The 53,912-nt window shown below is 68.9% G+C and carries 62 protein-coding genes (2 of these 62 running past the window's edge); 18 read left to right on the forward strand and 44 right to left on the reverse strand.

Translation table 11 applies throughout. The features are described from left to right. The 5 genes in view from infB to rimP are tightly spaced (at most 1 nt apart) and all read right to left on the reverse strand, a layout consistent with a single transcriptional unit that may run on beyond the window. A protein-coding gene (gene infB / locus OXQ95_RS11030) for a translation initiation factor IF-2 (RefSeq protein WP_267381592.1) crosses the window boundary here: on the reverse strand, positions 1 to 1,071 show its start. The gene continues 1,758 nt to the left of window position 1, outside the view; 1,071 of the gene's 2,829 nt are visible here — the first part of the coding sequence; its start codon is at positions 1,069 to 1,071; its stop codon lies beyond the left edge, outside the window. Beyond that, positions 1,068 to 1,898, reverse strand: a complete 831-nt coding sequence (locus tag OXQ95_RS11035; RefSeq protein WP_267381593.1) for a DUF448 domain-containing protein — start codon at positions 1,896 to 1,898, stop codon at positions 1,068 to 1,070. Before OXQ95_RS11035 ends, infB begins: the two co-directional genes overlap by 4 nt. After that, positions 1,879 to 2,109, reverse strand: a complete 231-nt coding sequence (locus tag OXQ95_RS11040) for a 4-oxalocrotonate tautomerase family protein (RefSeq protein ID WP_242098098.1) — start codon at positions 2,107 to 2,109, stop codon at positions 1,879 to 1,881. Before OXQ95_RS11040 ends, OXQ95_RS11035 begins: the two co-directional genes overlap by 20 nt. After that, a complete protein-coding gene (gene nusA / locus OXQ95_RS11045) occupies positions 2,109 to 3,758 on the reverse strand; it encodes a transcription termination factor NusA (protein ID WP_242098097.1) in 1,650 nt (549 codons plus the stop codon). The genes OXQ95_RS11040 and nusA overlap by 1 nt, the downstream gene beginning before the upstream one ends. A gap of 1 nt (position 3,759) precedes the next feature. Further along, positions 3,760 to 4,338, reverse strand: a complete 579-nt coding sequence (gene rimP / locus OXQ95_RS11050) for a ribosome maturation protein RimP (protein WP_267381594.1) — start codon at positions 4,336 to 4,338, stop codon at positions 3,760 to 3,762. A gap of 189 nt (positions 4,339 to 4,527) precedes the next feature. Here rimP and OXQ95_RS11055 point away from each other — a divergent pair, with 189 nt between their 5' ends. Next, a complete protein-coding gene (locus OXQ95_RS11055; protein WP_267381595.1) occupies positions 4,528 to 5,778 on the forward strand; it encodes a PQQ-dependent sugar dehydrogenase in 1,251 nt (416 codons plus the stop codon). Between the two features lie 126 nt (positions 5,779 to 5,904). Here the strand turns inward: OXQ95_RS11055 and OXQ95_RS11060 are convergent, their stop codons facing one another. After that, positions 5,905 to 6,312: a PaaI family thioesterase gene (locus OXQ95_RS11060; RefSeq protein WP_267381596.1), complete on the reverse strand. Its 408-nt coding sequence runs from the start codon at positions 6,310 to 6,312 to the stop codon at positions 5,905 to 5,907. Continuing rightward, a complete protein-coding gene (locus tag OXQ95_RS11065; protein WP_242098093.1) occupies positions 6,309 to 6,725 on the reverse strand; it encodes a PaaI family thioesterase in 417 nt (138 codons plus the stop codon). Before OXQ95_RS11065 ends, OXQ95_RS11060 begins: the two co-directional genes overlap by 4 nt. Before the next feature lie 82 nt (positions 6,726 to 6,807). On the opposite strand from OXQ95_RS11065, the gene OXQ95_RS11070 reads away from it, so the two are divergent. The 3 genes from OXQ95_RS11070 to OXQ95_RS11080 are packed head-to-tail and all read left to right on the forward strand — an operon-like array spanning position 6,808 to position 9,262. After that, complete coding sequence (locus tag OXQ95_RS11070; protein ID WP_267381597.1) at positions 6,808 to 7,590, forward strand: crotonase/enoyl-CoA hydratase family protein; 783 nt, start codon at positions 6,808 to 6,810, stop codon at positions 7,588 to 7,590. 47 nt (positions 7,591 to 7,637) lie between these two features. After that, positions 7,638 to 8,624 (forward strand): alpha/beta fold hydrolase, encoded by a 987-nt coding sequence (locus tag OXQ95_RS11075; protein ID WP_267381598.1) that lies wholly within the window; start codon positions 7,638 to 7,640, stop codon positions 8,622 to 8,624. Beyond that, the gene (locus tag OXQ95_RS11080; protein WP_242098090.1) at positions 8,621 to 9,262 is read left to right on the forward strand and encodes a TIGR02281 family clan AA aspartic protease; all 642 of its coding nucleotides are present in this window, start codon (positions 8,621 to 8,623) and stop codon (positions 9,260 to 9,262) included. Before OXQ95_RS11075 ends, OXQ95_RS11080 begins: the two co-directional genes overlap by 4 nt. Position 9,263: 1 nt before the next feature. Here the strand turns inward: OXQ95_RS11080 and OXQ95_RS11085 are convergent, their stop codons facing one another. Further along, positions 9,264 to 9,713, reverse strand: a complete 450-nt coding sequence (locus OXQ95_RS11085) for a DUF2721 domain-containing protein (protein WP_267381599.1) — start codon at positions 9,711 to 9,713, stop codon at positions 9,264 to 9,266. 106 nt (positions 9,714 to 9,819) lie between these two features. On the opposite strand from OXQ95_RS11085, the gene OXQ95_RS11090 reads away from it, so the two are divergent. Then, complete coding sequence (locus tag OXQ95_RS11090; protein ID WP_267381600.1) at positions 9,820 to 11,016, forward strand: acetyl-CoA C-acyltransferase; 1,197 nt, start codon at positions 9,820 to 9,822, stop codon at positions 11,014 to 11,016. Between the two features lie 256 nt (positions 11,017 to 11,272). Here OXQ95_RS11090 and OXQ95_RS11095 read toward each other — a convergent pair whose 3' ends face one another. The 6 genes from OXQ95_RS11095 to OXQ95_RS11120 all read right to left on the reverse strand — a co-directional run bounded on the left by OXQ95_RS11095 (position 11,273) and on the right by OXQ95_RS11120 (position 18,922). After that, positions 11,273 to 13,657, reverse strand: coding sequence for an HAD family hydrolase (locus OXQ95_RS11095; protein ID WP_267381601.1), 2,385 nt, complete (start codon positions 13,655 to 13,657; stop codon positions 11,273 to 11,275). Between the two features lie 89 nt (positions 13,658 to 13,746). Further along, positions 13,747 to 13,968 carry a hypothetical protein gene (locus OXQ95_RS11100; protein WP_267381602.1) on the reverse strand — a complete coding sequence of 74 codons (222 nt, stop codon included), beginning with the start codon at positions 13,966 to 13,968 and terminating at the stop codon, positions 13,747 to 13,749. 12 nt (positions 13,969 to 13,980) lie between these two features. Then, positions 13,981 to 15,339, reverse strand: coding sequence for a dihydrolipoamide acetyltransferase family protein (locus OXQ95_RS11105; RefSeq protein ID WP_267381603.1), 1,359 nt, complete (start codon positions 15,337 to 15,339; stop codon positions 13,981 to 13,983). Beyond that, complete coding sequence (locus OXQ95_RS11110; RefSeq protein ID WP_242098107.1) at positions 15,339 to 16,346, reverse strand: alpha-ketoacid dehydrogenase subunit beta; 1,008 nt, start codon at positions 16,344 to 16,346, stop codon at positions 15,339 to 15,341. The genes OXQ95_RS11105 and OXQ95_RS11110 overlap by 1 nt, the downstream gene beginning before the upstream one ends. 174 nt (positions 16,347 to 16,520) lie before the next feature. Further along, the gene (locus OXQ95_RS11115) at positions 16,521 to 17,819 is read right to left on the reverse strand and encodes a 3-methyl-2-oxobutanoate dehydrogenase (2-methylpropanoyl-transferring) subunit alpha (RefSeq protein ID WP_267381604.1); all 1,299 of its coding nucleotides are present in this window, start codon (positions 17,817 to 17,819) and stop codon (positions 16,521 to 16,523) included. A 101-nt stretch (positions 17,820 to 17,920) separates the two neighbouring features. Further along, on the reverse strand, positions 17,921 to 18,922 hold the full coding sequence (locus tag OXQ95_RS11120; protein WP_267381605.1) for a fumarylacetoacetate hydrolase family protein: 1,002 nt from the start codon (positions 18,920 to 18,922) through the stop codon (positions 17,921 to 17,923). 311 nt (positions 18,923 to 19,233) lie between these two features. Here OXQ95_RS11120 and OXQ95_RS11125 point away from each other — a divergent pair, with 311 nt between their 5' ends. Continuing rightward, positions 19,234 to 20,643, forward strand: coding sequence for a DEAD/DEAH box helicase (locus OXQ95_RS11125; protein ID WP_267381606.1), 1,410 nt, complete (start codon positions 19,234 to 19,236; stop codon positions 20,641 to 20,643). Between the two features lie 43 nt (positions 20,644 to 20,686). On the opposite strand, the gene msrB is transcribed toward OXQ95_RS11125, so the two are convergent. Next, on the reverse strand, positions 20,687 to 21,181 hold the full coding sequence (gene msrB, locus OXQ95_RS11130; RefSeq protein WP_242098081.1) for a peptide-methionine (R)-S-oxide reductase MsrB: 495 nt from the start codon (positions 21,179 to 21,181) through the stop codon (positions 20,687 to 20,689). 108 nt (positions 21,182 to 21,289) lie between these two features. Here msrB and OXQ95_RS11135 point away from each other — a divergent pair, with 108 nt between their 5' ends. Then, the gene (locus tag OXQ95_RS11135) at positions 21,290 to 21,568 is read left to right on the forward strand and encodes a hypothetical protein (RefSeq protein WP_242098080.1); all 279 of its coding nucleotides are present in this window, start codon (positions 21,290 to 21,292) and stop codon (positions 21,566 to 21,568) included. A gap of 9 nt (positions 21,569 to 21,577) precedes the next feature. Here the strand turns inward: OXQ95_RS11135 and OXQ95_RS11140 are convergent, their stop codons facing one another. Genes OXQ95_RS11140 through OXQ95_RS11150 form a run of 3 tightly spaced genes read right to left on the reverse strand, consistent with a single transcriptional unit; the run spans position 21,578 to position 25,003 of the window. Then, complete coding sequence (locus OXQ95_RS11140; RefSeq protein WP_267381607.1) at positions 21,578 to 22,813, reverse strand: cytochrome P450; 1,236 nt, start codon at positions 22,811 to 22,813, stop codon at positions 21,578 to 21,580. 46 nt (positions 22,814 to 22,859) lie between these two features. Then, positions 22,860 to 24,089, reverse strand: coding sequence for an ABC transporter permease (locus tag OXQ95_RS11145; protein WP_242098078.1), 1,230 nt, complete (start codon positions 24,087 to 24,089; stop codon positions 22,860 to 22,862). Then, positions 24,086 to 25,003 (reverse strand): ATP-binding cassette domain-containing protein, encoded by a 918-nt coding sequence (locus OXQ95_RS11150; RefSeq protein ID WP_267381608.1) that lies wholly within the window; start codon positions 25,001 to 25,003, stop codon positions 24,086 to 24,088. Before OXQ95_RS11150 ends, OXQ95_RS11145 begins: the two co-directional genes overlap by 4 nt. Before the next feature lie 43 nt (positions 25,004 to 25,046). Between OXQ95_RS11150 and queG the strand changes: the two genes are divergently transcribed. Then, complete coding sequence (queG, locus tag OXQ95_RS11155) at positions 25,047 to 26,258, forward strand: tRNA epoxyqueuosine(34) reductase QueG (RefSeq protein WP_267381609.1); 1,212 nt, start codon at positions 25,047 to 25,049, stop codon at positions 26,256 to 26,258. Here the strand turns inward: queG and OXQ95_RS11160 are convergent. The 4 genes from OXQ95_RS11160 to OXQ95_RS11175 form a co-directional block, all read right to left on the reverse strand. Continuing rightward, positions 26,255 to 26,509 (reverse strand): tyrosine-protein phosphatase, encoded by a 255-nt coding sequence (locus OXQ95_RS11160; RefSeq protein ID WP_267381610.1) that lies wholly within the window; start codon positions 26,507 to 26,509, stop codon positions 26,255 to 26,257. The two genes, queG and OXQ95_RS11160, sit on opposite strands and share 4 nt — an antisense overlap. Then, positions 26,506 to 27,123: a tyrosine-protein phosphatase gene (locus OXQ95_RS11165; protein ID WP_346731942.1), complete on the reverse strand. Its 618-nt coding sequence runs from the start codon at positions 27,121 to 27,123 to the stop codon at positions 26,506 to 26,508. The genes OXQ95_RS11160 and OXQ95_RS11165 overlap by 4 nt, the downstream gene beginning before the upstream one ends. Before the next feature lie 129 nt (positions 27,124 to 27,252). After that, complete coding sequence (locus OXQ95_RS11170) at positions 27,253 to 27,621, reverse strand: hypothetical protein (protein WP_242098074.1); 369 nt, start codon at positions 27,619 to 27,621, stop codon at positions 27,253 to 27,255. Then, a complete protein-coding gene (locus OXQ95_RS11175) occupies positions 27,618 to 28,292 on the reverse strand; it encodes an EI24 domain-containing protein (RefSeq protein WP_267381611.1) in 675 nt (224 codons plus the stop codon). The genes OXQ95_RS11170 and OXQ95_RS11175 overlap by 4 nt, the downstream gene beginning before the upstream one ends. A gap of 104 nt (positions 28,293 to 28,396) precedes the next feature. Here OXQ95_RS11175 and OXQ95_RS11180 point away from each other — a divergent pair, with 104 nt between their 5' ends. After that, positions 28,397 to 29,395: an adenosine kinase gene (locus OXQ95_RS11180; protein WP_267381612.1), complete on the forward strand. Its 999-nt coding sequence runs from the start codon at positions 28,397 to 28,399 to the stop codon at positions 29,393 to 29,395. 176 nt (positions 29,396 to 29,571) lie between these two features. On the opposite strand, the gene OXQ95_RS11185 is transcribed toward OXQ95_RS11180, so the two are convergent. From OXQ95_RS11185 to hisB, 8 genes are all read right to left on the reverse strand, one after another. After that, positions 29,572 to 31,134 carry an amino acid permease gene (locus tag OXQ95_RS11185; protein WP_267381613.1) on the reverse strand — a complete coding sequence of 521 codons (1,563 nt, stop codon included), beginning with the start codon at positions 31,132 to 31,134 and terminating at the stop codon, positions 29,572 to 29,574. Positions 31,135 to 31,224: 90 nt separating this feature from the next. Beyond that, positions 31,225 to 31,602 (reverse strand): histidine triad nucleotide-binding protein, encoded by a 378-nt coding sequence (locus OXQ95_RS11190; RefSeq protein WP_242098070.1) that lies wholly within the window; start codon positions 31,600 to 31,602, stop codon positions 31,225 to 31,227. 2 nt (positions 31,603 to 31,604) lie between these two features. After that, a complete protein-coding gene (locus OXQ95_RS11195) occupies positions 31,605 to 31,940 on the reverse strand; it encodes a phosphoribosyl-ATP diphosphatase (protein ID WP_267381614.1) in 336 nt (111 codons plus the stop codon). Positions 31,941 to 31,972: 32 nt separating this feature from the next. Further along, positions 31,973 to 32,152 (reverse strand): hypothetical protein, encoded by a 180-nt coding sequence (locus OXQ95_RS11200; protein WP_242098068.1) that lies wholly within the window; start codon positions 32,150 to 32,152, stop codon positions 31,973 to 31,975. 10 nt (positions 32,153 to 32,162) lie between these two features. Then, the gene (gene hisF, locus OXQ95_RS11205) at positions 32,163 to 32,945 is read right to left on the reverse strand and encodes an imidazole glycerol phosphate synthase subunit HisF (protein WP_267381615.1); all 783 of its coding nucleotides are present in this window, start codon (positions 32,943 to 32,945) and stop codon (positions 32,163 to 32,165) included. 268 nt (positions 32,946 to 33,213) lie between these two features. Then, on the reverse strand, positions 33,214 to 33,963 hold the full coding sequence (gene hisA, locus OXQ95_RS11210; protein WP_267381616.1) for a 1-(5-phosphoribosyl)-5-[(5-phosphoribosylamino)methylideneamino]imidazole-4-carboxamide isomerase: 750 nt from the start codon (positions 33,961 to 33,963) through the stop codon (positions 33,214 to 33,216). After that, entirely contained in the window at positions 33,960 to 34,571 is a 612-nt protein-coding gene (gene hisH / locus OXQ95_RS11215) for an imidazole glycerol phosphate synthase subunit HisH (protein WP_267381617.1), read from the reverse strand. Before hisH ends, hisA begins: the two co-directional genes overlap by 4 nt. Then, positions 34,568 to 35,155 carry an imidazoleglycerol-phosphate dehydratase HisB gene (gene hisB, locus OXQ95_RS11220; protein WP_267381618.1) on the reverse strand — a complete coding sequence of 196 codons (588 nt, stop codon included), beginning with the start codon at positions 35,153 to 35,155 and terminating at the stop codon, positions 34,568 to 34,570. Before hisB ends, hisH begins: the two co-directional genes overlap by 4 nt. A 73-nt stretch (positions 35,156 to 35,228) precedes the next feature. On the opposite strand from hisB, the gene OXQ95_RS11225 reads away from it, so the two are divergent. Beyond that, positions 35,229 to 35,714 (forward strand): ClpXP protease specificity-enhancing factor SspB, encoded by a 486-nt coding sequence (locus OXQ95_RS11225; protein WP_242098063.1) that lies wholly within the window; start codon positions 35,229 to 35,231, stop codon positions 35,712 to 35,714. Between the two features lie 33 nt (positions 35,715 to 35,747). On the opposite strand, the gene OXQ95_RS11230 is transcribed toward OXQ95_RS11225, so the two are convergent. The 5 genes from OXQ95_RS11230 to OXQ95_RS11250 all read right to left on the reverse strand — a co-directional run bounded on the left by OXQ95_RS11230 (position 35,748) and on the right by OXQ95_RS11250 (position 39,065). Next, positions 35,748 to 36,632 carry an alpha/beta hydrolase gene (locus OXQ95_RS11230; RefSeq protein ID WP_267381619.1) on the reverse strand — a complete coding sequence of 295 codons (885 nt, stop codon included), beginning with the start codon at positions 36,630 to 36,632 and terminating at the stop codon, positions 35,748 to 35,750. Positions 36,633 to 36,723: 91 nt separating this feature from the next. Continuing rightward, positions 36,724 to 37,623, reverse strand: coding sequence for a pirin family protein (locus OXQ95_RS11235; protein WP_242098061.1), 900 nt, complete (start codon positions 37,621 to 37,623; stop codon positions 36,724 to 36,726). After that, positions 37,616 to 38,074 (reverse strand): NUDIX domain-containing protein, encoded by a 459-nt coding sequence (locus tag OXQ95_RS11240; RefSeq protein ID WP_267381620.1) that lies wholly within the window; start codon positions 38,072 to 38,074, stop codon positions 37,616 to 37,618. The genes OXQ95_RS11235 and OXQ95_RS11240 overlap by 8 nt, the downstream gene beginning before the upstream one ends. Beyond that, positions 38,071 to 38,778, reverse strand: a complete 708-nt coding sequence (locus OXQ95_RS11245) for a glutathione S-transferase (protein WP_267381621.1) — start codon at positions 38,776 to 38,778, stop codon at positions 38,071 to 38,073. Before OXQ95_RS11245 ends, OXQ95_RS11240 begins: the two co-directional genes overlap by 4 nt. Continuing rightward, the gene (locus OXQ95_RS11250) at positions 38,778 to 39,065 is read right to left on the reverse strand and encodes a BolA family protein (RefSeq protein WP_242098105.1); all 288 of its coding nucleotides are present in this window, start codon (positions 39,063 to 39,065) and stop codon (positions 38,778 to 38,780) included. The genes OXQ95_RS11245 and OXQ95_RS11250 overlap by 1 nt, the downstream gene beginning before the upstream one ends. A 111-nt stretch (positions 39,066 to 39,176) precedes the next feature. Between OXQ95_RS11250 and OXQ95_RS11255 the strand changes: the two genes are divergently transcribed. The 4 genes from OXQ95_RS11255 (at position 39,177) to OXQ95_RS11270 (ending at position 42,138) form a co-directional block, all read left to right on the forward strand. Further along, complete coding sequence (locus OXQ95_RS11255) at positions 39,177 to 39,701, forward strand: J domain-containing protein (protein ID WP_242098104.1); 525 nt, start codon at positions 39,177 to 39,179, stop codon at positions 39,699 to 39,701. Between the two features lie 71 nt (positions 39,702 to 39,772). Then, positions 39,773 to 41,386 carry an NAD(P)/FAD-dependent oxidoreductase gene (locus OXQ95_RS11260; RefSeq protein ID WP_267381622.1) on the forward strand — a complete coding sequence of 538 codons (1,614 nt, stop codon included), beginning with the start codon at positions 39,773 to 39,775 and terminating at the stop codon, positions 41,384 to 41,386. Between the two features lie 72 nt (positions 41,387 to 41,458). Continuing rightward, a complete protein-coding gene (locus OXQ95_RS11265) occupies positions 41,459 to 41,773 on the forward strand; it encodes a hypothetical protein (RefSeq protein WP_267381623.1) in 315 nt (104 codons plus the stop codon). Positions 41,774 to 41,856: 83 nt separating this feature from the next. Then, a complete protein-coding gene (locus OXQ95_RS11270; RefSeq protein ID WP_267381624.1) occupies positions 41,857 to 42,138 on the forward strand; it encodes a CsbD family protein in 282 nt (93 codons plus the stop codon). Positions 42,139 to 42,190: 52 nt separating this feature from the next. Here OXQ95_RS11270 and queA read toward each other — a convergent pair whose 3' ends face one another. The 9 genes from queA to OXQ95_RS11315 all read right to left on the reverse strand — a co-directional run bounded on the left by queA (position 42,191) and on the right by OXQ95_RS11315 (position 50,935). Further along, positions 42,191 to 43,219 (reverse strand): tRNA preQ1(34) S-adenosylmethionine ribosyltransferase-isomerase QueA, encoded by a 1,029-nt coding sequence (queA, locus tag OXQ95_RS11275; protein WP_267381625.1) that lies wholly within the window; start codon positions 43,217 to 43,219, stop codon positions 42,191 to 42,193. An 8-nt stretch (positions 43,220 to 43,227) separates the two neighbouring features. Next, entirely contained in the window at positions 43,228 to 43,920 is a 693-nt protein-coding gene (locus tag OXQ95_RS11280; protein ID WP_267381626.1) for a peptidylprolyl isomerase, read from the reverse strand. A gap of 68 nt (positions 43,921 to 43,988) precedes the next feature. Further along, a complete protein-coding gene (gene coaD / locus OXQ95_RS11285; protein WP_267381627.1) occupies positions 43,989 to 44,504 on the reverse strand; it encodes a pantetheine-phosphate adenylyltransferase in 516 nt (171 codons plus the stop codon). Positions 44,505 to 44,506: 2 nt separating this feature from the next. Further along, on the reverse strand, positions 44,507 to 45,400 hold the full coding sequence (locus tag OXQ95_RS11290; protein WP_267381628.1) for a polyprenyl synthetase family protein: 894 nt from the start codon (positions 45,398 to 45,400) through the stop codon (positions 44,507 to 44,509). 9 nt (positions 45,401 to 45,409) lie between these two features. Next, positions 45,410 to 45,649 carry an exodeoxyribonuclease VII small subunit gene (locus tag OXQ95_RS11295; RefSeq protein WP_242098103.1) on the reverse strand — a complete coding sequence of 80 codons (240 nt, stop codon included), beginning with the start codon at positions 45,647 to 45,649 and terminating at the stop codon, positions 45,410 to 45,412. 91 nt (positions 45,650 to 45,740) lie between these two features. After that, complete coding sequence (locus tag OXQ95_RS11300; RefSeq protein WP_267381629.1) at positions 45,741 to 46,421, reverse strand: PAS domain-containing protein; 681 nt, start codon at positions 46,419 to 46,421, stop codon at positions 45,741 to 45,743. Positions 46,422 to 46,472: 51 nt separating this feature from the next. Next, entirely contained in the window at positions 46,473 to 48,158 is a 1,686-nt protein-coding gene (locus OXQ95_RS11305; protein ID WP_267381630.1) for a diguanylate cyclase, read from the reverse strand. A 121-nt stretch (positions 48,159 to 48,279) separates the two neighbouring features. Continuing rightward, positions 48,280 to 50,598, reverse strand: coding sequence for an ATP-dependent Clp protease ATP-binding subunit ClpA (clpA, locus tag OXQ95_RS11310; RefSeq protein ID WP_242098050.1), 2,319 nt, complete (start codon positions 50,596 to 50,598; stop codon positions 48,280 to 48,282). 145 nt (positions 50,599 to 50,743) lie between these two features. Then, positions 50,744 to 50,935, reverse strand: coding sequence for a DUF1192 domain-containing protein (locus OXQ95_RS11315; RefSeq protein WP_267381631.1), 192 nt, complete (start codon positions 50,933 to 50,935; stop codon positions 50,744 to 50,746). 73 nt (positions 50,936 to 51,008) lie between these two features. On the opposite strand from OXQ95_RS11315, the gene OXQ95_RS11320 reads away from it, so the two are divergent. The 4 genes from OXQ95_RS11320 to OXQ95_RS11335 all read left to right on the forward strand — a co-directional run. Continuing rightward, complete coding sequence (locus tag OXQ95_RS11320; RefSeq protein WP_242098048.1) at positions 51,009 to 52,010, forward strand: NAD(P)H-quinone oxidoreductase; 1,002 nt, start codon at positions 51,009 to 51,011, stop codon at positions 52,008 to 52,010. Between the two features lie 58 nt (positions 52,011 to 52,068). After that, positions 52,069 to 52,431, forward strand: a complete 363-nt coding sequence (locus tag OXQ95_RS11325; RefSeq protein ID WP_346731941.1) for a GIY-YIG nuclease family protein — start codon at positions 52,069 to 52,071, stop codon at positions 52,429 to 52,431. A gap of 120 nt (positions 52,432 to 52,551) precedes the next feature. Continuing rightward, a complete protein-coding gene (locus tag OXQ95_RS11330) occupies positions 52,552 to 53,232 on the forward strand; it encodes a DUF1013 domain-containing protein (RefSeq protein WP_242098046.1) in 681 nt (226 codons plus the stop codon). Between the two features lie 93 nt (positions 53,233 to 53,325). After that, a protein-coding gene (locus OXQ95_RS11335; RefSeq protein WP_267381632.1) for a dienelactone hydrolase family protein crosses the window boundary here: on the forward strand, positions 53,326 to 53,912 show its 5' portion. 283 nt of this gene lie beyond the right edge of the window; the window shows 587 of its 870 coding nt (coding positions 1-587); the start codon lies at positions 53,326 to 53,328; its stop codon lies off the right edge, out of view.

A 53,912-nucleotide genomic window follows, 5' to 3' on the forward strand; every position in this document is an offset into this window, starting at 1 on the left:
CTTGGCCTGCGCCTCGCGCGGGCCACCGACGCCGCGGCGTTCCTTTTCGCGGGCGCGCTTCAGCGCGGCGAGGCTGCGCGAACGCGCGCCGTCGTCGCCGAGCGCGCGGTTGACGGTCAGCTTGCCCGACTGGCGGCGATCGTCGCCCTTGCGGTCACGCTGCTGCGGGCGCGCGGCGGGGCCGTCGCGGCGCACGGGCGCGGCAGCGCCGCCCACCGGCGGACGCGCGGCGGCAGCGGCGGCCGTCGTGGCGGCCGGAGCAGGCGCCTCGACGGGCTTCGGTTGCGGCTTCGGGATCTCGGGACGGGCGACCGGGGAGAAGCGGCGCGGTGCCGGCATCGACGGATCGCGGGCGAGCTCCACCACCGGCGGCGCGGCGGGGGCAGGCGCCGGCGTCGGACGCGCGACCTGAACCGGGGCGGGCGCGGGCGCCGGCGTCGGTGCAGGCGCCGGGGGAGCGGCAGCCGCGGGCGTGGCTTCCTCCGGCGCGGGCGGGGCGGGAACGGGACGCACCACCGGCGAGAACATCACCGGCTTCGGCATGACCACTTGCGGGGCGGGTGCTTCGGCCGGTGCGGCTGCGGGAGCAGGCGTCGCCTCCACGGCGGGAGCGGCGGCAGCAGGCTCGGGCGCCGGCGGGGCCGCGGCGATGCGGGCCCGCTCTTCGGCGCGCGCGCGCTCGTCATCGGCCGCACGATGGCGGTCAATCTCCTCGCGGCGACGCGAGTCCTCAAGGCTGTGCATGCGCTGCTCTTCGGCTTCGCGCAACAACTTGGCCTGACGCTCCTGCGGCGACAGATTTGCGCCAGACGGCGCGGGCGCGCGCTGCGGTGCGGCGGCCGGGGCGGGCGGCGGCGTCACGGGGGCGGCGACGGGTGCCGCCTCCTGCACCGGGGCCTCGGCCTCGCCGGGCCGTCCGCCGATCACGCGGCGTCGCTTCACCTCGACCACGACGGTGTTCGACCGTCCGTGGCTGAAGCTCTGCTTCACCTTGCCGGTCTCGACCGTGCGCTTGACGCCCAGCGGCGCGCGCATGCCAAGCTTCGGCTTTTCGTTGTCGGTGTCGCTCACTCAAATTCCTCGTGTATCGCCACGGCCGTCAGGTCGCCGGAAGGTCCCGACGCCCCATCCATTTCAGACGCCGATGCGCCCTGCGAGGCCGTTTCGCAAGGTGCGGCAAAGGGTTCGGGTCCGATAAAGTGCATCCACCGGGCAAGCGCCTCGCTCACCCGCTTCGCTGCAGCGCGGTCGGTCAGACCGATATGTACCACATTCTCGCGGCCCAGCGCCAACCCCAATATGGTGCGCGGCACCGGGAGTGCCAAGCCCCTCAGATCGCTGCCTTCGACATCGTTACCGATGCGCCAGGCCTGGTCGAGCTTGCGGTTGCCGTCGGTGCCGGCATCGGCGGCATGATACAGGGCGTGGAGCTTGCCCGAGCGTGCCGCGGTCTCGATCTTGTCCGATCCGGTCAGCAGCGTGCCGGAGCGCGCCTCCAGTCCCAGCCGGTCCATCGCGGTGCGCTCCAGCGCCGTCGCGATCTGCTGCGGCAGCTCGGGAGCGATGACGAACTCGCCCGTCTTGAACGCGCGCGCCAGGCCGCCTTTCAGCTTGCCCTTCTTCAGCGCGACCTCCAGCTCCGTGCGGGTCACGCCGATCCACGCCCCCCGGCCCGGCGCCTTGGCGCGCACGTCGGGATGGATCGAGCCGTCGGGCGCCAGCGCCAGCCGCACGAGATGATCGCGCGCCGCACGCTCGCCCGACAGGATGCAACGACGGATGGGACCGACGCCATCCGCATCATCGCCACCGGCCGATGCCGCGGGCCGGGCTTTGGAGCTCCGGCCGCGAGCGGCGGGAGAGTTTAGCGTTCGGGTGTCATCGGGAGGGTTCCGCATGAGCGTCCTCCCGTGGCTTGGCGGCGTCGCGGTCGACCAGCAACTGGCCGCCCGCGCCGTAATTTTCCGTCGACACTTCCTCGATCACGATCTGCACCGCGGCGGGGTTCTTGCCCAGCCGCTCAACGAGCGACCGGGTGACATCGGCGACGATGGCGGACTTCTGGTCCTTGGTCGCCGTGCCGGAGATGCGAATTGAGACGAAGGGCATCAGGCGTCCTCACCGTCCGTCGCATTGGCAGCGGCGGGAGCATCCGCGGCCTCGGCGGCCGGCGCGTCGTCCTCGAACCAGTGCGCGCGCGCGGCCATGATGATCTCGTTGCCCTGCTCGTCGCTCAGGCCGTATTCGGCGAGGATGCCGCCCTTGGGCTCGGGGCGCTTGGGGGCATCGTCGTTGCGGCGGCGCTGTTCGACGCGCTTCTTCTCGACCAACTCGTCGGTCGCCAGATCGGCGAGATCGTCGAGCGTCAGGATGCCCGCCTTGCCGAGCGTCACCAGCATGGCCTCGGTGATATAGGGCAGTTCGCCCAGTGCGTCCTCGACGCCCAGTTCGGTGCGCAGCGCCTTGTTGGCGGCGTCGCGGCGCTCCAGCGCTTCCTGCGCGCGGCTCTGCAGCTCCTGGCCCAGATCCTCGTCGAAGCCCTCGATGCCCGCGATCTCCTCGAGATCGACATAGGCGACCTCTTCCAGCTCGCCGAAACCTTCGGCGACCAGCAGCTGCGCCAGCGTCTCGTCCACGTCGAGCTCGCTCTGGAACATCTCGGTGCGCTCGGTGAATTCCTTCTGACGCTTCTCCGAGGCATCGGCCTCGGTCAGGATGTCGATCGCCTTGGCGGTGAGCTGCGAGGCGAGGCGGACATTCTGGCCGCGGCGGCCGATCGCGAGGCTGAGCTGGTCGTCGGGCACGACGACCTCGATCCGGTCCTCCTCCTCGTCGATCACCACGCGCGACACCGAGGCGGGCTGGAGCGCGTTCACCACGAAAGTGGCGGTGTCGGGCGACCAGGGGATGATGTCGATCTTCTCGCCCTGCATCTCCTGCACGACGGCCTGCACGCGGCTGCCCTTCATGCCGACGCACGCGCCGACCGGATCGATGCTGCTGTCATGGCTGATGACGCCGATCTTGGCGCGGCTGCCCGGATCGCGCGCGGCGGCCTTGATCTCGATGATGCCGTCGTAGATCTCGGGCACTTCCTGCGCGAACAGCTTCTTCATGAAGTCGGGATGCGCGCGGCTGAGAAAGATCTGCGGCCCGCGGTTCTCGCGCACCACCTTCAGGATCAGCGAACGGATGCGGTCGTTCACGCGCACCACTTCGCGCGGGATCTGCGCGTCGCGGCGGATGACGCCCTCGGCGCGGCCCAGATCGACCACCACATGGCCGAACTCGACGCGCTTCACCACGCCGGTGATGATCTCGCCCGCGCGGTCCTTATACTCCTCATACTGGCGCTCGCGCTCGGCATCGCGAACCTTCTGGAAGATCACCTGCTTGGCGGCCTGTGCTGCGATGCGGCCGAATTCGATCGGGGGCAGCGGATCGACGATATAGTCGCCGACGACCGCGCCCTTCTGCAGCTTCTGCGCCTGCGCGACATCGACCTGCTTGAAATAATCGTCGACGCCCTCGACCACCTCGACGACGCGCCACAGCCGCAGATCGCCGGTGTTGGGATCGAGCTTCGCGCGGATGTCGTTCTCGGCACCGTAGCGCGAGCGGGCGGCGCGCTGGATCGCATCCTCCATCGCCTCGATCACGATGGCCTTGTCGATCATCTTTTCCGAAGCGACCGAATTCGCGATCGCGATCAGTTCCGCACGGTTGGCGGTCACGCCGGATGTCGCTTGGGTGGCCATCTCAGTGCTGTCCTTCTTGCGTGTTCGCGCCGTCTGCGGGCGCTTCCAGATAGGTGAATTCTTCGGCGCCTTCGGTCGAAAGCGGGGCGGTCGCGGCGATCAGCCGGTCGGTCATCACCAGCTTCGCATCGGCGACCTGCGCGAAATCGATCGTCATCGGCTTGTGCTTGTTCACGTCGATCGTGATCGCCTGGCCCTCGACGCCGATCAGGTCGCCCGAAAGCTGCTTGCGATCCTCGAACGGCTCGACCAGCCGGATCCGCGCCTCGTGCCCCGCCCAGTCGGCAAAATCCTGCAGGCGGGTGAGCGGCCGGTCGATCCCGGGGCTGGACACCTCCAGCCGGCACGCGCCCTCGATCGGATCCTTGCCCTCGGCCTCGAGCGCGTCGAGCAGGTCCGAGATGCGCCGCGACAGATCGGCGCAATCGTCGATCGTCAGCTGGCGCGTGTCGGGCCGCTCGGCCATCACCTGAAGCGTCGGGTCGGACTTGCCGCCCTGCATCTTCACGCGCACGAGGGCGAGGCCGAGCGCCTTGGCCTCGGGTTCGATCAGATCGGACAATGCGGCGAGATCCGCCAAGCGACACTCCATGAATGCGGCCGATCCACGTACGGGAAAACCCCGCCGCGGAGCGAGCCCCGCAGCCCCTTGCATCTGACGATGTAAGAGAAAGCGAGGCCGATATACGCGGACGCGCCCCTTTCCGCAAGCACGCAACCGGGCCATGGGCGGGACGTTCTTGCCGCAGTCCTTCCTGGGAGACCGCCGATGATCCGTCACGCCCTGATCCTGACGCTGCTCGTCGGCACCGCGTGCGGCGCCCGGCCCCAGGCGACCGCCGGCCCCGAGTCGGGGCCGCAGGGCCCGCAGCCGGCAGGATCCAACCTGCCGGTGCCGCGCGACGCGCCCACCTATCCGGGCATCACCAACGTGCCCGCCACCACCGGCCGCGCGAACCTCGCCAAGACGAAGCCGCCCTTTGCGATCGCGACGATCGGCCAGTTCGCCGAGCCGTTCGCGATGGCGTTCCTGCCGAACGGCGATCTGCTGGTGACCGAAAAAGCGGGCGTATTGAAGCTGCGGCGCGGCAATGGCGCCACCTATCCGACCAGCGGCGTTCCCGCCGTCGCGACGGGTGGGCAGGGTGGCCTGCTCGACGTCGCGGTGGCGCCCAATTTCGCCGGCAGTCGGCGTGTCTACCTGACCTATGCCGAGCCGCGGCCGAATGGCGGCAGCAGCCTCGCGCTCGCCGATGCGCGGTTCGTCTCGGCCGGTGACCGAGCGAACCCGCATCTGGAGGATCTGCGGGTCATCTGGCGCGCCGGCTCCGACGGCCCGGGTGGCCAATATGGCGCGACGATCGCGTTCGCACCCGATGGTCAATCGCTGTTCCTCAGCTCGGGCGAACGCCAGCGATTCGCGCCGGCACAAGATCCCGAACAGGCGCTCGGCAAGATCCTCCACCTGACGCTCGACGGCAAGGCATGGCCCGGCAATCCGGATTACAAGGCCGGCGGCGTGCGCGCGCAGACGTGGAGCAGCGGCCACCGCAACCCTTACGGCCTCGTCTTTACGCCGGACGGGCGGCTGTGGGAGGAGGAGATGGGGCCAAAGGGCGGCGACGAGCTGAACCTTATCGAGCCGGGCCGCAACTATGGCTGGCCGATCGTGTCGAACGGCGACAATTATAGCGGCAAGCCGATCCCCGATCATCCCAGCCGCCCCGATCTGTCTGCGCCTGTGCTGTGGTGGAACCCGGCGATCTCGCCGGGCGGCATGATGCTGTATTCGGGCGCGATGTTCCCCGCCTATCGCGGCTCGCTGTTCATCGCCGCGCTATCGGACGAATCGCTGGTCCGCGTGACCGTGGACGGCGCGCGCGCGAAACCCGCCGACCAATGGGCGATGGGCACGCGCATCCGCGACGTGGCGCAGGCGCCCGACGGGTCGATCTGGTTGCTGGAAGACGGCGAAAAGGGTGCGGGCGGAAAGCTGATGCGCCTGACGCCCAAGACCTAGCGTTCGAGAACATTGCCTCGATCCGTTCGTCCTGAGCGTGTCGAAGGGCCTGTTCAGAATGCGAAGTCATGCCTGTTGAGAACGTGCTTCCACAAGCTCAGCACGAACGGTTTCAGAGATACGGGATCAACCCGACGTCACCCCGTTCTCGTCGCGCACGATCAGATAGTTCATCCGCGCCGCCGCGATCGGCTTTGCGCGATCGTCCTGCCACGCCACCGCCTCGACATTGGCGACGCGCGTGCCGAGCCGCGTGACGATGCCGATCGCGCGCGTCGGCTTGTCGCGGCCGCCGCGCATATAGTCGACGGTGACGTTCACGGGCTTGATCCGGCCCCCCCCTTCGCCCTCCAGCGCATGGGTGAGCGCGACGATCGCCGCCATCTCCAGCAGCCCGGCGATCGCGCCGCCGTGCAGGAAGCCTGGGCGGCCGAGCACGTCGTCGCCGAACGGCATCGCCAGCACGGCGGGGCCACCCGCCTGCGGCTCCGCGACGAGGCCGAGCAATTCGGCATAGGGGGGCAGCGCGGTCATGCGTCGAGCAGCATGAAGGTGCCGGCGACATGCGCCAGCGGATCGTCCGGATCTCCGTCATGCGCCTGACCGCGCACGAACGCGATCGAGCGGGTGAGGCGCAGGCACTCGCCGCGGCCGATCACCGTTCTGCCCGGCGTCGCGGGGCGGAGATAGTCGACGCGCAGGTCAAGCGTCGCCTGCGGGGTGAATCGGTCCCGCTTCACCCACACCGACAGGCTGGTGGCCATGTCCATCAGCGTGACGATCGCGCCCGATGCGATCACGCCGCGCGCCGGATCGCCCACCAGCCGTGCGTCATAGGGGAGCGACAGTTCGAGCCAGCCGGGCCCCTGCGCGTGATAGCCGATGCCGAGCACGCCGGCATGGCCGCTGAGGCGGCCGCTGAGAAAACGCTGGATGTCGAAGCCCATGCGCGCTTGCTCTACACGAGGCGCGCTGGGCCGCAAGATTTGCTATCCACCGCGCCGGGCAGGCCGCCGAGGAGAGAGACGCATGAACGACCGGGTCACCATCGCGCTGAAGGGCGGGGTCGCCGATGTCCGCCTCGCCCGCGCGGACAAGATGAACGCGCTCGACGGGGCGATGTTCGCCGGGATTGCCGACGCCATCGCCACGCTGACGGCGGCGCCCGCGGTGCGCTGCGTCGTTCTATCGGGCGAGGGGCGGGCGTTCTGCGCGGGGCTCGACATGGCGGCGATGGCGGGCGGCGGTTCGGGCCTGTCGCTCGACGACCGGATCTATGGCGACGCCAATCTGGTGCAGCAGGTCGCCTGGGGCTGGCGGACGCTGCCGATGCCGGTGATCGCCGCGGTGCACGGCGTGGCATTCGGCGGCGGCTTCCAGATCATGTCGGGCGCCGATATCCGGATCGCCGCGCCCGCGACGCGCTTCGCGATCCGCGAGCTTCACTGGGGGCTCGTGCCCGACATGGCGGGCTATGCATTGTGGCGGACGCTGGCGCGCGACGACGTGCTGCGCGAGCTGACCTATACCGCACGCGAATTCGCCGCGGACGAGGCGCTGGCGCATGGCTTCGTCACCCGGCTGGCGGACGATCCGCACGAGGCGGCGATGACGCTGGCCCGCAGCATCGCCACGAAGAACCCGCACGCGATCCGCGGCGCGAAATCGCTCTACAACCAGGCGGCGGACCTTGACGGCGCCGGGATGCTCCGCGCCGAAAGCGCGGTGCAGGGCGGCATCCTGCGCACCCCCAACCAGATCGAGGCGGTGCGTGCTAATATGGACAAGCGCGACCCGATCTTCACCGATTGACGCCCACCACGCGGCGCCCACAATCGGGCGGCGCGAGCGAAGGGGACATGGCGGTGATCGGATGGGCGATGACGATGGCGGCAGCGGCGACCCTGGGGGCCGGGGTTCCGGTGGAGGCGCCGGGGCCGAACGGTCCGCTCGCGGGCACGCTGCTGGGCGAGGGGGCGGGCAGGCCGGTGGTGCTGATCGTGCCGGGCTCGGGCCCGACCGACCGCGACGGCGACAATCCGATGGGCATTCGCGCGGCGCCCTATCGGCTGCTGGCCGAAGGGCTGGCGGCCGAGGGCGTGGCGAGCGTGCGGATCGACAAGCGCGGCATGTTCGGCAGCGCTGCCGCGATCCCCAATCCCAACGCGGTGACGATGGCGGATTACGCGCGCGACATCCACGCCTGGGCGCGCACCATCCGCGCGCGCACCGGCGTGCCGTGCGTGTGGGTGCTGGGGCATAGCGAAGGCGGGCTCGCCGCGCTGGTCGCGGCGCAGGACCCGGCCGATCTGTGCGGGCTGATCCTCGTCTCCACCGCGGGGCGGCCCCTGGGCCAGGTGCTGCGCGAACAGATCGCGGCGAACCCGGCGAACGCGCCGCTGCTGCCCGCGCTGGATGCGGCGCTGGAACTGGCGGCCGCGGGGCGGACGATCGATCCCGCCACCCTGCCGGCGCCGCTCGCCTCGCTGTTCCCGGCCAAGCTCGCCACCTATTGGCGCAGCGTGCTGTCCTATGATCCGGCCACGCTGATCGCCGGCTGGCGCGGCCCCGCGCTCATCCTGCAAGGCACGCGCGACATCCAGGTGTCGGTGGCCGATTCGGCGCGGCTCGCGGCGGCGAACCCGCGCGCGGCGTATCGGTTGGTGGCGGGCGCGAACCATGTGCTGAAGCCCGTCGGCAGCGACGATCGCGCCGCCAACATCGCCACCTATGGCGATCCCGCCTTGCCGCTTGCCCCCGGCTTCGTCGCGCCGATCGTGGCGCTGGTGAAGGGGGGATGCCGGTCAGCCCCCGTACAGCCCAGCGGGTATAAGGCGGGCGCATGACCGCGGTGCACGACCTGATCGCCCATATCCTCGCCAATCGCGCCACCTATGTACCGGTGCTGCTGATCGCCATCGCCTTCGTGGTAGCGCTGCGTCTGCCGGTGGTGGGATCGGTGCTGCGCTTCGGCATCACGGTCGCGCTGTTCGCGGTGCTGGTGATGGCGATCGGGCAGCACAGCCGGATCGATCCCTATCTCGGCCGCCTGACCCGCGCGCTGGGGATGGACACGCAGCAGGTGGTGGGCCGCGAGACGCGGATCCGGATCGCGCCCGACGGGCATTTCTGGGCCAAGGTGCGGATCAACGGCGTCGAGCGGCGGCTGCTGGTCGATAGCGGCGCGACGACGACCGCGCTGTCCGCGCGCACCGCGGCGGCGGCGGGGCTCACGCTGCGCGAGGGGCTGGTGCCCGTGGTGATCCGCACCGCCAACGGCGACGTGGGCGCGCAGAGCGCCGATGTCGCGACGCTCCGGCTGGGCGACGTCACCGCGCGCGATCTGGCGGTGGTCGTCTCGCCCGCGTTCGGCGATCTCGACGTGCTGGGGATGAACTTCCTGTCGCGGCTGAAATCCTGGCGCGTCGAGGACGGCACGCTGATCCTCGAGCCGCATCATCCGATCGCCGACGGCGGCGCGTAGATCAGGGCTGGGGCGCTTCCTGCGTATCGCCCTCGGGCTGCGCCTGTTCGCGCACCGATCGGCCCGACAGCACCGTTTCGAACGCGAAGGCCGCCAGCGCGATCACCGCAAAGCCCAGCGCGAAGCCGAAAAAGCCGAACAGCAGCCGCCCCGTGCTCGCGTTGCGCAGCGCGCCGAGGAACAGCGTGAACGCCGCGCAGCAGGTGAGCGCGCCTGCCAGCGCCGCCAGCAGCACCGCCACGTCGAGCGCCAGCGAACGCACCCGGAGCCGCGCGAGCTGGCGCGGGTGGCGGTCCGGATCGCCCGACAGGCGATCGACCTGGTCCGCGATCCGGCCGAGCCGCGTCGAGAACACGTTCAGCAACGAGGCGAGCCCCGTCAGCAGGAAGATCGGGGTTAGCGCGAGTTGCACGACATGCGCCGCGCCGCTGAGATTGGCGGTTTCGTTCATCGGCGTCCCCATGCGCGCAACCGACCCGCGATCACAATGGCGCTCTTTCCACAGCGTCGGCGAAGGCCTAGACGAAATCCATACCCGATCCTCGAAAGGCACCCCCATGCGCGAAGCCGCAATCGTCGCCACCGCCCGTACCCCCATCGGCAAGGCTTACCGCGGCGCGTTCAACGCGACCGAGGCGCCGGTGCTCGCCGGCCATGTCATGAATGCCGTGGTGGAGCGCGCCGGGATCGATCCCGCACGGATCGACGAGATCTTCTGGGGCGTGGGCAATCAATGGGGCACGCAAGGCGGCAATGCCGGGCGGATGGCGGTGTTCGCCGCCGGGATGCCGCAATCGGTGCCCGCCTTCACGCTCGATCGCAAATGCGGATCGGGGCTGACCGCGGTGGCGCTCGCCGCGCGCTCGATCATGTGCGACGAGTTGGACGTGGCGCTGGCCGGCGGCATGGAATCGATCAGCTTCACCGTGAACAAGGATGCGCCGCGCTACGTCAACCGGTCGGTCACCGCGCGCGAGCCCGCCGCTTATATCCCGATGATCGAGACGGCCGAGATCGTGGCCGAACGTTACGGCATCACCCGCGCCGCGCAGGACGAATATGGCGCGACGAGCCAGCAGCGCGCCGCCGCCGGCGTGGCGAACGGCGCCTTTGCCGAGGAGATCGTGCCGATCACCGTCGAAAAGGCGCTGTTCGACAAGGCCGGCACGCAGACCGGCACCGAGACCGTCACCGTCTCGCAGGACGAGGGCATCCGCGCCGGCACCACCGCCGAGGCGCTGGCGGGGCTGAAGACGGTGTGGCCCGGCGGCGAATTCACCGGCCCCGGCACCAGCGTGACGGCGGGCAATGCCAGCCAATTGTCCGACGGCGCGTCGGCGCAGATCGTGATGGACCGCGCCACGGCGGAGGCCGAGGGCAAGGACATCCTCGGCATCTATCGCGGCTTCCAGGCGGCGGGCTGCGGGCCCGAGGAGATGGGGATCGGCCCGGTCTTCGCGATCCCCAAGCTGCTCGCGCGCGCGGGGCTGTCGGTCGGCGATATCGGCTTGTGGGAGCTGAACGAGGCGTTCGCGTCGCAATGCCTCTATTGCCGCGACACGCTCGGCATCGATCCCGAACGCTACAACGTCAATGGCGGCGCGATCGCGGTCGGCCATCCGTTCGGCATGACCGGATCGCGGCTGGTGGGCCATGCGCTGATCGAGGGGCGCAAGCGGGGCGTGCGCTATGTCGTGGTGTCGATGTGTACGGCGGGCGGCATGGGCGCGGCGGGGCTGTTTGAAATCGTCTAGCGCGCGCCCTGGCGAAGCCGGCGCTCGCTAGACGATCGGCCGGCGCCGCTACAGCGGCGTCCGACGACACGGCTTTGCCGGGTCGGGCGTGAGGCCGCGGAAACGAGGCTAGTTCAGCCGGTCGCACTCTCGACCGTTCACCCTGAGCTAGTCGAAGGGCCTGTTCCGCACGCGAGGGCTCAACGGTGGAAAGCGTGCTTCGACAAGCTCAGCACGAACGGACTTGGACACCGGATCGAACGAACGTCCTTTCGCGCTAAGCCGCCCGCGCCACTTCGGCCGCCGCGCCGCGCCACTGGATCGGGCGGAACACCACGGTCAGCATCTGCGGCGTGGTGGAGGGCGGGGGCGGGGCCATCAGCAGGCCTTGCGGCGATGCGCGGTAGAGGCCGGGTGCCATCGCCTCCATCGCGTCGGTGACATGCGCGGCGGCGCGGGGCGTCGTGGTATCGTCGGCGGCCACCGGGCGATACAGCACCTCCTCGATCTGCAGCCATTCGCAGACATGGCCGAACTGGATGCCGGGCACGAACCGTCCCGCGCCGACCGGCACGTCGATCCGATAATAGCCGTCGATCGTCGGATAGGCGGGGCGCTCGACGATCCCCTCGCCGCCGTCGCCCAGCAGGATGACGGGGATAGTCACGCCGCCGGTGTCGAAATCGGTGGTGCGCAGGTCCATCGAGAATCGCGCGCTGGCGAACAGCGTGAGTGCGAGCGGCAGGCCCTTGGGCTGGATCTCGCCGGGCACGTACATGCCGTTGCCCTGGTTGAGATAGGGCAGCCCCAGACGCCGCAATCCGCGCTCGGCGCCTTGCGTATCGAATAGCGGCTTGCAGGCGTTCGTGCCCATGTTGGTGTCGAAGTTGAACGTGGCGAACAAGGCGGCCTCGTCGGCGCTCGGCAGGAAGAACAGCCGGGCCAGCGCCGCGGCGGCGGCCTGGACGCGCGCGTCCAGATCGTCGCTCGCCGCCGGCGCCTGGATGCCGGCGTCGCAGGTGCGGACATAATCGATGCACGCCGCCTGCACCGCGTCGCGCACCGCGCTATGTTCCGCCTTCATGTCGGGCTTCTCGCGGATCGGGGTGCCGTCGGCGGTGAAATCGACCGTCGATCCCTGCGCCACGTTGCACAATTGCTCGAGCAGCGCGACGCTGGAGGTGAGCGCGTGCAGCGTGCGCGCCTCATAGCGGCGCGTGTCGAGCATGCCGCGCTTGTCGAGGCCCGACATCTGCCCTTCGCGCAGGAACAGATAGCGGCCGGCGACGGTCAGCCCCAGCCGGTGCTGGAGCATTGGCGTCACCAGATTCTGGACGGTGCCGTTATAGCCGAGATCGACCAGCATCACGGCATCGCCGGGCGTCACCCCGGCCGCCGCCAGATGCGCGCACAGTTTGGTGGCGAACGTGTCAGTGCGCCGCAGGATCTTGCGCCGCATTTCGGGTTTGCCGATCAGCCGGACGAACGCGGCCTCCTGCGCCGCGCGGTTCGGGATCTTCGCGATCTTGCCCCAATCGTCGGGCGTGAGCATCATCTGGCGGGCCAGCGCCTGAACCGGCAACCGCGGCAGCCAGTCGCCCAGATAGCGTTCCAGGCTGTCCGGGTCGAACATGGCCGCGCGCCCGGCCACGAAGCGGCTGATCTCGACGCCCACGGCGCCCGCATCGGGGAACAGCGTCTCGAACGCTTGCAGCGGCAGATGCCCGTCGCGCATCATGAACAGCGGGCGCACCGGCCGGCCGAGCCGCGCCGTCATCGCATCGACTTCGGCCTTTACCCAAAGCGCGAAGCCGTGCATCGCCGGGCCTATTACGTCATGGCCCAGCCGATAGGCGGGTTCGTCGCATGCGCGCAGCGACACCGCGGCGCGGTGCGGCTGGAGCACCGGGCGGGTGACGCGCGCCGCGGGATCGATCATCGTCGCGGCGATCGCCTCGTGGCGCAGCCGGGTCTCGCTGGCGGCGTCGAACTGCAGCAGGTGGACCGCGTGCAGCCCGTGCGCGGCGGCGGCCTTCAGATCCGCGGCGGGATTGTCGCCGATGTGGAGGATCGTCGCCGGATCGGCGTCCAGCGCTTCAAGGACATGATCGAACAGCGTGTCGCATTTGCCCGAACCATGGTCGGCCGAGACGAAGACGTGCGCGATCAGCGCCAGCACGTCGTCGCCCGCGGCGCCCGCGATGTGGCGGCGGAGCTCGGCCTCGCTCAGATACATGTCGCTGACGATCACCACGCGCAGGCCGCGCGCATGCGCTTCGCGGATCAGCGCGACCATGGGCGCGAACGCGAAGGCGTGACGCGCTTCCTCGCCCAGTTCATGCGCCACCGCCGCCTCGATCCGCTCCGGGGCGGCATCGATGTGAAGATGGCGATAGACATCGGCCAGGCGGATCTCCACCGCCCCGCTGTTCCCGGTTCCGCCGCGCTGCGCCGCGATCTGCCGCGCCGATCCCTCCGACCACATCCGCGGTCCCATCGCGCCGCCCGGCAGATCGATGCCTGCGAACACGTCGACCGCCGCATGCGTCGCGCGCCAGATCAGCGTGTCGAAGCAATCGAGACTGATCGTCGTGACGCCCGCCGGCAGCGCGTCGAGCAAGTCGGCGATGTCGGTCGCGCGGATGGCGCGGGTGGTCGGCATACGGTCGTCTCCTCTGATCGGGGCGACCATCGCCGTAAATGGTTAGGAGACGATTAACCGCATTCCCCGGATAGCGCGTGGGGCAGGACTCAAGTGACCATTCCGGTGATGCGCACCTGACCACCGCGATCGACGATCTCGCCGTTCAGCATGCCGCTGACGAGGACGGTAGCGCCGGGCTCCACGATCAGAATCCCGTCGACGATGCCGGCAATTTCCGCACTGGCGCCGGCGGGGACAATCGCGGTGCCGCGGAGCATGCCGCCAAACCGCCCCTCGATCACCAGCGATCCGCTGTGCATGCCCTTCATTGCCGTCCCTCCTCAGTCCGCGAAGAGCAGAACGGGCGTTTCGAGGAAGCGTTTCAGCCCCTGCACGAAGCTCGCCGCGTCCCAGCCGTCGACCACGCGGTGGTCGCAGCTGATCGACAGGTTCATCAGCTTCGCGCGGCGGATCTCGTCGCCCCCTCGACCATTGGCGACAAAGACAGGGCGCTCGACGATCTTGTTCGGGCCGATGATCGCCACTTCGGGGCGGTTGATGACCGGGGTGGTCGCGATCCCGCCGAGCGGCCCCAGGCTGGTGACGGTGATCGTGCCGCCGCCCATCTCGCCCGGCGTCAGCCGGTTCGCGCGCGCGGCTTCGGCCAGGCGGGCGATCTCGGTGGCGAGCTGCCAGACGTTGCGATCCTGCGCGTCGCGGATGACGGGCACGGTGAGGCCGGCATCGGTCTGCGTCGCCATGCCCATATGCACCCGGCCGCCGCGCGTCACCACGCCCGCCTCGTCGTCGTAGCGCGCGTTGAGCATCGGAAAATCGGGCAGGGTGCGGCAGATCGCGACGATCATCAGCGGCAGCAGCGTGAGCTTCGGCCGGCCGCCCCGGTTTGCGTTCAGGTCCGTGCGCATCGCCTCCAGCGCGGTCACGTCGATCTCGTCGACATAGGTGAAATGCGGGATCGCGCGCTTCGACGCCGCCATGTTCTCGGCGATGCGGCGGCGCATGCCGATCACCTTGATCGCCTCGTCCGCCCGCGCGCGCGAGGCGCCCGGCGCATGATAGCCCTGGCCCGAGCCGTAGCGCAGATATGCGTCGAGATCGGCGTGGCGGACGCGGTCGCCCTCGGTCTTCACCGTGGCGAGGTCGATGCCCAGATCGCGCGCCCGGGCGCGCACCGCGGGGGAGGCGAGCGCGTGAGCGGCAGGCTTTTCGTTCCCCGGCGAAGGCCGGGGCCCAGTTGGTGCGTCGGGCGTGGTGGAGGGCTGCGCGTCGTCGCCGGCGCCTCCCACCTGGGCCCCGGCCTTCGCCGGGGAACCGGATGCGGCGGGGAGAGCCGTCTCCACCCCCTCCTCCACCCCCGGGTTCTCCGCTTCGTACTGCTCGGCCGTCTCGGCCTGTGCCGCGGTTTCGGGCGCGGCGACGACGGTGTCGCCGGCGGCCGCCTCGGTCTCGATCACCACCAGCGCGGCGCCGATCGACACCTGGTCGCCGACGTCACCCGCCAGTTCGACCACCGTGCCGGAAACGGGCGATTCCATCTCGACGGTCGCCTTGTCGGTCATCATGTCGGCGACCGGCTGGTCCTCCTCGATCCGGTCGCCCACCTTGACGTGCCAGGCGACGATCTCGGCTTCCGAAATGCCTTCGCCGATATCGGGCAGCTTGAACGTGAAACGCGCCATCATGCGTCCTTCATGATTTTCTTGAGGGCTTCGCCGATGCGGACCGGCCCCGGGAAATAGGCCCATTCGAGGCTGTGCGGATAGGGCGTGTCGAAGCCCGTCACGCGCTCGATCGGCGCCTCCAGATGATAGAAGCAGCGTTCCTGCACCAGCGCGGACAGCTCCGCGCCATAGCCGCCGGTGCGCGTCGCCTCGTGCACGATCATGCAGCGCCCGGTCTTCTTCACCGACGCCTCGATCGTGGCGATGTCGAGCGGAACCAGCGTGCGCAGGTCGACGATCTCGGCATCGATCCCCGCTTCCGCGACCACCGCCTGACAGACATGCACCATCGTGCCGTATGCCAGGATCGTCAGCGCCTCGCCCGGCCGCACGATGTTGGCGGTGCCGAGGTCGATCCGGTAATAGCCCTCGGGCACCTCGCCCGCCGGATGTTTGGACCAGTTCTGCGTCGGGCGGTCCCAATGGCCGTCGAACGGGCCGTTGTAGATCCGCTTGGGCTCGAAAAAGAGGACGGGGTCGTTGTCCTCGATCGCCGCGATCAACAGGCCCTTGGCATCATAGGGGGTGGACGGGATCACCGTCTTGATGCCCGATACGTGGGTGAAGATGCCCTCGGGGCTCTGCGAATGCGTCTGCCCGCCGAAGATGCCGCCGCCGAAGGGCGAGCGCACCGTGATCGGCGCGGTGAATTCCCCTGCCGAGCGATAGCGCAGCCGCGCCGCCTCGCTGACGAGCTGGTCGAGCGCGGGATAGATGTAATCGGCGAACTGGATCTCGGGCACCGGGCGCAGGCCATAGGCGCCCATGCCGACCGCCACGCCGATGATGCCGCATTCGGTGATCGGCGTGTCGAACACGCGCGTCTTGCCGAACTTCGCCTGCAGCCCAGCGGTCGCGCGGAATACGCCGCCGAAATAGCCGACATCCTCGCCCATCACGATCACCGCTGCATCGCGCGCCATCACGACGTCGAGCGCGGAGTTGATCGCCTGGATCATGTTCATACGCGTGGTGGGGGCGTTGTCGGTCATGGTCTCACTCATTGCCCCTCTCCCCTTGTGGGAGAGGGAGGGGCCCGCTCGATGCAACCGAGTGGGAGGGCGAGGGGGACGCTGCTTGGACACACGCCCCCTCATCCGGCGCTGCGCGCCACCTTCTCCCACGAGGGGAGAAGCGTTTCACTTCCGGTCCCATGGCCGGCCGCTCGCGGTTTCCTCGTCGATCATTTGCTGCTGCTGCTCGCGCAGATGCCAAGGCATCTCCTCGAACACGCCGTCGAACAGCGTGTCGAGCGGCTGGTGCAGGCCGTGGCCGAGAATACCGTTCGCCTCGGCCTCCTTCTGCGCGGCCTTCACGAAATCGGCGAGCTCGCGGTCCTGCGCGGCGTGCCGCTCCTCGTCCCATTCGCCGATCGCGATCAGATGTTCTTTCAGCCGCTTGACCGGATCGCCCAGCGGCCAGGCATTGGGCTCGCCTTCGGAGCGATACTGGCCCGGATCGTCCGACGTCGAATGGCCCTCGGCGCGATAGGTGAAATGCTCGATCAGCGTCGGCCCGGCATTGGTCCGCGCGCGCTCGGCCGCCCAGAGCGTCGCGGCATAGACCGCCAGCGCATCATTGCCGTCCACGCGCAGCCCGGCGATCCCGTATCCCACGCCGCGCGCCGCGAACGTCGTCGCCTCGGCACCCGCGAACCCCGAAAAGCTGGAGATCGCCCATTGGTTGTTCACCACGTTCATGATGACAGGCGCGCGGTATACCGCAGCGAAGGTGCAGGCGGAGTGGAAATCGCCCTCCGCGGTCGAGCCCTCGCCGCACCAGGTCGCCGCGATCCGGGTGTCGCCCTTCGCGGCACTCGCCATCGCCCAGCCCACCGCCTGCGGATATTGGGTGGTGAGATTGCCCGAGATCGAGAAGAACCCGGCGTCCTTCGCCGAATACATGATCGGCAATTGCTTGCCCTGCAGCCGGTCGGCGGTGTTCGAATAGATCTGGTTCATCATGTCGACCAGGCTCCAGTCGCGCGCGATCAGCAGCCCCTGCTGGCGATAGGAGGGGAAGCACATGTCGTCGCGGTCGAGTGCATAGGCGGCGGCGATCGACACCGCCTCCTCGCCCGTGGCCTTCATGTAGAAACTCGTCTTGCCCTGGCGCTGGGCGCGGAACATGCGCTCGTCGAACGCCCGCAGCAGCGCCATGCTGCGCAACATGCGGCGCAGCATGTCGGGCGAGAGCTTCGGATTCCAGGGCCCCACCGCTTGGCCGTCCTCGTCGAGCACACGGATCAGCGTATAGGCCAGATCGCGGAATTCGCCGGCGTCGGCGGCGGTGTCGGGGCGGCGCGCCTCGCCCGCCGGCGGCACTTCAACCGCGGCGAAATCGACCGCGTCGCCCGGCCGGAACTTCGGCTCGGGCACGTGCAGCGAAAGCGGCTGCAAATTGGCACGCGGGCTGTCGCTGGCCACTCGTCTCTCCATCTCGCGGACCCTGGTGGAACGCTCGGGTCCGCTTTCGGACCCTTGTTATAAAATTTCAAGAGCCGTGGCGAGGGGGGAAGCGGGGCCAACCGGTATGGGCGCTATTCCACCACCTGTTCGATCGCGCCGAAGATCGAGTGGTGTCGGTCGTCCTCCGCCCAGATCCGCACCGTGTCGCCGCGTTTGAGGAACGGGGTCTCGGGCTTGCCGCCGCGGATCGTCTCGATCGTGCGCACTTCGGCGAGGCAGGAATAGCCGACGCCGCCATGCGCGATCGGGCGCCCAGGCCCACCATCCGCATCGCGGTTCGACACGGTGCCCGAGCCGACGATCGTGCCCGCGCCCAGCCGCCGCGTGCGCGCGGCATGCGCGACGAGCGTGCCGAAATCGAACGTCATGTCCTCGCCCGCTTCGGCCCGGCCGAACGGCTGGCCGTTCAGGTCGACCATCAGCTTGCGGTGGAGCTTGCCGTCGCGCCACCAGCCGCCGAGCGAATCGGGGGCGACGAACACCGGCGAGAAGGCGCTCGCGGGTTTGGACTGGAAGAAGCCGAAGCCCTTGGCCAGCTCGCCGGGGATCAGGTTGCGCAGGCTCACGTCGTTGGTGAGCCCCACGAGCCGGATCGCGGCCAGCGCCGCGTCGCGCGTCGCGCCCTGCGCCACATCGCCGGTGACGACCACCACCTCGGCCTCCAGATCGCATCCCCAGGCCTCGTCGGCGAGCGGGATCGGGTCGCGCGGCCCCAGAAACCCGTCCGATCCGCCCTGGTACATCAGCGGATCGTGCCAGAAGGTCTCGGGCATCTCGGCGCCGCGCGCCTGCCGCACGAGCGCCACATGGTTCACATAGGCCGAGCCGTCCGCCCATTGGTAGGCGCGGGGCAGGGGCGCGGCGGCGGCATGTTCGTGAAAGCGCCGCATCGGGATCGCCTCGTGCGCCAGATCGGTCGCCAGATTTTCGAGCAGCGGCGCCACCCGGTCCCAATCGTCGAGCGCGGCCTGCAGCGTGGGCACGATATGGCCCGCATCGGCGCACCAGGCGAGATCGTTGGAGACGACGACGAGCGCGCCGTCGCGCCCCTGCTTCAGGCTTGCCAGTTTCACGCGCGCTCTCCTTCAGGCTTTTGCGCGACCTTAATCGCTGCGGGCGATAGCGGGAAGCGTCTTCGGCGCTCCTCCTCTCGTTCCCCGGCCCTCGCCGGGGAACAGCGATCTTGACTTTCCCCGCATCGCAACATAACTGCCGCCGCAATCGAGGCGTCTAGCAGCGTGATCGGGCGACGGGAGCAACTCCCGCACCCAGCTCCGCCACGATCGTTGAATCAACGGGCTTCCCATTTCACGCGGGGCGTCATTTTCCCCCGCCCTCCGCGTGTCGTTGACGCGCGTTCGGCATCAGTGTCGAAAGTCTTTCCATGTCCTTTTCCGATCTCGGCCTTGCCGAGCCGCTCGTCCGCGCGCTCGAAGCCAAGGGCTATACCACCCCCACTCCGATCCAGGCGCAGTCGATCCCGATCTGCCTCGAAGGCGGCGATCTGCTCGGCATCGCGCAGACCGGCACCGGCAAGACGGCGGCGTTCGTGCTGCCCTCGATCCAGCGGCTGACCGAAAGCCCCAAGCGCGTGCTGCCGACGCATTGCCGCATGCTCGTTCTCGCCCCCACGCGCGAACTCGCCAGCCAGATCGCCGACAGCGCGCGTGGCTATGGCCAGTTCAGCAAAATGTCGGTGACGACCGTGTTCGGCGGCACCAGCATCAACAAGAACCGCCAGGACATGAGCCGCGGCGTCGACATCCTCGTCGCCACGCCCGGCCGCCTGATCGATCTGGTCGAGCAGGGCTTCGTCAACCTGTCGATGATCGAGATCCTGGTGCTCGACGAGGCCGATCAGATGATGGACCTGGGCTTCATCCATGCGCTGCGCAAGATCGTCCGCATGATCCCCAAGAAGCGCCAGACATTGTTCTTCTCGGCGACGATGCCGAACGCGATCCGTGAGCTGGCGGGCCAGTTCCTGATCGATCCCAAGACGGTGTCGGTGAAGCCCGCCTCCACCACCGCGGAGCGCGTCGACCAGTATGTCACCTTCTGCAACCAGGCCGAGAAGCAGGCGCTGCTGACGATCACGCTCGCGGATCCGAGCATCGACCGCGCGCTGGTGTTCACCCGCACCAAGCATGGCGCGGACCGCGTCGTGAAGCTGTTGGGGGGCAACGGCATCGCCGCCAACGCGATCCACGGCAACAAGAGCCAGGGCCAGCGCGAGCGGGCCTTGGGCGAGTTCAAGTCGGGCAAGGTGACGATCCTGGTCGCGACGGACATCGCGGCACGCGGCATCGACGTCTCGGGCGTCAGCCACGTCATCAATTTCGAGCTGCCCAACGTGGCCGAGCAATATGTCCACCGTATCGGCCGCACCGCGCGCGCCGGGGCGAGCGGCATCGCGGTCGCGTTCTGCGCCGATGACGAGAAGCCGTACCTGCGCGATATCGAGCGGCTGACCCGGCAGAAGATCACCGTCCAAACGCTGCCGGAGGATTTCAATCAGCAGGCCGCGCAGATCAAGGCGACGCGCACCAAGGCGATCGGCGACGATCCGGCCCCGCGCGTCGATCGCCAGCGCCAGCCCCCACGCCCGCGCGCAACGCATTCGCCGAGCGCGACCGGCACGACGGGAGGCCGCAACTATGCCGGCGCCAGCCGTGGCGGCGGTCAGGGCGGTGGGCGTCCGGCCGGCCAGGGTGGTCGCGGCGGCGGCGGTGGTGGCGGCCGTGGTCGCGGCGGTCCGGGTCGTGGCACGGGCGGCTCCACCGCCCCACGCTGATCGGGACGACGCATCCCCGCCCGGTGCGGGGATGCGAACCGTTTCAGGCGGCGCCCGGCCGGAAGGTCAGCGCCACGCCGTTCATGCAATAGCGTTTGCCGGTGGGCTTGGGCCCATCGTCGAACACATGGCCGAGATGCCCGCCGCACCGGCTGCAATGCACTTCGGTGCGGCTCATCCCCAGCGACGAATCGTCGCGCGTGCGCACCGCGTTCGGCAGCGGCGCCCAGAAGCTCGGCCAGCCGGTGCCGCTCTCGAACTTGGTCTTCGAGGAAAAGGCCGGCAGCGCGCAGCCCCCGCACGCGAAGATCCCTGCGCGATGCTCGCCGTTCAGCGGCGACGAAAAGGGCCGCTCGGTGCCCTCGTGGCGTAGCGTGTCGTAGGCGGCGGGCGACAGGCGCTTGCGCCACTCCGCATCGCTGTGCGTCACCGCGAAGCTCTCGGCGCGCGCCGGGCTGCCGGTGCACCCGAACAGCACGAACGCGGCGGTGCCCGTTCCCGCGAGCGTGAGGAATTGGCGGCGGTCGTGATCGGTCATCGGGCTCTCCATACGTCGGCATATAGGTACGCCGCGACGCGCCGGAAGATGCCGGTGGAACCCGATGCGGCGACGCGCGCTTGAGGGGGGTATCACCGGAGCGTCCCCATGAGTTTCCAGCAGCTTGAACCGCCGATCCCCGTCCATGTGCTCGACAAGGGCGCGGGGTTCGCGATAGCGGTGATCGATTACGGGCAGGAGCACAACCTGATCTGGGTGACCGCGATCAACGACACCGGGGAAATCTGGTGCGCGCCGAACCCGCGTGTGCGGATGCAGGCCAATTGGACAATGGGCCGCGTGAAGCCGCCCGCGGTCGCGCGCAGCGGTGGCGATTGTTCGGGCGCCGACGAGCCGATGCGTGCGGAGATCGTCAAGCCGAACTGAGTCTGCCGCTCAATAGCGGCCGATCTCTACCGGCAGTGCGCGATAGCCGTGCACGAAGCAGGCAGCGACGCGCGTCGGCTCGCCCACTACGTTCACGCGCAACCGCCGCTTCGCCATTTCCTCCAGCAGGATGCCGATCTGCATTTCGGCCAGGCGCGCGCCGACGCAACGGTGGATGCCGTGGCCGAACGCCAGGTGCCGGCGCGCGTTGGGTCGGTCGACCCGGATCGCGTCGGCATCGTCGCCGAACACCGTCTCGTCGCGGTTGGCGGAGATATACCAGAGTGCCAGCTTGTCGCCCTCGCGGATCGTCTGCCCCATCAGCTCGGTGTCGCGCGTGGCGGTGCGCCGCATATGCGCGAGCGGCGTCTGCCAGCGGACGATCTCTTGCACCGTGTTAGGGATGAGCCCCGGATCCGCCTCCAGCTTCGCGCGCGCATCGGGAAAGCGATCGAGGCCGTAAGCCAGTGCCGACATCGAATTGCGCGTCGTGTCGTTGCCGCCGACGATCAGCAGGATCAGGTTTCCGAGGAATTCGTGATGATCCATATGGCTCATCGCATCCGAATGGATCATCATCGAGATCAGGTCGGGGGTGGGGGCCTGCCCGACCTTGGCGTCCCACAATTGCTGGAAATAGGCGCCGCAGGCGAACATGTGCTCCAACCGCTGGCGGCGCAGCTCGGGCGTCTTGATGAGTTCGATGTCGCCCGCCCAATCCGACCACAAGGTGAGCTTCGCGCGGTCCTCCCAGGGAAAGTCGAACAGGATGGCGAGCATCTGCGTCGTCAGCTCGACCGACACCGTCGCCACCCAGTCGAACGTCTCGCCCTGGGGCAGCGCATCGAGGATCTCGGCGGTGCGCGCGCGGATGTCGGCGGCCATCCGCGCCATCTCGGACGGCGTGAAGGCGGGCGCGACGGTGCGCCGCTGCTGGGTGTGGACGGGCCGGTCGCGCGCGATGAACATCGGCATGCGCACGTCGCTGTCGGGCAGGAAATCGGCGAGCGTGATCCCGCCGGCTTCCGACGAATAGAGATCGGGGAGCGATTCGACCTCGACGATCCCCTTGTAGCTGGAGATCGACCAATAAGGTCCGTAATCGCTGTCGGCGACGTGGTGCACCGGCGCCTCGGCGCGCAGCCGGGCGAAGGGCGCCTGCCATAAGTCGTCGCGGTAGAGTTCGGCCCGGCTTACGTCGAGCGGATCGATCCCGGCCTGCACGTCGGTCGCCAAAGTCGCCATCGTCCGCTCTCCTCGGGACGAGGATGGGCGACAACTGACATCCCTGTCAATTGGCCTTGGCGCGCCGCCACCGTGGCCGCGCGCTGCCCGATTGCAGCACGCCGCGGCGAAACATCCGCGCGCCGATCGCGATGAAGATCGCCACCCACAGCGCCTGCCACGCGATTGCGGCGGCATGCGGCCACAGCCCCGGCGCGTTGGCGGCATGGCCCGCCATGGCGAAGGGGGAGGAGAGCGGGAACGTCTCGGCCAGCGTCGCCACCCAGCTTCCCGGTGCGTGCACCGCAGCCGACGCCAGCGCAAACATCGCCACCTGCAGGATGGTGATCGGCAGCGACAGCATCTGGATCTCGCGCGGCGTGGTCGCCTGCGCACCCACCGCGAGGAACACCGAGCCGAGCAGCAGATACGCCATCGTGAAATAGACGATGAACAAGCCGGTGAAGACGGGCGTGCCCACCGCGGGGCGCAGTTCGCCAAGCGCGCCATGGATCGACGGCGGCATCAGCATGCCGATCTGCCCGACGACCGTCGCCCAGAAGGCGACGAACAGCACCGCCACGCCGAACATGCCGAGCAGCTTGCCCAGGAACACCGATTCGAGCGGCACCGCGGCGGCCAGGATCTCGATCACCTTGTTGTTGCGCTCCTCCGCCATCGTGCCGACCACCTGCCCCGCCAGGAACAGCGTCAGGAAGAAGATGCCGAAGACCGCGAAGAACGCCGATTGGTGCCGCCCGCCGCGCGTGGGGGCCGCGCGGACGACGGGGATGCGCACCGGCGTCACCACGGGCAGCGCGCCGCCCAGCCGCTGCGCCGCCAGCGTCGCCTGCGCGAGCGTCACCAGATATTCGGCCGCGCGATCCCCGCGTGCGCCATAGAGGATGTGCGGGCGATCGAGCGGCCCGTACAGCACCGCCGCCGCATCGTAATCGCGCGCGCGGAACGCCGCATGCGCTTGCGCCGCCGCATTGGCGGCGGGCGCGAGGGTGGTGAGGCCCGGCGGCTGCTCGTCGGGGCGGAACACGCCGCGCAGCCGCGTGTCGACCTCGGCGATCGGGCGCGCGAGCGGCACGGGCACGATCGCCACGATCCGGCTGCGCTCGGGCCCGCCGTCCGCCACGCTCGCCGCGCCCAGGCCGCCGATCGCGCCGAACGATCCCATGATGACGGGCGCGAAGAGGAAGAGGAGGAAGATCGGCGTGAAGACGGTGGCGATGAAATCTCGCCGCGCGATCGTCAGCGTCTGGCGCAGGGTGCGCGACACGCGGCTCATCGCACCGTCTCCACCGCCTGGTCACCGACGATGCGGACGAACGCCTCGTGCAACCCCGGCCGTTCGATCGACAGGCCGGCGATGCCGTGACCCGCATCGATCAGCCGGACGAGCAGCGGCTCGATCCCGTCCGCCGGCAGCTCGAAGCGCCACGCCTCGCCTTCGGCCACCGCATCACGCGGCAGATCGGCAGCGACCGCCGCGTCGGTGCGGCTGGGGCGATACAGCACGCGTTGCGGCAGCAGCCCGCGCGCATCGTCCACCGTCCCCTCGAACCGCCGCCGGCCGCCGGCGATGATCGCCAGCCGGTCGCACAGCCGCTCGGCATGCGCCATCACATGCGTCGAGAACAGCACGGTCGCGCCCCGATCGCGCTCGGCGAGGATCAGCGCCTCCAGCCGCTCCTGGTTGACCGGGTCGAGCCCCGAAAAGGGCTCGTCGAGCACCAGCAGATCGGGTTGGTGCACCACCGAGCCGAGCAGCTGGACGAGCTGCGCCATGCCCTTGGACAATTTGCGGATCTTGCTGTCGACCGCATGGCCCAGGCCTGCCGCCTCCATCAGCACCGCGGCGCGGGCGCGCCCCGTCTTGCGATCGAGCCCGCGCAGCGCGCCCATGAACGCGATCGCGTCGCGCGCCTTCATCTGCGGATACAGGCCGCGCTCCTCGGGCAGATAGCCGACCCGGTCGCTGGCATCCCTGGGCGAGGCGTGGCCGAGCAGCTCGCGCGCGCCCTCATCCGGTTCGAGGATGCCGAGCAGGGTGCGCAGGCTGGTCGTCTTGCCAGCACCATTGGGGCCGAGCACGCCGTAGATCGCACCGTAAGGCACCGCCAGGTCGAGCCCGTCGACCACCCGCCGGTCGCCGAACCGCTTCACCAGCCCCGTGGCACTCACCGCCAACCCGTTCGCCACGTGCCAATTCCCCCGACCACGGCGCCTGTGGTAGCGGGTTCGCGTGGACGAACACAACCTCCCGTTGGGCCTGGAAGCGCGGATCAAGGCGAAGGCCGCCGAACTCGGCTTCGTCGCCTGCGGCATCGCGCGCGGCGATGCGGCGCCGATGGCGGGGGTGCGGCTGCACCAGTGGCTGGCCGAGGGGCGGCACGGCGACATGATCTGGATGGCCGAGCGCGCACACCAGCGCGAGAGCCCGGCGGCGCTCTGGCCCGCGGTGCGCAGCGTCGTCGCGCTCGGCATGAGCTATGCGCCCGCCGAGGATCCGCTGCGGCTGGCGAACGTGGGGGATGTGGGCCGCATCTCGGTCTATGCGCAGGGCGGCGATTATCACGACGTCATGAAGCGCGCGCTGAAAGCGCTGGGGCGCTGGCTCGCGGTGGAATCGGGCGCCGATCTGAAGGTGTTCGTCGACACCGCGCCGGTGATGGAGAAGCCGCTGTCAGAGGCGGCGGGGCTGGGGTGGCAGGGCAAGCACACCAATCTCGTCAGCCGCGCGCACGGCTCCTGGCTGTTCCTCGGCGCGATCTACACCACGCGCGATCTCGCGCCCGATACGCCGGGCGGCGGCGCGTGCGGATCGTGCGACGCCTGCCAGCGCGCGTGCCCGACCGACGCCTTCCCCGCCCCCTATCGGCTCGATGCGCGGCGCTGCATCTCCTATCTGACGATCGAACATGCCGGGCCGATCCCGCCCGACCTGCGCGCCGGGATCGGCAACCGCATCTATGGCTGCGACGATTGCCTGGCGGTCTGCCCCTGGAACAAGTTCGCCGCCGCGGCCGCCGCGAACCTCGCCTTCGCGCCCCGCGCCGAACTCGCCGCGCCCGAACTCGCCGACCTGCTCGCGCTGGACGATGCGGGGTTCCGCCAGGTGTTCGCCGGCTCGCCGATCAAGCGCATCGGCCGCGACCGGATGACCCGCAACGCGCTGATCGCGGCCGGCAATGGCGGCCACGCCGCGCTGGCCGGCACGGTGGCCGCGCTGCTCGACGATCCCGCCCCGGTGGTGCGCGGGACGGCGGTGTGGGCGCTGGCCCACCTCGATCCCGCGCGGTGGCGGGTGGAGCGGGCGGCGCGGATCGCGGGCGAGGAGGATGCGGGGGTGGTTGGGGAGTGGGAGGGGCTGTTGCCCACGTGCGGCACGGGCCCTTCGACAACCTCAGGGCGAACGGAGCAAGGTAAAACCGTCGAACCGCGGCGCGGATTTTAGTCCAGATACATCCCGCGCAGCTTGGCGATGTCCGCGGCGGACAGCCCCATGTCGTCGCGAAGCCAACCCGCCGCGCCGCCGGCATGCGTATCGACCACCTTCAACGCGGCTTCGATGTAGCGTCGATCGGCCGCCATCATCGCCTGCGCGGCGGCGGGCGGCATCGCCGCCAGTGGACCGGCATTCCCCGCCTGAGCGATCAGCTTGCGCGGGTCGAGATAGCGGTTCGTGAGCAGATAATCGTCGATCACGGTCGCGCGGGCACGCCCAGGGCGGTCAGGAGCAACGCGGCGGCGATGCCCGGGCGGTCCTTGCCGGCTGAACAGTTGAAGGCCAGCGGCGCATCGCCCGCAAGCAGCTCGGCGAACATCCGCCGGTACTGGCCGCGAAATAGGTCGAGCATGCGCGGATAGCCGGCGGTCATCGCGGCGCGTGCCTGTTCGGCGGTCCAGCTCTTGGGATCGCCCGCCGGCATGACGCCCGCATTGTCGAGCCGATAATCTTCGCTGAGCACGCGCGGCGGGTTTTCTCCGGGCCAGTTCACCGGCTCCTCGCGCCGCTCGCGGACGTCGCGGAAATCGCACACGACGCGGATGCCGCGCCTGGCGAGATCGGCATAGTCGCGCGGGGTCAGTCCGTGCATCGATCCGGAGCGGAACAGCAGGCCCCATTTCACATGACGTCCATCGGTGGTGCGATAGCCGCCCAGATCGCGGAAGTTGCGACCGCCTTCAAGCGGCAGTAGCCGATCATGCGGCGCGGGCGCGGCAGCGGATAACCGCGGCAGTCGCGGTGAGCAAAGCGATGGATCGGCGATTTCTGATGGACATGCTTTCCCCCTGTTCGACAGGGGCGATGACGCGATATCGTTTCGGGTACGCTACGTTCTCATGACTTCCGGGTGACCCCGCCGAATATCGTTTTCGGCCGCGCCGTCTCGGACATCGGTGGAACGGGCCGCCAGGAGCCGCGCGACCGTGCGCAGCCTATCGTCTCACTTCCCGCCCTCGCGCCGGGTGAGCGCGGCGACGCAGCTCGCGCGGTCGATCGTGCTGCCATCGGGTTCGCGCGCGTCGAGATAGGTGACGCGGGGCTCCGCGCCGCTCTTGGGATAGAGATAGGCGTCGAGCACGCAGAACCGCCCCTGGAACTGCAGCTTGCGCGCGCTCCCCTCGCGCACGTCGGCATCGGGCGTGCCGAACAATTGCACCAGCCCGGCCGCGTTCTGGCCGATCACGCGCTCCAGCCCGACGCTGGTATAGGGAACGGCCACGCGCTGCCCGATCGCCACCGGGGGGGCGACGGGCCCGCAGGCCGCGAGCGCGCCTGCCGTCGCGAGCAGAGGCCACAGATTGCGCGTCACGTCCGCCTCCGGTGGAAGATATGGGTCATCATCGCCGCGCCCAGCACGGGCGCCACGAGATTGGCCAGCGGAACCACGAACAGCGCTGCATCCGCAACCCCGATCAGGAACCGACCGCCTCGGCTCGACCGGCGCCAGCCCCGGAGCGCCGCACCCGACAGATGGCGCGCGGCCACCATGTCGCCGAGATCGCGGCCGAGCAGCCAGCCATTGACGACGATGAACGCGATCCCCGTGCCCACCCCCGTCACCAGCAGGGCCAAATAGACGGGCAGCAGGACGAGATTGACCAGCAGCGCGCGCAGGCCCGATCCGAGCCCCATCCAGGCGGCGCGCGGCTTCGACACCGGCCGCGCGGTGGCGAGCGCGTCCGGATAGTGGCGCGCCTCCACCGCGGCGACCACCTCGTCGGCGAAGATGCCGATGACGGGGATGGCAACCGCGCGGAACAACAGCCACAGCGCGACCGCGTCGATCGCTACCGCGACCGCGCCTGCCAGCGTATCCGCGCGTTCGCCGATCAGGTCTTCGATCGGCCCGCGCACGCCGTACCAGAGGCCGAAGCCCAGCGCTGCGAAGAGCGCGAGCGTCAGCGCCATGGATTTGGCGAACACGCGCAGGATCGGCGGATCGCCGAGCTGCGCCAGCGACAGGGCGAGCGCGCGGAACATGCCGGGTGGCTTGGAACGTGCGCCCGCGCGCGTCAACGCGTTCGGTTGCACGCGGGGTGGGCGCCCTCTACGGCGGCGGCTTTATCGCTGTATCGGAGAGCGCCTTGAGCACCCCCACCTATGACGTCGTCGCGATCGGCAACGCCATCGTCGACATCCTGGCACAGGCCGATGACGCTTTCCTCGCCGCCGAGGGCATGACGAAGGGCTCGATGCAGCTCATGTTCTCGCCCGCCGAGGCCGATGCGCTCTATGCCAAGATGGGCCCGGGGCTGGAGGCGAGCGGCGGTTCGGCGGCGAACACCGTCGCGGGGATCGCGGCGCTGGGCGGCAAGTGCGGCTTCATCGGCCAGGTGGCGGACGATCAGCTGGGCGAGGTGTTCGCGCACGACATCCGCTCGGTCGGCATCCAGTTCGACACCGCGGTCCGCGCCGGTGAGCCGACGACCGCGCGCTGCCTGATCTTCGTGACGCCCGATGGGCAACGGACGATGAACACGTTTCTCGGCGCATCGCAGTTCCTGCCCGAATCGGCGCTCGACCGCACGCTGATCGCCGACGCGGCGATCCTGTATCTCGAGGGTTATCTGTGGGATCCCGAGGAGCCGCGCGCCGCGATGCGCGCCGCGATCGAGGTGGCGCGCAAGGCCAGCCGCAAGGTGGCGTTCACCTTGAGCGACACCTTCTGCATCAGCCGCCACGGCGACGATTTCCGCAAGCTGATCGCCGACGGGCTGATCGACATCCTGTTCGCCAACGAGGCCGAGCTGCTGGCGCTGGCGAGCGGCGCGGATTTCGAGGGGGCGCTGGCGCAGGTCTCGGCGCAGGTGCCGACCCTGGTCGTCACGCGCGGGGAGCAGGGCGCGTGCGCGATCCAGAACGGCACGCGCGCCACCGTCGCCGCGCAGCCGATCGCCAAGGTGGTGGACACCACGGGCGCGGGCGACCTGTTCGCCGCGGGCTTCCTCCACGGCCAAGCGCAGGGCCACGGCCTGGACGCGTCGCTGACGCTGGGCGCGATCTGCGCGGCCGAGATCATCAGCCATGTCGGCGCGCGGCCGCAGGTGGACCTGAAGGCGCTGGCGGCCAGCCGGCTAGGGTGAAATTTGGTTCCCCGGCGGAAGCCGGGGCCCAGGTGGGTGAAGCTTGGTGATGATCCACCACGGCCTTCTCAACTGGGCCCCGGCCTTCGCCGGGGAACGGGTTCGGGACGACCAAACGAAAAGGGCCGCGGGAGCATTCTCCCGCGGCCCTTTTTCTCAAACCACCGGTCCGGCGATCAGGGCTGCACCCCCGGAGGCGCCATCGCGCCGCCCAGCGGCCGGCCATTGTCGTCCACGCCGTGGTACAGCCGGCTGTTGCGCATGCCGTACACGAAATACAGCACGATCGCGGCGACCGCATACCAGAAGAAGAACACCAGCACGTTCCACTCGATGCCGCTGATGAGCCAGATGCACGAGATGATGCCGAGCGCCGGCAGCACCGGATAGAAGGGCACGACGAAACCGCGCGGCAGTTCGGGATGCGTGCGCCGCAGCCAGATCACCGACAGGCAGACGATCGCGAACGCCAGGAGCGTGCCGACCGAGGTCATGTCGCCCAGCGCGTTGATGTCGAAGATCGCCGCGGCGACGCCAGTGATGATGCCGACGACGATCGTGTTGACCCACGGCGTCTTGAACTTCGGGTGCACCGTCGCGAACACGCGCGGCAACAGGCCATCGCGCGCCATCGTGTAGAAGATGCGCGTCTGGCCGTACATCAGCACCAGCACGACCGAGGTGAGCCCGACGATCGCGCCAGCCTTCACCAGCTTGGCGAACCAGGCCCATTGCGGCCCCAGCGCGTCGACCGCGACGGCGACCGGATCGGGCACGTTCAGCATCTTGTAGTTGACCACCAGCGTCATCACGATCGAGACGAGGATGTAGAGGATCGTGCAGACCACCAGCGAGCCGATGATGCCGATCGGCATGTCCTTCTTGGGGTCCTTGGCCTCCTGGCCCGCGGTCGAGACCGCTTCGAAGCCGATATAGGCGAAGAACACGATCGACGCGGCGCGGATGATGCCGCTCCAGCCGAACTCGCCCTTGTTGCCGTTGTTATCGGGGATGAACGGCGTCCAGTTCTGCTTCAGCGTGTCGATATGCTCGATCACGTACCAGCCGACGATCAGGATGAAGGCCACGATCACCGTCATCTTAACCGCGACGATGATGTTGTTCACCTTCGCGCTTTCCGACACGCCGACGACGAGCAGGCAGGCGAGCACCGCGCAGATCAGGAAGGCGGGCAGGTTGAAGAGCGTGTGCAGCGGCTGGCCGTTCGCGCCGAGCACGGCCACGCCGTCCTTCAGGATCGGATAGCCGGCCGGGCCGGTCAGCTCGGGCGGAATGACGATGCCGAAATCGCCCAGCAGGCTGACGACATAGCCACCCCAGCCGACCGCCACGACCGATGCCGCCAGACCATATTCGAGCAGCAGCAGCGCGCCCATGATCCAGGCCGCGAACTCGCCCACCGTCGCATAGCTATAGGTATAGGCGGAGCCTGACACGGGAAGGGTGGACGACAGCTCGGCATAGCAGAGCCCGGCCAGCGCACAGATCACGCCCGCGATCAGGAACGACAGCAGCACCGCAGGCCCGGCGTGGAGCGACGCCGCGCTGCCCGTGCGGACGAAGATGCCCGCGCCGATAATGCAGCCGATGCCGAGGAACACCAGGTTCCAGGGCCCCAGCGTGCGCTTGAGTTCGCTCGTCTCGGATTCGCGCTGCACCTGCTCGACCGTCTTGCGAAGCATCATGCGTGCGAGAAGCCCGTGTGCGGGTTCTGCCATCAAATCTCCCTTGGCCACCCCCCGGCGGCCGCCACTTCCGGTTAAGCGGTCGAGCCTAGTGGCAAAACCCGTCAACGCAATCCCCGGCGTTCAGCGCGCCAGCATTGGCCCGAGCGCCGCGCCACCGAACAGGTGGACGTGGAGATGCGGCACTTCCTGCCCGGCATGCGGCCCGGTGTTGGCGAGCAGCCGATAGCCGGGCGCGACCAGCCCGGCCGCGCGCGCCACCTGGCCTACCGCGCGGACGAAGCCGGCGATCTCCGCCTCGCTCCCGCGCGCGCTGAAATCGTCCCACGAGACATAGGCGCCGCGCGGGATGACGAGCAGGTGCGTCGGTGCCTGGGGCGCCAGATCGTGGAAGGCGATCGCCCATTCGTCCTCATACACCCGCCGCGACGGGATCTCGCCGCGCAGGATCCGCGCGAAGACGTTCTGGTCGTCATAGGGCAGCGTGGCGTCGATCGGCATGGTCAATCCCCGGTAATGGCCTTCGCGCGGGCGGCCTTCTCGGCGATCCCGGACAGCCCCTCGCGCCGCGCCAGTTCGGCGCGCACGTCGTCGAGCGACAGCCCGGCGTCCGCCAGCAGCACGGCGAGATGGAACATCAGGTCGGCGGCCTCGGGGACAATCGCGGCGGGCGAGTCGCCCATCGCCGCGATCACCGTCTCGACCGCCTCCTCGCCCAGCTTCTGCGCGATCTTGGCGCGGCCGCGGGCGAACAGGCTGGCGGTGTAGGAGGTCTCGGCCGGCGCATCGCGGCGCGCGCGGATGGTGGCTTCCAGGCGGTCGAAGCTGTCGTCGCTCATGACGCTCCTGCTGGCGCAAGCGGCGGAGGCGGTCAATCCTTGCGGAAGCGCGCGCGCAGCGCCCGGCGCACCAGCCACACGCCGATCGCCGCGCAGGCGAACAGCGCGAAATCCGAAATCTCGGGCCCGGTGCGTGGATGCGCGACGCCGCTATGCCCCGATTGGACCGCGTCTGCGCGGGCGGCGAGCAGAAGGGCGGGAAGCGCGCGCATGGCCCGGCCGTCAGCCCGTGTGCGTGCCGGCGAGCGGCGTGCGCACCGGCACGCCCGCGGCGGCGAGTGCGGCGTGCGCCTCGCCGATCGAAGCTTCGCCAAAATGGAAGATCGACGCGGCGAGCACGGCCGAGGCGCCGCCTTCGACGATCCCCGAGACGAGATCGTCCAGGCCGCCCACGCCGCCGCTCGCCACGACGGGCACGCCGGTGCGATCGGCGATCATGCGCGTCAGCGCCAGGTCGTAGCCGCCGCGCGTGCCGTCGCGGTCCATCGAGGTGACGAGCAGCTCGCCCGCGCCCAGTTCGGCCAGCCGGATCGCGTGCGCCACCGCGTCGATCCCGGTGCCGCGCCGCCCGCCATGCGTAAACACCTCCCAGCCTTCGCCCGAGCGGCGCGCATCGATCGAGGCGACGACGCACTGGCTGCCGAACCGCTCGGCCATCTCGCCGACCAGCTCGGGCCGCGCCACCGCGGCGGAATTGACCGCCACCTTGTCGGCGCCCGCCAGCAGCAGCGCGCGCGCATCGTCGATCCCGCGCACCCCGCCGCCGACGGTCAGCGGCATGAAGCACACCGCCGCGGTGCGCCGCACGACGTCAAGGATCGTGCCGCGCGCCTCGTGCGTGGCGGTGATGTCGAGGAAGCACAATTCGTCCGCGCCCGCCGCATCATAGGCGCGCGCCTGCTCGACCGGATCGCCCGCATCGCGCAGCGCCACGAAGTTCACACCCTTCACCACGCGGCCGTTCGCCACGTCGAGACACGGGATCACGCGCGCGCGGACGGTCATGGGCGGTGCTCCGATGATGGGTCACGCGGAGGCGCGGAGGCGCGGAGGGGGGCGTTGCGCCGCAGGCAGGGTGTTCGCGCGAAGACGCGAAGACGCAAAGAGGGTGGGGGTGCTTCGCGGTCGCTCTTCGCTTCGAACGGGGCGCCCGCTGCCGTAAAAATCGAAGCGGCCGCGCCGCGAAGAACCTCTTCGCGTCTTTGCGTCTTCGCGCGAGAACTCGCCCACAGTGCTACCGGCCCTCCGCGCCTCCGCGCCTCCGCGTGAACGCTCACGCCGCCGCCGCCACGCTCAGCGCCGCCGCCAGGTCGAGGCGGCCGTCATACAGTGCCCGGCCGGTGATGACGCCCTCCACGCCCCCGTTTCCATCCTTGGCGCGGGCGTGGAGCGCCAGCACGTGGATGTCGCCGATCCCCTTCACGCCGCCGCTCGCGATCACCGGGATCGCCACCGCGCGCGCCAGATCGACCGTCGCCTCGACGTTGCAGCCCTTCAGCATGCCGTCGCGGCCCACATCGGTGAACAGCAGCGCGGCCACGCCCGCATCCTCGAACCGGCGCGCGAGATCGGTGGCGGAGATGGTCGAGACGTCGGCCCAGCCCTTGGTGGCGACCATGCCGTCCTTCGCGTCCACCGCCACGACGATCCCGCCGGGAAAGTCACGTGCGGCGGCGCGGACGAATTCGGGATCCTCCAGAGCCGCGGTGCCGATCACCACGCGCGCCACGCCCAGGTCGAACCAGCGCTCGACGCTGGCCCGGGTGCGGATCCCGCCGCCCAGCTGGACATGGCCGGGAAAGCCTTCGACGATCGCCTTCACCGCCTCGCCGTTGACCGAATTGCCCGCGAACGCGCCGTCGAGATCGACGACGTGCAGATGCTGCGCCCCGGCCCCGGCGAAGAGCATCGCCTGTGCGGCGGGATCGTCGCCATAGACGGTGGCGCGGTCCATATCGCCCTCGGCGAGGCGGACGACCTGGCCTGCCTTCAGGTCGATCGCGGGAAAGACGATGAGGCTCAAGGCCGCCACTCCAGAAAGCGTTCGAGCAGGGCCAGGCCGTAGCGCTGGCTCTTCTCGGGATGGAATTGCACGCCCACCATCGTGTCGCGCGCGATCGCGGCGGTGACGGGGCCGGCATGGTCGGTGGTCGCGATCACGTCGGCGCCGTCGAAGGCATAGCTGTGGAGGAAATAGGCCTCGCCCGCCGCGATCAGCGGATGGGACAGTTTGGGTGCTACATCATTCCACCCCATATGTGGCACCTTCGCCAACTTAGGGGCCGGATCGAGCCGCCGCACGGTGCCCGCGATCCAGCCGAGGCCGGCATGAATGCCCATCTCCTCGCCGGTGTCCGCCATCAGCTGCATGCCGACGCAGATGCCCAGGAACGGCGCTGCCTCGCGCCGCACGCGCGTCTCCATCGCCTCGATCATGCCGGGTACGCCGCGCAGCGCCGCCGCACACGCCCCGAACGCGCCGACGCCGGGCAGCACGATCCGGTCGGCCTTCGCGACCACCTCCGGATCGGCGGTCACCGCCACGTCCGCGGCACCGGCGGCGCGCAACGCATTCTCGACCGAATGGAGGTTGCCCGCGCCGTAATCGATCAGCGCAACGCTCCCCGTCACAGCACGCCCTTGGTCGACGGGATCGCGTCCGCCTTGCGCGGATCGATCTCGATCGCGGTGCGCAGGGCCCGCGCGAGGCCCTTGTACGCGCTCTCGACGATATGGTGGTTGTTCTGCCCGTACAGCGTCTCGACGTGCAGCGTGATCCCGGCGGCCTGCGCGAAGCTGTGGAACCAATGTTCGATCAACTCGGTGTCGAGATCGCCCAGGCGGTTCATCGTGAACGCGGTCTTCCACACCAGCCAGGGCCGGCCCGAAATGTCGAGCGCGACGCGGGTGAGCGTCTCGTCCATCGGCGAGAGCGCGTCGCCATAGCGGCGGATGCCGCGCTTGTCGCCGAGCGCTTTGGCCACCGCCTCGCCGATCGCGATCGCCGAATCCTCGGTCGTGTGGTGCCCGTCGATGTGCAGGTCGCCCGCCACGCTCACGTCGAGATCGATCAGCGAATGGCGCGAAAGCTGTTCGAGCATGTGGTCGAGAAAGCCGATGCCGGTCGCGATTCGGTACGCGCCGGAGCCGTCGAGGTTCACCGTGACGTCGATCCGGGTCTCGGCGGTGGAGCGGTTGATCGTGGCGATGCGCATGGCCGCCGTTCATAACGGCCCTGCCGCACCATGCAATCTTGACCGCCCCCCAAACCCCGCTAGTCCAAGGGGCATGACCGACGGAATGCCCGACAGCCTGATTCCCTATGACGAAATCGTGCAGGAGGCGCTGCGCGCGGTCGTCGGCCGTGTGCTCGGCAGCGTCGCCGAAAGCGGCGGCCTGCCCGGCGAGCATCATTTCTACATCACGTTCAAGACGCAGGCGCCGGGCGTCGACATCCCGCAGCGGCTGATGGAACGGTTCCCCGACGAGATGACGATCGTCCTGCAGAACCGGTACTGGGATCTGCTGGTGGACGATTCGCGCTTCTCGGTGGGCCTGAGCTTTAACCAGGTGCCGTCCAAACTGGTGGTGCCCTATTCGGCGATCACCGGCTTCCACGACCCCGCGGTCAATTTCGAGCTGCGCTTCCAGGCGCAGGAGGGCCCCGACGATGGGCCCGAGCCGCACGACTCGGCCGAGAATGACGGCCCGACGGCGGTGCCCGTCGAGGACGGCTCGAATGTCGTCGCGGTGGATTTCAAGCGGAAGAAATAGTCCGGGGCCGGCGTAAGGTGCCGGACCGCCGGCTTACTCGGGCAGCCAGCGCCGCAGCGCGGCGATCACCGCGTCCGGCTTTTCCCAGGGCACGAAATGCCCGGCGTCCACCTTCGCGACGGTCAGGTCCGGCACATGATCGGCCAGCCCTTCGAGCTGGCTCGGCAGCAGCGCTGTGTCCTGCATGCCCCAGATCGCGAGCACCGGCATCTGCGTCGGCGGGAAGGGGCCGTCGAGAAAGCCCGGGCGTTCGGGTGTCTCGTCCATGGCGGGGACGATCACCGCGCTCGCGCGATACCAGTTGAGCATGCCGGTCATCGCGCCGGGCTGGCTCCATTCGTCGAGATAGGCAGCCTTGTCCTCGCCCGCGATCGCGCCGGTGATATGCTTGGTGAAGGTGGTGCCGAGGAACCGCTCCAGCCCCGCGCCGACCAGGCCCTGGTCGATGCCGATGTCGCGGAACGCGCGGATATATTGGCTCGCCCGGCGCTGCGCCGGTTCGTCGAAGATCGTCTTCTGGAAGACGAACGGATGCGGCGCGTTGACGATCGCGAGCCGCGCCACCCGATCCGGATGCTTCAGCGCCGCCATCCAGGCGACCGCGCCGCCCCAATCATGCCCCACGAGCGTGAAACGCGCGATCCCGAAATGATCCGCCAGCGCGAGCAGATCGGCCACGATCCGATCGGCGGCATAGGCGGCGACGCCCTCGGGCTTGGACGAGCGGGCATAGCCGCGCTGATCGGGGGCCAGCACGAAATGGTCGCGCGCGAGATCGGGCATCACGTGCCGCCAGGTGCGATGCGATTCGGGAAAACCGTGGAGCAGGATGATCGGCGGCGCGGCGGGATCGCCGGCCACCGCCACGTCCAGTTCGACTCCGGTGGCAAGTGCTATGCGCTGGAGACCCTCGGCCATGTCTTCCTCTCCCGCCCGCGGCGATCGATATCGCCTGGGGTCGTTCGATCATGAACGTGCCCGATCCCGCCCGCAAGCGGCAGGCGCCGGATCAGGGATAGCTGACCGTCTTGGGCACGGCGGGGATCGGAATCCATTCCTGATCGTCGCCGGGCACCTTGGGGAACGCCCCCGCATTCCAGTCGCAGCGGGCCTGTTCGATCCGGTCGCGCCGCGAGGAGACGAAATTCCACCAGACGTGGCGCGGCGTGGTGAAGGCGTCGCCCCCACACAGCATCGCCCGCCCGCCGCTTGCGGAACGCAACGTGGCGGCGATGCCGGGCCGCAGCACGTACAGCGTCTGCGGGGTGAGCGGCACGCCCTCCAGCGTCGCCTCGCCCATCGCGAGATAGACCGCGCGCTCTTCCGCCGCCGCGTCGATCGGGATCGCGGCACCGGGTTCGAGCAGGAGATCGGCATAGATGGTGCCGGCATGCGTGGTGGTCGGGGCGGTCTGGCCCCAGAGCGATCCCATGATGATCCGCGCCCGCACGCCCTGCGCGTCGATCGTCGGCAGGCGATCGCGCTCGACATGCTCGAAGGCGGGGTCCATTTCCTCGGCCGCCTCGGGCATGGCGAGCCAGGTCTGGATGCCCGACAGCACCGGGCCCTCGGCCCGCGCGTCGCCCGGAGAGCGTTCGGAATGGACGATGCCGTGGCCCGCCGTCATCAGATTGACCGCGCCCGGCTCGATCCGCGCCGCGGTGCCGAGCGAATCGCGGTGATCGATCGCGCCGTCGAACAGATAGGTGACGGTCGACAGGTTGATGTGCGGATGCGGCCGAACGTCGATGCCTTCGCCCACGCCCATCTGCGCCGGGCCCATCTGGTCGAAGAACAGGAACGGCCCCACCATCGTCCGCGCCTTGCTCGGCAAGGTGCGGTGCACCTTGAAGCCGCCCAGATCATGAGTGACGGGCAGGATGGTCTGGAGAATGAAATCGTCAAACATGAGCGTCGTCCCGTGGCGGCGGCTCGGTGGCGTCGAGCAACGCGATCAGGTCCGCGGGGTAGATCACTTCGTCATGCGTCGCGATCTCGTTTCTGGAAAACCAGCGATGCCCGACAAGCAACGTCCGCTCCAGTTCGGTCAAGGCGCCGGGCGCAACGTCGAATCGGTCGATGTCGATCCGGAAATAGCGTTCGTCGGCGGTCACCTCGACCCCCTCGAACGTCCGGAAATCGACGATCCGCCGGGCGACCTCGGGCCCGCAATCCCGGTCGAGGCCCACCTCTTCCCACAATTCGCGCCGGGCCGCGGCGGCATAGCTTTCGCCGGGGTCCACCGCGCCGCCCGGCGTGCACCACAAAGGCGGACGATCGGCCGGCGTGAAGCGGAACAGCAAAGTGCGGCGGCGCGAATCGACCAGCAGGATGCGCGCCGCCGGTCGCGGCGCCCTCACGCGCCATCCAGCTCGGGATAATGGCGGAAGATGCCGTCGTTGGTGAACGCCAGCCGGCGATCGCTCTTCAGATAGGTGCGGATGCCGGGCAATTCGGTCACCTGATCGTGGATGCGGATCACGTTGGGATAATCGCCCTCGATCGCCGCCATCCGCTTCGGGAACATATAGCGCAGTCCCTCGACCAGCTGGAACAGCGAGGTGTCGACATAGGTCCAGCGGTGATCGATGGTCCAGTCGCCCGGATTGGCGTCGATCGCCTCTTCGAAATAGCCGAGGAATTTCGGCATGCGCTCGGCGCGGAACTGCGCCGCCGCGCGCGCCGCTTCGGGCTTCTGGTCTTCGTAATAGGCCGATGTGGCGACGGGATGGTGGACGCCGTGCACCTCGGCCACGACGTCGGTGATGGTCGATTGCAGTTGCATGAGCCACGCGCGGTCCGCGATGCCAGAGGGTGCGAGGCCATGCCGCTCGCCCAGATAGTTCAGAATATTGGCGACTTGCGCGATGATGAGCCCGTCGAGCTCCATATAGGGCGGCGCGAATGGCCGTCGTCCCTGCCGCGCCGCCATGTCGGCGATCAGGCCCTCCGCGCCGACCGCGCGTGCGGCGTCGTCATAGGCGATCCCCGCCGCTTCCAGCGCCAGACGAACGAACTCGCCCCGCCCCGGTATCGTCGGCCAATACCAGAGCTTGTAGGGCATTATCCTTCTCCGGGAGCGCGGGCCTGGATGGCGAGTGCATGGATGTTGTTCGCTAACAAATCGGCGAGCGCTTTGTTCACCAGACGCTGCCGCGCGACGCGCGACTGGCCGACGAACGAGGCGGATTCGATCTCGACGCGGAAATGCGTTTCGCCCGTCCCGTCGTCGCCCATATGGCCGGCATGAAGCGCGCTTTCGTTGGTGACGCGGAGGCTGGTGGGATCGAGCAGCCGCGTCAGACGGCTGGTGATTTCGTCGGCGAGCGGCGAGGTGGCGCGTGCGATCATCATCCCCATATACCGGGCTTTTCGGGGTTTGGGGAGCCAGTGGCGCACAGCAAGAACGAACGGCCGGCCCCGCGCTTCCATGGTCGGGTGGAAGGCACCGGGCAGGCGTGCATGCACCCCGAATGCGACGAGGCCGGCGAGTTTCGCGCGCCCCCTCTCGAAGGCGCGAGCGATGGCGGGCCGCCCCGGTTCCGCTGGTTCTGCCTCGATCATGTCCGCGCCTTCAACGCCGGATATAATTTCTTCGACGGCATGACCGCGGACGAGATCCACCGCGCCCAGCGGCCGCTTGCCGGCTGGGAACGCGAGACCCGGGCCTTCGCGCATGGCGGTGTCGGCGATGCACCGCCCCGCTGGGCCGAGTTCGCCGATCCGCTGGACGCGATCGGCGGACGGTTCGGCACGCGTGCCAAGGCGCGTACCGATGGCCGCACGCTGTCGGACGGCGAGCGCCGCGCGCTTCGCGTGCTGGGGCTCGATGCCGATATCGACCGCACGGCGCTGCGCAAACGCTATAGCGAGCTGGTGCGCCGCTATCATCCCGATCGCAACGGCGGCGACCGCGGTCACGAGGCCGATCTGCAAAAGGTGATCGCCGCCTATCAGCAGTTGAAGGGCGCGAAGGCCTTCGCATGACCCGCGCCGCTCGCCATCCTCTCGCGACCGCAAGGTTGGCGCAACCGATCGTGGCGCGGTAAGGCGTCGCGATGATCCGCGTCACCGAGCTGAAACTGCCGCTCCATCATGCCGACGAGGCGCTGCCGGCGGCGATCCACAAGCGGCTGCGTATCACCCCGCGCGAGATGATCCGTTACACGGTGGCGCGGCGCGGCCATGATGCGCGCGATCGGAGCGCCATCACCCTGGTGTATTCGGTCGACGTGGCGGTGAAGAACGAAGCGGCGGTGCTCGCGCGATTCCGCAAGGACCGCGACGTCCAGCTCACCCCCGACACGCGCTATCGCCCGCCGGCCGGGCCCCCTGCGGGCGAAACCCGGCCGGTCGTGGTTGGGGCGGGGCCATGCGGTCTCTTCGCCGCGCTCGTCCTGGCGCAGATGGGGCACCGGCCGATCATCCTCGACCGCGGCAAGGCGGTGCGCGAGCGGACCAAGGATACCTGGGGCCTGTGGCGCCGCGGCGTGCTCGATCCGGAATCCAACGTGCAGTTCGGCGAGGGCGGCGCGGGCACCTTTTCCGACGGCAAGCTCTACAGCCGCATCAAGGATCCGCGGCACCTCAACCGCAAGGTGCTGACCGAATTCGTGAAGGCGGGGGCGCCGGCCGATATCCTGACCGAGGCGCATCCGCATATCGGCACGTTCCGGCTGGTGACGATGGTCGAAAGCATGCGCGAGACGATCGAGGCGCTAGGCGGCGAATACCGGTTCTCCACGCGGGTCGACGGGCTGGATATCGTCACCGACGGCACGGGCGCGCGGCGCGTGCGCGGCCTGCATCTGCACACCGGCGACTATCTGGCGGCGGACCGCGTCGTGCTGGCCGTCGGGCACAGCGCCCGCGATACCTTCGCGATGCTGCATGCGGCGGGCGTCCATGTCGAGGCCAAGCCCTTTTCGATCGGCGTGCGGATCGAGCATCCGCAATCCTGGATCGATCGCTCCCGCTTCGGCGCGGATGCCGGCAACCCGATCCTGGGCGCGGCCGAATATCATATCTCGCACCATTGTTCGAACGGGCGGACGGTCTACAGCTTCTGCATGTGCCCCGGCGGCACCGTCGTCGCCGCCACATCGGAGGCCGGGCGCGTCGCGACCAACGGCATGAGCCAATATTCGCGCAACGAGCGCAACGCCAATTCGGGGCTGGTCGTCGCGATCGATCCCGCGCGTGATTTTCCCGGCGATCCGCTGGCCGGCATCGCGCTGCAGCGCCATTGGGAGGAGCGCGCCTATATCGCGGGCGGCTCGAGCTACAAGGCACCGGCGCAGCGGCTCGGCGATTTTCTCGAAGGGCGCGCCTCGACGACGCTCGGCACGGTGGTGCCCTCGTACAAGCCCGGCGTCCAGCCGACCGACCTCGCCTTGTGCCTGCCCGATTTCGCCGTCGCTGCGATGCGCGAGGCGCTGCCCGTCTTCGGCCGGCAGATCGCGGGCTACGATCATCCCGACGTGGTGATGACCGGGGTGGAGACGCGCACCTCGTCGCCGATCCGCTTCACCCGCGGCGACGACATGCAGAGCCTCAACACCGCCGGGCTCTTCACCGCCGGCGAAGGTGCCGGCTACGCCGGCGGCATCCTGTCCGCCGCGGTGGACGGGATCAAGGCCGCGGAGGCGGTCGCGCTGAGCATGGCGGGCTGACTCGCGCCGCGCGGTTCGTTACGGAGCCGTCCGCTGCGCGGTGCGTTCGGGCGGCAACACAAGGAGGCGCCCGTGCCGCACGTCAGCGAACCGATCTATTGCGCCGGGCCCGACAGCCCGCATGCGTTCGACATCGTGCCGCTCCAGCCGCGCAACGGCACGCTCGATGCGCGCTGCCCGATCTGCCGCGGCCATGGGCAGTGGAATGTCGAGATCGATCTGGTGAGCTTTCGCTGCCGCCGCGAGGCGTGCGGGCATTGCCTGGGGGCGGGCTGGATCGAGACCGGCGACGATCCGATCGCGTTTCCGGACATCGTCCTGGCGCCCGAGGGCTATCCGAAATGGATCGTGCGTCACGTCTCCCGGCAGGATATCGAGCCGGGCTGACCCGGTTCTTCGCACCCTTATCGGTTTCCGATCGTTACGCCCCCGGACGTCACCAGCCCGGTGACCATCGATGGAGACGAATGATGAACAGCACCACGCTCGAAGGCCAGGGCCAGAACCTCACCGGCAACGTCAAGGAAGCCGTCGGCAAGGTGACGGGCGACGACAGCCTGCAGGCCAAGGGCACGGCGGATCAGGTGATCGGCGATGCCAAGCAGATGGCGGGTGCGGCGCGCGATGCGATCGGCAATCCCGGCCCGCTGCTCGACAAGGCGCGCGCGTTCGCGAAGGATCGGCCGTGGACGACCGCCGCGCTGGTCGGGACGCTGGGCGTCGCGGTGTTCAACACGCTGCGCGGCAAATAAGCGGGCAGGGGAGCGTCAGGCTCCCCTTGTCTGCTGGGGTGCGTCGCTCTTCTCAGGGCAGAAGAAGCGATGCATCCCCATAGGAATAGAAGCGGTAGCCCGTCTCGATCGCATGCGCATAGGCCGCCTGCATCCGCTCCCGCCCCATCAATGCCGACACCAGCATGAACAGCGTCGAGCGCGGCAGGTGGAAATTGGTCACCAGCCCGTCGATCCCGCGAAAGCGATAGCCGGGCGTAATGAAGATCGCGGTGTCGCCTTCGAACGGGTGGACAATCCCCGCCGCGTCCGATGCACTTTCGATCAACCGGAGCGAGGTGGTGCCGACCGCGATCACCCGCCCGCCTGCAGCGCGCACGGCGTTCAGGCGTTCGGCGGTGGCCGCATCGATCCGGCCCCATTCGGCATGCATGCGATGCTGATCGGTATCCTCCGCCTTTACCGGGAGAAAGGTGCCCGCGCCGACGTGCAGCGTCAGCGTCGCACGACCGATCCCGGCCGCCTCCAGCGAGGCCATCAGCGCCGGCGTGAAATGGAGCGCCGCCGTAGGTGCCGCGACCGCGCCGGGCTCGGCGGCGAACATCGTCTGGTAATCGTCCAGATCGCGTGCGTCGGTCGGGCGCTTGCCGGCGATATAGGGCGGCAGCGGCATGCGGCCGGCGCGCTCCAGGAGCGTCTCGACCGGCTCTTCGCCGGCGAAGTCCAGCGCAAGGCTGCCGTCGTCGTCGCGGTCCGAGGCGATCGCCGTCACGCCTTCGCCGAAATCGATCGTGTCGCCGTCGCGCAGGCGGCGCGCGTTGCGGACGAAGGCGCGCCAGCGGCGTGGCCCTTCGCGCTTGTGGAGGGTCGCACCGATCCGCGCGTCGCCGCGGCGCCCTTCGAGCTGCGCCGGGATCACGCGGGTGTCGTTGAACACGAGCAGGTCGCCCGCGCGCAGCGCGCCGGGCAGATCGGTCACCCGCGCATCGCGCGTCGCCGCGCCGTCCACCAGTACCAGCATCCGCGCAGAATCGCGCGGCGATGCCGGGCGCAGCGCGATCGATTCGGGCGGCAGGGCGAAATCGAAAAGGCCGACGTCCATCCGGACGGTTACTTCTTTGCGGGCGCCGTCTTTTTGGGCGCGAGCTTAGGCGCGGCCACCCCGGCGCTGGCCCCCGTGCCCGGCAGCGTCACCGATGCGCCGAGCGTCGGCATGGGCGGCGGCGGCGCGGGCGTGTAGGCCGGCGGATTGTCGGCGGCGATATAGGCGTGGACGATCCGGCTAGGGCTCGCGGGCGGCTCGCCCTTTTCGATCGCGTCGACATAGTTCATCCCCGACGTCACGCGGCCGAAGACGGTGTATTTCTTGTCGAGGTTGAGCTTCGGCAGCAGCACGATGAAGAACTGGCTGTTCGCGCTGTTGGGATCGTCGGCGCGCGCGGCCGACACCGCGCCGCGGACATGGGGCAGCGTGTTGAATTCCGCGGCCACGTTCGGCAGCGTCGAGCCGCCGGTGCCGTCGCCCTTGGGATCGCCGCCCTGCGCCATGAAGCCGTCGATCACGCGGTGGAACGTCAGGCCGTCGTAGAAATGCTGGCGTGTGAGCACCTTGATCCGCTCGACCATCTTGGGCGCCATGTCCGGCCGCAGCCGGATGGTGACGCGGCCGCCGGTCGAAAGATCCAGGATCCACTCGTTCTGCGGGTCGATCGCGGGTGCCGCGGCGGGGGCTGGCGTGGTCTGCGCGACGGCGGGGGCGGCAAGCGCGCCGACGGCGAACGCGAACAGGGCGAGGAGACGCATGGGCAGCATACTCGAACGAGGGAAAGCGCGCGACCTAGACCAGATCGGGCATTGCGCCAAACTGAACGTCACGTACCCCGCCGCCCGATCACCGCGACGCGCGCGACCACCTCGGCGCAGACCGCCGGTGGGACGAACCGCCGGATGTCGCCGCCATAGATCGCGATTTCCTTCACCAGCCGGCTGGCGATCGGCTGGAGCGCCACGTCGGCCATCAGGAACACCGTCTCGACGCGCGGATTGATCTGCTGATTCATCCCCGCCATCTGATATTCATATTCGAAATCGGCGACCGCGCGCAGGCCGCGCACGATGATCTTCGCACCCTGCGCCTCGGCGAAATCCATCAGCAGCGAATCGAACGCGACCACCGCGATCTCGCCGTCGACCCCGGCGACTTCGCGCCGGACCGCGGCCAGCCGTTCCTCGACCGAGAACATCGGCGATTTGGACGGATTGGTCGTCACCCCGATCACCAGCCGGTCGACCAGCTTCGCGCCGCGCCGGATGATGTCCATATGGCCCAGCGTCACGGGATCGAACGTCCCCGGATAGACGCCGACCCGCACGCTGGCCGCCCGCATGTTCACCGATCGCGCTCGAAGACGAAATGCGCGATGTCGCGCAACAGATCGGCATCCGCGCCATAGCCGTGAAGATGCTCGACCGCCTGTTCGACCAGCATCGCGGCCTGTTCGCGCGCGCGTTCGGCGCCCATCAGCGTCAGGAACGTCTCCTTCCCCGCGCCGCCGTCCTTGCGCAGCTTCTTGCCGACCGCGGCCTCGTCGCCTTCGGCATCGAGCAGATCGTCGGCGATCTGGAAGGCGAGGCCCAGATCATGCGCATAGCCGCGAAGCCCGGTGCGTGCGTCGGCCGGCACACGGCCGAGGATCGCACCCGCCTCGACCGAGGCGGTGATGAGCGCGCCGGTCTTCATCTGCTGGAGCCGGGTGACGGTCGGCAGGTCGAACCGCGCCTTTTCCGCCTCGATGTCCATCATCTGGCCGCCCGCCATGCCCGAGGGGCCCGCCGCGCGCGCGAGGTCGAACACCAGTTCGGCGCGCACGATCGCGTCGGGGTGCGTCGCGGGATGCGACAGGATCTCGAACGCCAGCGCATGGAGGCAGTCGCCCGCCAGGATCGCGGTTGCCTCGGTGAAGGCCTTGTGCACCGTGGGCTTGCCGCGGCGCATGTCGTCATCGTCCATCGCGGGCAGATCGTCATGGATCAGCGAATAGACATGGACCGATTCGATCGCGGTTGCGGCCCGCGAGGCATGCGCCCGGTCCACGTCGAACAGCGCGGCGGTCGCGAACACGAGCAGCGGCCGCAGCCGCTTGCCGCCGCCGATCGCGGCGTGGCGCATCGCGCGGTACAGCTCGCGGCGCGGATCGTCGGGAAGCGCCAGGAACAGATCGAACTGGCGGTCGATCTCGGTGGACACATCGGCAAGCGCCGCGGCAAGGGCGGGGGTGGGCATCTGGTCGCGTCAGCCGGCCGCGAACGCGCGGGTGCCGGCCGCCTTGCCCTCGGCATCGACGCGGATCGCCTCGATCCGCGCCTGCGCGGCATCGAGCCGCTCGGCGCAGCGGACGCGGAGCCGATCGCCGCGCTCATAGAGCCGGATCGACTCGTCGAGCGTCGCGTCGCCGCTTTCCAGCCGCGATACGATCCGCTCGAGTTCCTTCAGCGCATCCTCGAACGAGAGGTCTTCGATCGGCGTTTCCATGCCCGCGCTATGGCGCAGGCGCTCGGCGGGGGTCAAGGCGGCCAGCGGCATCATAAGCGAACGCGGGCGCACGCCCGAACGTGCGCCAAACTCAGTCGACCGGGGCACTGCGGGCGACGGCGAGCAGATGTTCGATCCGGGCGATTCCCGAATCGCTGAGCTGGAGCGGCTCAACGGGGCCGGCGGCACGATCGAGCAGACCATGCGTGGTCAACGCGGTCACCCAGCGGGCGACCAGAATCGGTGACGCTCCCAGATCGATCGCGAGTTGCTCCGGCGTGGTCGAGCGGCCCTCCATTTCCGCGACATAGGTGCGCAGCAGAACGCCCATCGGATGATCGGCGAACAGCTCGGCCCCGAGGACCTCCTTGCGCAGCTTGCTGAGCGCCTCGATCTTGCGTGCCGTTCGCCACAGCTGATCCGGCCTCGGCGTCGCGGCGGCGACGGCACGCCACTTCACGGTCGCGACCAGCCGGTCGACCCCCGGACCATTGCCCAGGCGGGACACTGAAATCTCGGCCGGCACGGCGCTGCCGTCGCGGCGCAGATAGCGTTTGCGGATCGTGATCGGTGCAGCGCCGCTGGGAAGCGCGTCGATCTGGCGGATATTGGCCGGAAGATCGTCGGGATGGGTGATCTGCAGATAGCTCATTCCGATGAGCTCGATCTCGGTACGCTGGAGCAGATCGCAAACATTCGCATCCGCGGCCAGGATGACGCCGTTTCCGTCCCCGACCGAATGGCCGGACCGCACCACATCTTGAGATACCATGCTGTTATACTAGGACATTTGGTAGTTTGTGCAACATGGGCGATTCCTGGATCAGGCGGCCGCCCGCCGGGCACGGCGGGCGCGGTCGCGCCCGGCGGACTTGGCCTCGAACAGCGCACGATCGGCCTCGCGGTAGAGCGTGTTCCAATCGGCTTCCCGCGTGATTGGGCCGTTGCACGTGCCGATGCTCGCGGTCACGCGCAGATCGAACGGCATGCGTTCGGTTCGCAGCGCCGCCAATATGTCGGACGCCGCGATCCCCGCTGTGGCATCGACGATGATCGCGAATTCCTCGCCGCCGATCCGCGCCACCAGCGCGTCGGCCGGAACCGCGGCGCGCAGCGCGCGTGCCACGATCCGCAACACCTCGTCGCCGCCGTCATGGCCGATCGTCTCGTTCACGGCCTTGAAGTGATCGAGATCGGCGATCAGCAGCATCTGCTCGCCTTTGCGCTCGATCGCGCGCGCCAGGAACGCGCGGCGGTTGAGCAGGCCGGTCAGCGGATCGATGTCCGCCAGTATCCGGGCAGCACTTTCCTGTTCGCGGGCCTCGTCGCGCTCGAGGCTGAGCAGCTTGATCCGATAGGCGATCGCCATGCTGGAGAGCAGCGCTTCCAGCATCATGGCAACGACCGTCGAATTGTCGATCCAGAAACTCCAGGGGAGGAGCTTCAGTGCTTCGGCGATCCGCAGGACGGTGAATGCGACCGGCACCCCCCAGGCAAGCGCGAACATTACGAGATAGCGGCTCCGCATCCGCCAGGCGCGCCAGAGGATCGCGGGCACGAGCGCGATCAAGCCGCAGAAGCCGAGCGTGTTCAGCCGATCCACCATGGTGGCGTGCCAAGGTAGGGTGGCGGCCATCAACACCGAGGTGAACCCGATCGCGACCATCACCGCAGTGCTGGCCGTGCGGATCGGTCCTTCGAACACCCGACGCTCGAAGAAGGTGCGCGCGAACAGCAGCATCCAGACCGCCGACGCGCCGAGCAGCACGATGTTCAGCCGCATACGGTCATTATTGGCGAGCCCCGGGAACAGCAGCCCGAGGATCGCCGAGGAACTGAGCGCATAGCCCAGCAGGCACAGCACCAGCGCGCAATAGACCGGCTGGAAGCGCTGACGCAGTGCGCGCCACAAGGCGAGATTGTAGACGATCAGTGCGATGGCCAGCCCGATGAAGCTGCCGTAAAATCCCGCCAGGAAAACCTGCTGCTTCTCCTGCGAACGATGATCGTAGAGTTCGGGGCCGATGACGATGCCCCGCGTATTGGCCGCGCCCTTAATGTGCCACAGCAGGCGCACCGGCGGCACCGCGGCGCCCGGCAGCGTGAGAGGCGTGGTGAACAGCGCGCCGACCAGCAGATGGTCGCCGATCCTCGCGCTCGAGAAGCCCGTGCGGCGCAGCGCGCCATCGGCATAGAGGACGTACAGCGTCGTGCGGTTCTGCCACACGCTGCCCGACTCGACGTCCAGCCCAAGTCCGGACGACGCGATCGCCGGCAGCCGTTCCGAAACGACCCAGAAATCGCCGGCACCGAAGCGACTTTGCGGCGTGCGGCAGTCGAAACGGCCGGGCGTGCGCAGCAGGTCGACGGCGTTCAGCCCCGGCGCATCGCGCAGGACGCAGGTCGCAATCGGCCGACGGACCGCAGCCGATACGGCGGTCGCGGCGAGCAGCGCGCATAGCAGCATGGCCGCAGCGACCGCCGTCCTGATGCATCGCCCGAAGGTCATCGGTCGCCCTTATACCGAACGCCCCGAACATTCGGTAAATAGCGGCGGCATGGAAAAACCCGGCTGCGGCGGTGCCGCAGCCGGGTCGATGGATTTGCATGGCCGCCGAGGCGGCCGGTGGTTATTCCGCCTCGACGGTTACGGCCTTGCCACCCTTCTTCTTGGGCTTTTTCGGTGCCGCCGGCTCGATCGCGAACGACAGTGCGCCGTCCTTCATCCTCACCGTCACCTCGCCGCCATGGACGAGCTTGCCGAACAGCAGCTCCTCGGCGAGCGGCTGCTTGATCTTCTCCTGGATCAGGCGGCCCATCGGGCGGGCGCCGTAGAGTTTGTCATAGCCCTTTTCGGTCAGCCAGGCCTTGGACGCGTCGTCGAGCTGGATGTGGACGGCACGATCCGCCAGCTGGAGCTCGAGCTGGAGGATGAACTTGTCGACCACCCGCGCCACCACTTCGGGCGGAAGATAGCCGAACGGCACCACCGCATCGAGACGGTTGCGGAATTCGGGCGTGAACATCTTCTGCACCGCCTGCTCGTCCTCGCCCTCGCGGGTCAACTGGCCGAAGCCCACCGTCTCGCGGGCCATGTCGGATGCGCCCGCGTTGGTCGTCATGATGAGGATGACGTTGCGGAAATCGACCGTCTTGCCGTGCTGGTCGGTCAGGCGGCCGTTATCCATCACCTGGAGCAGGATGTTGAACAGGTCCGGATGCGCCTTCTCGATCTCGTCGAGCAGTAGGACGCAGTGCGGGTTCTGGTCGACCGCATCGGTGAGCAGGCCGCCCTGATCGAAGCCGACATAGCCCGGGGGCGCACCGATCAGCCGGCTGACCGAATGCCGCTCCATATATTCACTCATGTCGAAGCGCTGGAGCGGGATCCCCAGGATCGAGGCGAGCTGCTTGGCGACTTCGGTCTTGCCGACGCCGGTCGGGCCGGTGAACAGATAGTTGCCGATCGGCTTTTCCGGCTCGCGCAGACCCGCCCGCGCCAGCTTGATCGCCGACGACAGCTTCTCGATCGCCGAATTCTGCCCGAACACCACGCGCTTCAGATCGGTCTCCAGGCTGGCGAGCGCCACCTTGTCGTCCGACGAAACCGATTTCGGTGGAATGCGCGCCATCGTGGCGATCACCTGTTCGATCTCCTTGGTGGTGATCGTCTTCTTGCGCTTGGCGAGCGGAACCAGCATCTGCATCGCGCCCACCTCGTCGATCACGTCGATCGCCTTGTCGGGCAGCTTGCGGTCGTTGATGTAGCGCGCCGACAGCTCGACCGCGGACTTGATCGCATCGGGCGTGTATTTGACCGAATGATGCGCCTCGAACGCGCTGCGCAATCCGGCCAGGATCTTGATCGTATCCTCGATCGTCGGCTCGTTCACGTCGATCTTCTGGAACCGGCGCAGCAGGGCGCGGTCCTTTTCGAAATGGTTCCGGAATTCCTTGTAGGTGGTCGAGCCGATGCAGCGGATCGTTCCGCCCGAGAGTGCGGGCTTCAGCAGGTTGGAGGCGTCCATCGCCCCGCCCGACGTCGCGCCCGCGCCGATCACCGTGTGGATCTCGTCGATGAACAGCACCGCATGCGGCAGCTTCTCGAGTTCGTTGACGACCGCCTTCAGCCGCTCCTCGAAATCGCCGCGATAGCGCGTACCGGCGAGCAGCGCGCCCATGTCCAGCGAATAGATCACCGCTTCCAACAACACGTCGGGCACCTCGCCCTCGACGATCTTGCGCGCGAGCCCTTCCGCGATCGCGGTCTTGCCCACGCCCGGATCGCCCACATAGAGCGGGTTGTTCTTCGAGCGGCGGCACAGGATCTGGATGGTGCGATCCACCTCGGGCCCGCGGCCGATCAGCGGATCCACCTTGCCGATCTTCGCCTTCTCGTTGAGATCGACGGTGAATTGCTTCAGCGCGCTTTCCGTCTTGCCCTTCTCCTGTCCCTTGGCGGGTTTCTCCTCCTCGGCACCCTTGGGGCTGGAGGCTTCGGTCGCGGCACCGCCCTTGCCGACGCCGTGGCTGATGAAGCTGACGGCATCGAGGCGGCTCATGTCCTGCTGCTGCAGGAAATAGACGGCATAGGATTCGCGCTCGCTGAACAGCGCGACCAGCACGTTGGCGCCCGTCACCTCGTCGCGGCCCGACGACTGGACGTGCAGGATCGCGCGCTGCACCACCCGCTGGAAGCCCGATGTGGGCGCCGGGTCGGTCGCGGCATCGACCTTCAGCGCGTCGAGCTCGGTATCGAGATAATGGGCGACGGTGGTCTTGAGCTCGCCGAGATCGGCCTTGCAGGCGAGCATCACCTTGGAGGCGTGTTCGTCGTCGATCAGCGCGAGCAGCAGATGCTCCAGCGTGGCATATTCGTGGCGTCGCGAGGACGCGGCCTTCAGCGCATTGTGGAGGGTGGTTTCCAGCGCGGGGGCAAAGGATGGCATCAGTCTACTCCGATCGGGCCGCGAAGACGCCGGCCCTTTGCAACCATGTCGGGATTGCGCGCGGCCTCATCAAGCACTTGAACCGCGCGACCATCGTCCCTGGCGCCGCCGTGGGCATGGTACCGGGGCGGGGCCGTGCCGTTCCTCACCGGAATAGCGCGTCGGCGCTTGCACGATGGTTAACGGCGTGTTCGATCTTTCCCCGCACCCGCGCGATCTCGCCCTCCAGCGCGGCGATCCGCGCCTCCAGCTCGGCGACGGACAGCGGATCCAGATCCTGCCGCACCAGCGCGGCCAGCGCGTCGTTCGACCGGGTAGGGGCGTCGTCCGATTCCATGACCGCCATACGTTGACCCCGGCGCAGCCCCTGTCAATAACGCGCATCTTCCGAGGCGAATGGGGCCAGGCCGATGGACGTTATTCCCGAAACGATGCTGGCGATCGATCCGGAGGCACCGGGCGGCGCCGAAGTGCTGGTGCCCGCCACGCGCCCGGTGCCGCGGCCAGGCGCGGGCGAGGTGCTCGTCCGCGTGGCGGCGGCGGGGATCAACCGGCCCGAGGTGTTGCAGCGCCGCGGCCTGTATCCGCCGCCGCCGGGTGCGCCGACGATCCTCGGCCTCGAACTCTCCGGCACCGTCGTCGCGGTGGGCGAGGGCGTCGACGCGGTGGCGCTCGGCCAGCCGGTCTGCGCGCTGGTCGGCGGCGGCGCCTATGCCGAATATGCGGTGGCGCCCTGGGGCCAGTGCCTGCCGGTGCCCGAGGCGCTGTCGATGGTGGAGGCTGCCGCCATGCCGGAGACGCTGTTCACGGTGTGGACCAATTTGTTCGAGCGCGCCTATGCGACCGAGGGCGACACGGTGCTGGTGCATGGCGGTACCAGCGGGATCGGGACGATGGCGATCGCGCTGTGCAACGCCTTCGGTATCGCCATCGTCGTGACGTGCGGATCGTCCGACAAATGCGCTGCCGTCCTCGCGCTCGGCGCCACCCACGCGATCGATTACAAGGCGGAGGATTTCGTCGCGCGGGTCAAGGCGATCACCGAAGGCAAGGGCGTGGCGGCGGTCCTCGACATGGTCGGCGGCGATTACGTGCCGCGCAATCTCGAATGCCTGGCGGACGATGGCCGCCACGTCTCGATCGCGGTGCAGGCCGGCGCGAGCGCCACCGTGCCGCTGTTCGAGATCATGCGCCGGCGCCTCACCCTCACCGGCTCGACGCTCCGCGCGCGCGACGCCGGGTTCAAGGCGTTGGTGGCGGACGAACTGGCGCGCACCGTCTGGCCGCATGTCGAGGCGGGGCGGATCAGGCCCGCGATCGATCGCACCTTCGCGATGGCCGATGCGGCCGACGCGCACCGCCGGATGGAGGCGGGCGATCATGTCGGCAAGATCGTGCTGACGATGGAGTAAGCCCTTCGTGCGTCATTCCCGCGAAGGCGGGGATGACGCTGCCCCTTGGAGATCGGCGATGCGCGAAGGCTGGGCGTACATGATGTCGGATCGCTATCCGGGCACGATCTATATCGGCGTGACGGCCCACATGGTGGGCGGGCGTTTCAGCACGGCACGCGAACCGGCTCGGAATTTTTGCCGCCGCTATGATCTGACGCGGCTCGTCTCCGCCAAACGGGCGGAGCGCATCACCGACGCGATCATGCGGGAAAAGGCGATGAAGAAGTGGCGGCGTGCATGGAAGATCGCGTTGATCGAGAAAGCCAATCCCGAATGGCGCGACCTGTTTGCCGTCATCAACGGCGGAGCCGAAGAAGCGGGATCCCGCTTCGCGGGGATGACGGTGGGGCTGCCGGGATGGCGGCGCGCGCGGCAATGACGGCTGTCGTCACCGCCTCCATCACCCCGCTTGCCCTTCCACCCCCTACGCACTAAGTCCGGTGCTATGCACGGCCGCTCCGAGAGGGGCGGCCCTTTCTGTTTTTAGGGAGTTTCGCCCGTGGCCCAGCCGCTCATGCCCCATGCGACCGCCTCCTGGATGGTCGACAATACCGCGCTCAGCTTCGAGCAGATCGCCGAATTCTGCGGGCTGCACATTCTCGAGGTGCAGGCGATCGCCGACGATACCGCGGCGACCAAGCTGACCGGCCGCGATCCGATCCGCGCGCACGAGGTGACGCAGGAGGAGATCGACAAGGGCTCGGCCGATCCGAACTATCGCCTGAAGATGCTGAAGGGCCCCGAGCAGGTCCGCCGCACCAAGGGGCCGCGCTACACGCCCGTTTCCAAGCGGCAGGACAAGCCGGACGGCATCGCGTGGATCATCCGCAACCATCCCGAGATCACCGACGGCGCGATCGGCCTGCTGATCGGCACGACGCGCACGACGATCGCCGCGATCCGCGACCGCAGCCATTGGAACATCGCCAATATCACCCCCAAGGATCCGGTGACTCTGGGCCTGACGACGCAGCGCGAGCTCGACGCCGCGGTGGCGAAGGCGGCGAAGGCGGCGGGCATCGAGGCGCCGACCGACACGCGGCTCGAGGGCGACCGCGAGGCGCTGATCGAGCAGCTCCGCGCCGAGCGCACCCAGGCCGCTGCGGACGCGCAATTCGTGGCCGAGGGCGGGGTGTTGCCGGTGAAGACGGTGTTCGAGGATCCGTTCAAGCGCTATTGATCGCCGCGCGCGCCCCGCACGGTGCGACGGATGGTTGGCCCGGTCCACGATCGGGCCTAGCCTGCTGCGAACGATGATTCGCAGGAGAGCCGCATGTGCGACGAACATACCGTCCAGGATAATGCCACGGCGCTGGGTGACGTGTCCCGCCGCACCTTCGCGGCGATGACGGGCGCGGCGGGGCTGGCGATGCTGCTGCCCGTGCCCGCCGATGCGAAGCCGGTGGCGCGGCGCGACGTGAGGATCGCCACGCCCGACGGCGCCGCCGACGCCTATTTCGTCGCGCCAGCCGGCGGCCGTCATCCCGGCGTGCTGATCTGGCCCGACATCATGGGCCTCCGCCCCGCGTTCCGGCAGATGGCGGACCGGCTCGCGCAATCGGGCTATGCCGTGCTGGTGGTCAACCAGTTCTACCGGTCGACCAAAGCGCCGTTCCTCGCGCCCGGCGAATCCTACGACCAGCCCGAGGTGCGCGCGAAGATCATGCCGTTCGTGCAGGCGCTGAGCCCCGAGGGCACGGTGCGCGACGCGATCGCCTTCACCGGCTTTCTCGATAAACAGCCGGAGGTGGATACGCGGCGCGGGCTGGCGACCACCGGCTATTGCATGGGCGGCCCGATGGTGGTGCGCACCGCCGCGGCGATTCCCGGCCGGATCCGCGCGGGCGCGACGTTCCATGG

This window comes from Sphingomonas sp. GC_Shp_6, assembly GCF_026540835.1.
Lineage (GTDB): Bacteria > Pseudomonadota > Alphaproteobacteria > Sphingomonadales > Sphingomonadaceae > Sphingomonas.

Coding starts and splice junctions, on each gene's coding strand:
- OXQ95_RS11315 (WP_267381631.1), bottom strand. CDS start 50,935: ATGGAATCGGACGACGCCCCTACCCGGTCGAACGACGCGCTGGCCGCG.
- OXQ95_RS11175 (WP_267381611.1), bottom strand. CDS start 28,292: ATGTTCCGCGCGCTCGCCCTGTCGCTGGCGCAGCTCGGCGATCCGCCG.
- OXQ95_RS11065 (WP_242098093.1), bottom strand. CDS start 6,725: ATGGGCTTCGACATCCAGCGTTTTCTCAGCGGCCGCCTCAGCGGCCAT.
- OXQ95_RS11085 (WP_267381599.1), bottom strand. CDS start 9,713: ATGAACGAAACCGCCAATCTCAGCGGCGCGGCGCATGTCGTGCAACTC.
- OXQ95_RS11055 (WP_267381595.1), top strand. CDS start 4,528: ATGATCCGTCACGCCCTGATCCTGACGCTGCTCGTCGGCACCGCGTGC.
- OXQ95_RS11255 (WP_242098104.1), top strand. CDS start 39,177: ATGCACCCCGAATGCGACGAGGCCGGCGAGTTTCGCGCGCCCCCTCTC.
- OXQ95_RS11040 (WP_242098098.1), bottom strand. CDS start 2,109: ATGCCCTTCGTCTCAATTCGCATCTCCGGCACGGCGACCAAGGACCAG.
- OXQ95_RS11080 (WP_242098090.1), top strand. CDS start 8,621: ATGACCGCGGTGCACGACCTGATCGCCCATATCCTCGCCAATCGCGCC.
- OXQ95_RS11140 (WP_267381607.1), bottom strand. CDS start 22,813: ATGGCGACTTTGGCGACCGACGTGCAGGCCGGGATCGATCCGCTCGAC.
- OXQ95_RS11320 (WP_242098048.1), top strand. CDS start 51,009: ATGGACGTTATTCCCGAAACGATGCTGGCGATCGATCCGGAGGCACCG.
- OXQ95_RS11225 (WP_242098063.1), top strand. CDS start 35,229: ATGACCGACGGAATGCCCGACAGCCTGATTCCCTATGACGAAATCGTG.
- msrB (WP_242098081.1), bottom strand. CDS start 21,181: ATGACCGATCACGACCGCCGCCAATTCCTCACGCTCGCGGGAACGGGC.
- OXQ95_RS11070 (WP_267381597.1), top strand. CDS start 6,808: ATGAACGACCGGGTCACCATCGCGCTGAAGGGCGGGGTCGCCGATGTC.
- OXQ95_RS11280 (WP_267381626.1), bottom strand. CDS start 43,920: ATGCGTCTCCTCGCCCTGTTCGCGTTCGCCGTCGGCGCGCTTGCCGCC.
- OXQ95_RS11190 (WP_242098070.1), bottom strand. CDS start 31,602: ATGCCGATCGACGCCACGCTGCCCTATGACGACCAGAACGTCTTCGCG.
- OXQ95_RS11295 (WP_242098103.1), bottom strand. CDS start 45,649: ATGGAAACGCCGATCGAAGACCTCTCGTTCGAGGATGCGCTGAAGGAA.
- OXQ95_RS11325 (WP_346731941.1), top strand. CDS start 52,069: ATGCGCGAAGGCTGGGCGTACATGATGTCGGATCGCTATCCGGGCACG.
- hisB (WP_267381618.1), bottom strand. CDS start 35,155: ATGCGCATCGCCACGATCAACCGCTCCACCGCCGAGACCCGGATCGAC.
- OXQ95_RS11105 (WP_267381603.1), bottom strand. CDS start 15,339: ATGGCGCGTTTCACGTTCAAGCTGCCCGATATCGGCGAAGGCATTTCG.
- OXQ95_RS11195 (WP_267381614.1), bottom strand. CDS start 31,940: ATGAGCGACGACAGCTTCGACCGCCTGGAAGCCACCATCCGCGCGCGC.
- OXQ95_RS11230 (WP_267381619.1), bottom strand. CDS start 36,632: ATGGCCGAGGGTCTCCAGCGCATAGCACTTGCCACCGGAGTCGAACTG.
- OXQ95_RS11250 (WP_242098105.1), bottom strand. CDS start 39,065: ATGATCGCACGCGCCACCTCGCCGCTCGCCGACGAAATCACCAGCCGT.
- OXQ95_RS11095 (WP_267381601.1), bottom strand. CDS start 13,657: ATGCCGACCACCCGCGCCATCCGCGCGACCGACATCGCCGACTTGCTC.
- queA (WP_267381625.1), bottom strand. CDS start 43,219: ATGGACGTCGGCCTTTTCGATTTCGCCCTGCCGCCCGAATCGATCGCG.
- OXQ95_RS11060 (WP_267381596.1), bottom strand. CDS start 6,312: ATGACCGCGCTGCCCCCCTATGCCGAATTGCTCGGCCTCGTCGCGGAG.
- OXQ95_RS11270 (WP_267381624.1), top strand. CDS start 41,857: ATGAACAGCACCACGCTCGAAGGCCAGGGCCAGAACCTCACCGGCAAC.
- hisF (WP_267381615.1), bottom strand. CDS start 32,945: ATGACCGTCCGCGCGCGCGTGATCCCGTGTCTCGACGTGGCGAACGGC.
- OXQ95_RS11100 (WP_267381602.1), bottom strand. CDS start 13,968: ATGAAGGGCATGCACAGCGGATCGCTGGTGATCGAGGGGCGGTTTGGC.
- OXQ95_RS11300 (WP_267381629.1), bottom strand. CDS start 46,421: ATGGTATCTCAAGATGTGGTGCGGTCCGGCCATTCGGTCGGGGACGGA.
- OXQ95_RS11075 (WP_267381598.1), top strand. CDS start 7,638: ATGGCGGTGATCGGATGGGCGATGACGATGGCGGCAGCGGCGACCCTG.
- OXQ95_RS11260 (WP_267381622.1), top strand. CDS start 39,773: ATGATCCGCGTCACCGAGCTGAAACTGCCGCTCCATCATGCCGACGAG.
- coaD (WP_267381627.1), bottom strand. CDS start 44,504: ATGCGGGCGGCCAGCGTGCGGGTCGGCGTCTATCCGGGGACGTTCGAT.
- OXQ95_RS11145 (WP_242098078.1), bottom strand. CDS start 24,089: ATGAGCCGCGTGTCGCGCACCCTGCGCCAGACGCTGACGATCGCGCGG.
- OXQ95_RS11200 (WP_242098068.1), bottom strand. CDS start 32,152: ATGCGCGCGCTTCCCGCCCTTCTGCTCGCCGCCCGCGCAGACGCGGTC.
- nusA (WP_242098097.1), bottom strand. CDS start 3,758: ATGGCCACCCAAGCGACATCCGGCGTGACCGCCAACCGTGCGGAACTG.
- OXQ95_RS11125 (WP_267381606.1), top strand. CDS start 19,234: ATGTCCTTTTCCGATCTCGGCCTTGCCGAGCCGCTCGTCCGCGCGCTC.
- OXQ95_RS11185 (WP_267381613.1), bottom strand. CDS start 31,134: ATGGCAGAACCCGCACACGGGCTTCTCGCACGCATGATGCTTCGCAAG.
- OXQ95_RS11035 (WP_267381593.1), bottom strand. CDS start 1,898: ATGCGGAACCCTCCCGATGACACCCGAACGCTAAACTCTCCCGCCGCT.
- OXQ95_RS11090 (WP_267381600.1), top strand. CDS start 9,820: ATGCGCGAAGCCGCAATCGTCGCCACCGCCCGTACCCCCATCGGCAAG.
- OXQ95_RS11305 (WP_267381630.1), bottom strand. CDS start 48,158: ATGACCTTCGGGCGATGCATCAGGACGGCGGTCGCTGCGGCCATGCTG.
- OXQ95_RS11235 (WP_242098061.1), bottom strand. CDS start 37,623: ATGTTTGACGATTTCATTCTCCAGACCATCCTGCCCGTCACTCATGAT.
- OXQ95_RS11110 (WP_242098107.1), bottom strand. CDS start 16,346: ATGAACATGATCCAGGCGATCAACTCCGCGCTCGACGTCGTGATGGCG.
- OXQ95_RS11245 (WP_267381621.1), bottom strand. CDS start 38,778: ATGCCCTACAAGCTCTGGTATTGGCCGACGATACCGGGGCGGGGCGAG.
- OXQ95_RS11290 (WP_267381628.1), bottom strand. CDS start 45,400: ATGCCCACCCCCGCCCTTGCCGCGGCGCTTGCCGATGTGTCCACCGAG.
- clpA (WP_242098050.1), bottom strand. CDS start 50,598: ATGCCATCCTTTGCCCCCGCGCTGGAAACCACCCTCCACAATGCGCTG.
- OXQ95_RS11135 (WP_242098080.1), top strand. CDS start 21,290: ATGAGTTTCCAGCAGCTTGAACCGCCGATCCCCGTCCATGTGCTCGAC.
- OXQ95_RS11115 (WP_267381604.1), bottom strand. CDS start 17,819: ATGGAGAGACGAGTGGCCAGCGACAGCCCGCGTGCCAATTTGCAGCCG.